General features: G+C 43.9%; 42 protein-coding genes and 1 pseudogene. 32 read left to right on the forward strand and 11 right to left on the reverse strand.

The features are described 5' to 3' along the window. Positions 1-101, forward strand: a pseudogene (locus tag JMW90_RS14100) (IS30 family transposase); the annotation flags it as partial. A gap of 358 nt (positions 102-459) precedes the next feature. Then, positions 460-2,670, forward strand: coding sequence for a carboxy terminal-processing peptidase (locus JMW90_RS10765; protein WP_201564061.1), 2,211 nt, complete (start codon positions 460-462; stop codon positions 2,668-2,670). A 684-nt stretch (positions 2,671-3,354) separates the two neighbouring features. Here JMW90_RS10765 and JMW90_RS10770 read toward each other — a convergent pair. Beyond that, complete coding sequence (locus JMW90_RS10770; protein ID WP_201564063.1) at positions 3,355-3,840, reverse strand: FKBP-type peptidyl-prolyl cis-trans isomerase; 486 nt, start codon at positions 3,838-3,840, stop codon at positions 3,355-3,357. Positions 3,841-4,163: 323 nt separating this feature from the next. Between JMW90_RS10770 and JMW90_RS10775 the strand changes: the two genes are divergently transcribed. Next, the gene (locus JMW90_RS10775) at positions 4,164-6,107 is read left to right on the forward strand and encodes a M61 family metallopeptidase (protein WP_201564065.1); all 1,944 of its coding nucleotides are present in this window, start codon (positions 4,164-4,166) and stop codon (positions 6,105-6,107) included. Between the two features lie 111 nt (positions 6,108-6,218). Here JMW90_RS10775 and copM read toward each other — a convergent pair whose 3' ends face one another. Both copM and JMW90_RS10785 read right to left on the reverse strand, forming a co-directional pair. Further along, a complete protein-coding gene (gene copM / locus JMW90_RS10780) occupies positions 6,219-7,067 on the reverse strand; it encodes a CopM family metallochaperone (protein ID WP_201564067.1) in 849 nt (282 codons plus the stop codon). 351 nt (positions 7,068-7,418) lie between these two features. Next, the gene (locus JMW90_RS10785; protein WP_201564069.1) at positions 7,419-8,051 is read right to left on the reverse strand and encodes an rRNA large subunit pseudouridine synthase E; all 633 of its coding nucleotides are present in this window, start codon (positions 8,049-8,051) and stop codon (positions 7,419-7,421) included. A gap of 215 nt (positions 8,052-8,266) precedes the next feature. On the opposite strand from JMW90_RS10785, the gene icd reads away from it, so the two are divergent. Then, positions 8,267-9,526, forward strand: a complete 1,260-nt coding sequence (icd, locus tag JMW90_RS10790) for an NADP-dependent isocitrate dehydrogenase (protein ID WP_201564071.1) — start codon at positions 8,267-8,269, stop codon at positions 9,524-9,526. 158 nt (positions 9,527-9,684) lie between these two features. On the opposite strand, the gene JMW90_RS10795 is transcribed toward icd, so the two are convergent. Next, positions 9,685-11,904 carry an NADP-dependent isocitrate dehydrogenase gene (locus JMW90_RS10795; RefSeq protein WP_201564073.1) on the reverse strand — a complete coding sequence of 740 codons (2,220 nt, stop codon included), beginning with the start codon at positions 11,902-11,904 and terminating at the stop codon, positions 9,685-9,687. Positions 11,905-12,550: 646 nt separating this feature from the next. Here JMW90_RS10795 and JMW90_RS10800 point away from each other — a divergent pair. The 3 genes from JMW90_RS10800 (at position 12,551) to glyA (ending at position 16,113) form a co-directional block, all read left to right on the forward strand. Beyond that, positions 12,551-13,900, forward strand: coding sequence for a GNAT family N-acetyltransferase (locus JMW90_RS10800; RefSeq protein WP_201564075.1), 1,350 nt, complete (start codon positions 12,551-12,553; stop codon positions 13,898-13,900). 52 nt (positions 13,901-13,952) lie between these two features. After that, positions 13,953-14,489: a chorismate--pyruvate lyase family protein gene (locus JMW90_RS10805; RefSeq protein ID WP_201564078.1), complete on the forward strand. Its 537-nt coding sequence runs from the start codon at positions 13,953-13,955 to the stop codon at positions 14,487-14,489. A gap of 367 nt (positions 14,490-14,856) precedes the next feature. After that, positions 14,857-16,113, forward strand: a complete 1,257-nt coding sequence (gene glyA, locus JMW90_RS10810; RefSeq protein ID WP_201564080.1) for a serine hydroxymethyltransferase — start codon at positions 14,857-14,859, stop codon at positions 16,111-16,113. 91 nt (positions 16,114-16,204) lie between these two features. On the opposite strand, the gene gltS is transcribed toward glyA, so the two are convergent. From gltS to JMW90_RS10830, 4 genes are all read right to left on the reverse strand, one after another. Beyond that, positions 16,205-17,476 carry a sodium/glutamate symporter gene (gene gltS / locus JMW90_RS10815; RefSeq protein WP_201564082.1) on the reverse strand — a complete coding sequence of 424 codons (1,272 nt, stop codon included), beginning with the start codon at positions 17,474-17,476 and terminating at the stop codon, positions 16,205-16,207. 88 nt (positions 17,477-17,564) lie between these two features. Further along, complete coding sequence (locus tag JMW90_RS10820) at positions 17,565-17,939, reverse strand: barstar family protein (protein ID WP_201564085.1); 375 nt, start codon at positions 17,937-17,939, stop codon at positions 17,565-17,567. 1 nt (position 17,940) lies between these two features. After that, positions 17,941-18,717: a ribonuclease domain-containing protein gene (locus JMW90_RS13935; protein ID WP_265089241.1), complete on the reverse strand. Its 777-nt coding sequence runs from the start codon at positions 18,715-18,717 to the stop codon at positions 17,941-17,943. Between the two features lie 298 nt (positions 18,718-19,015). Then, entirely contained in the window at positions 19,016-20,317 is a 1,302-nt protein-coding gene (locus JMW90_RS10830) for a glutamate-5-semialdehyde dehydrogenase (RefSeq protein ID WP_201564089.1), read from the reverse strand. Between the two features lie 345 nt (positions 20,318-20,662). On the opposite strand from JMW90_RS10830, the gene JMW90_RS10835 reads away from it, so the two are divergent. The 10 genes from JMW90_RS10835 to JMW90_RS10880 all read left to right on the forward strand — a co-directional run bounded on the left by JMW90_RS10835 (position 20,663) and on the right by JMW90_RS10880 (position 32,402). Then, the gene (locus tag JMW90_RS10835) at positions 20,663-20,989 is read left to right on the forward strand and encodes a hypothetical protein (RefSeq protein ID WP_201564091.1); all 327 of its coding nucleotides are present in this window, start codon (positions 20,663-20,665) and stop codon (positions 20,987-20,989) included. Between the two features lie 171 nt (positions 20,990-21,160). Beyond that, entirely contained in the window at positions 21,161-21,952 is a 792-nt protein-coding gene (locus JMW90_RS10840; RefSeq protein ID WP_201564093.1) for an ABC transporter ATP-binding protein, read from the forward strand. 492 nt (positions 21,953-22,444) lie between these two features. Further along, on the forward strand, positions 22,445-23,245 hold the full coding sequence (locus tag JMW90_RS10845) for a transporter substrate-binding domain-containing protein (protein WP_201564095.1): 801 nt from the start codon (positions 22,445-22,447) through the stop codon (positions 23,243-23,245). A 117-nt stretch (positions 23,246-23,362) separates the two neighbouring features. Beyond that, the gene (locus JMW90_RS10850; RefSeq protein WP_201564097.1) at positions 23,363-24,295 is read left to right on the forward strand and encodes a transporter substrate-binding domain-containing protein; all 933 of its coding nucleotides are present in this window, start codon (positions 23,363-23,365) and stop codon (positions 24,293-24,295) included. Between the two features lie 99 nt (positions 24,296-24,394). Then, positions 24,395-25,300 carry an ABC transporter substrate-binding protein gene (locus tag JMW90_RS10855; RefSeq protein WP_201564099.1) on the forward strand — a complete coding sequence of 302 codons (906 nt, stop codon included), beginning with the start codon at positions 24,395-24,397 and terminating at the stop codon, positions 25,298-25,300. 572 nt (positions 25,301-25,872) lie between these two features. Continuing rightward, on the forward strand, positions 25,873-26,607 hold the full coding sequence (locus tag JMW90_RS10860) for an ABC transporter permease (RefSeq protein WP_201564101.1): 735 nt from the start codon (positions 25,873-25,875) through the stop codon (positions 26,605-26,607). A 12-nt stretch (positions 26,608-26,619) separates the two neighbouring features. After that, complete coding sequence (locus JMW90_RS10865; RefSeq protein ID WP_201564103.1) at positions 26,620-27,345, forward strand: ABC transporter permease; 726 nt, start codon at positions 26,620-26,622, stop codon at positions 27,343-27,345. Positions 27,346-27,427: 82 nt separating this feature from the next. After that, positions 27,428-28,144, forward strand: coding sequence for a fumarylacetoacetate hydrolase family protein (locus tag JMW90_RS10870; protein ID WP_201564105.1), 717 nt, complete (start codon positions 27,428-27,430; stop codon positions 28,142-28,144). A 215-nt stretch (positions 28,145-28,359) separates the two neighbouring features. Then, complete coding sequence (locus JMW90_RS10875) at positions 28,360-30,570, forward strand: PhoX family protein (protein ID WP_201564147.1); 2,211 nt, start codon at positions 28,360-28,362, stop codon at positions 30,568-30,570. Positions 30,571-30,935: 365 nt separating this feature from the next. Further along, positions 30,936-32,402, forward strand: coding sequence for a PGAP1-like alpha/beta domain-containing protein (locus JMW90_RS10880; protein WP_201564108.1), 1,467 nt, complete (start codon positions 30,936-30,938; stop codon positions 32,400-32,402). 81 nt (positions 32,403-32,483) lie between these two features. Here the strand turns inward: JMW90_RS10880 and hslO are convergent, their stop codons facing one another. Then, positions 32,484-33,464 carry an Hsp33 family molecular chaperone HslO gene (hslO, locus tag JMW90_RS10885; protein WP_201564110.1) on the reverse strand — a complete coding sequence of 327 codons (981 nt, stop codon included), beginning with the start codon at positions 33,462-33,464 and terminating at the stop codon, positions 32,484-32,486. 472 nt (positions 33,465-33,936) lie between these two features. Here hslO and JMW90_RS10890 point away from each other — a divergent pair, with 472 nt between their 5' ends. The 11 genes from JMW90_RS10890 to JMW90_RS10940 all read left to right on the forward strand — a co-directional run bounded on the left by JMW90_RS10890 (position 33,937) and on the right by JMW90_RS10940 (position 48,287). Next, positions 33,937-34,875 carry a glutamate/aspartate ABC transporter substrate-binding protein gene (locus tag JMW90_RS10890; RefSeq protein WP_379607676.1) on the forward strand — a complete coding sequence of 313 codons (939 nt, stop codon included), beginning with the start codon at positions 33,937-33,939 and terminating at the stop codon, positions 34,873-34,875. Positions 34,876-34,984: 109 nt separating this feature from the next. After that, positions 34,985-35,731: an amino acid ABC transporter permease gene (locus tag JMW90_RS10895; RefSeq protein WP_201564114.1), complete on the forward strand. Its 747-nt coding sequence runs from the start codon at positions 34,985-34,987 to the stop codon at positions 35,729-35,731. Then, positions 35,728-36,399: an ABC transporter permease subunit gene (locus JMW90_RS10900; RefSeq protein WP_201564116.1), complete on the forward strand. Its 672-nt coding sequence runs from the start codon at positions 35,728-35,730 to the stop codon at positions 36,397-36,399. Before JMW90_RS10895 ends, JMW90_RS10900 begins: the two co-directional genes overlap by 4 nt. An 84-nt stretch (positions 36,400-36,483) precedes the next feature. Continuing rightward, positions 36,484-37,302 carry an amino acid ABC transporter ATP-binding protein gene (locus tag JMW90_RS10905; RefSeq protein ID WP_227691943.1) on the forward strand — a complete coding sequence of 273 codons (819 nt, stop codon included), beginning with the start codon at positions 36,484-36,486 and terminating at the stop codon, positions 37,300-37,302. A 357-nt stretch (positions 37,303-37,659) separates the two neighbouring features. Next, entirely contained in the window at positions 37,660-38,904 is a 1,245-nt protein-coding gene (locus JMW90_RS10910) for an FAD-dependent oxidoreductase (protein WP_201564118.1), read from the forward strand. 361 nt (positions 38,905-39,265) lie between these two features. Continuing rightward, entirely contained in the window at positions 39,266-41,020 is a 1,755-nt protein-coding gene (locus JMW90_RS10915; RefSeq protein ID WP_201564120.1) for an AMP-binding protein, read from the forward strand. 125 nt (positions 41,021-41,145) lie between these two features. Continuing rightward, a complete protein-coding gene (locus JMW90_RS10920; protein ID WP_201564122.1) occupies positions 41,146-42,756 on the forward strand; it encodes a carboxyl transferase domain-containing protein in 1,611 nt (536 codons plus the stop codon). Between the two features lie 167 nt (positions 42,757-42,923). Beyond that, positions 42,924-43,742 carry an enoyl-CoA hydratase/isomerase family protein gene (locus JMW90_RS10925; protein ID WP_227691944.1) on the forward strand — a complete coding sequence of 273 codons (819 nt, stop codon included), beginning with the start codon at positions 42,924-42,926 and terminating at the stop codon, positions 43,740-43,742. A gap of 30 nt (positions 43,743-43,772) precedes the next feature. Next, entirely contained in the window at positions 43,773-45,899 is a 2,127-nt protein-coding gene (locus JMW90_RS10930) for an acetyl/propionyl/methylcrotonyl-CoA carboxylase subunit alpha (protein ID WP_201564125.1), read from the forward strand. 48 nt (positions 45,900-45,947) lie between these two features. Beyond that, the gene (locus JMW90_RS10935) at positions 45,948-46,868 is read left to right on the forward strand and encodes a hydroxymethylglutaryl-CoA lyase (protein WP_276529658.1); all 921 of its coding nucleotides are present in this window, start codon (positions 45,948-45,950) and stop codon (positions 46,866-46,868) included. Between the two features lie 231 nt (positions 46,869-47,099). Continuing rightward, on the forward strand, positions 47,100-48,287 hold the full coding sequence (locus tag JMW90_RS10940; protein ID WP_201564127.1) for an isovaleryl-CoA dehydrogenase: 1,188 nt from the start codon (positions 47,100-47,102) through the stop codon (positions 48,285-48,287). Between the two features lie 233 nt (positions 48,288-48,520). Here JMW90_RS10940 and JMW90_RS10945 read toward each other — a convergent pair whose 3' ends face one another. Both JMW90_RS10945 and JMW90_RS10950 read right to left on the reverse strand, forming a co-directional pair. Beyond that, complete coding sequence (locus JMW90_RS10945; RefSeq protein ID WP_201564129.1) at positions 48,521-49,249, reverse strand: pantothenate kinase; 729 nt, start codon at positions 49,247-49,249, stop codon at positions 48,521-48,523. Between the two features lie 37 nt (positions 49,250-49,286). Further along, complete coding sequence (locus JMW90_RS10950; protein WP_201564131.1) at positions 49,287-50,255, reverse strand: biotin--[acetyl-CoA-carboxylase] ligase; 969 nt, start codon at positions 50,253-50,255, stop codon at positions 49,287-49,289. 204 nt (positions 50,256-50,459) lie between these two features. Here JMW90_RS10950 and JMW90_RS10955 point away from each other — a divergent pair, with 204 nt between their 5' ends. The 4 genes from JMW90_RS10955 to JMW90_RS10970 all read left to right on the forward strand — a co-directional run bounded on the left by JMW90_RS10955 (position 50,460) and on the right by JMW90_RS10970 (position 57,530). Further along, positions 50,460-51,263, forward strand: coding sequence for a sulfite exporter TauE/SafE family protein (locus JMW90_RS10955; protein WP_201564155.1), 804 nt, complete (start codon positions 50,460-50,462; stop codon positions 51,261-51,263). A 51-nt stretch (positions 51,264-51,314) separates the two neighbouring features. After that, a complete protein-coding gene (locus JMW90_RS10960) occupies positions 51,315-52,250 on the forward strand; it encodes a hypothetical protein (protein WP_201564133.1) in 936 nt (311 codons plus the stop codon). 72 nt (positions 52,251-52,322) lie between these two features. Beyond that, positions 52,323-56,300, forward strand: a complete 3,978-nt coding sequence (locus tag JMW90_RS10965) for an AAA family ATPase (protein WP_201564135.1) — start codon at positions 52,323-52,325, stop codon at positions 56,298-56,300. A 204-nt stretch (positions 56,301-56,504) separates the two neighbouring features. Then, positions 56,505-57,530, forward strand: a complete 1,026-nt coding sequence (locus JMW90_RS10970) for a cell division protein ZipA (RefSeq protein WP_201564137.1) — start codon at positions 56,505-56,507, stop codon at positions 57,528-57,530. Positions 57,531-57,671 lie beyond the last annotated feature (141 nt).

Here is a 57,671-nt window from a genome sequence, read left to right on the forward strand (position 1 = left end):
CTGATAATGAGATACAGGACATTGAGAATAAACTAAACAACAGACCAAGAAAACGCTTAGGGTTTAAAACGCCCAATCAGGTGTTCTATAATATAATTTAGCGTTGCACTTGGTATGTTAATCTAAGCATTTTAAAACATTGACCGATATTCGTTAAATAGAGTCGTCTGGTTTATGTAGTAGGAAACTTGGTATGAACGCGCGCAACGTGTAAGATTGTTTATACAGTTTGAGACAGAGCTATATTTATGCCCATGCTAGTATTGATTGGTTTTTTAACAATAAAATCAACATAATCCTTACGTAGAGATAAGCTTTTAGTGCTAGCGTAACGCATGGTTTAGTGTTAAATATAAGAGAGTAAAAATAGCTAGATTTTCTGGACAGCCATTTATAGATATTTTTTGATTTTACTAAAAACAGAGCATACTTTTCACTTAAAATAATTAGGTAGATATGATGAAAAAACAACCAGCACAGTGGTTACTCAGTGCAGCGTCAGTGGGCATCGCAGGTCTAATTCTTACACAGAGCTATGGCACCGCAGTGGCTGACACCAATACCGAAGGTTTCAAACAAACGCCTGAGCAACAGGTCACCACGCGCCAAGTAGCGGCATTGCTGGATCGAAGTCATTATCTTAATCAGCCACTTGATACCGCGACTGGTCGCGAGATTTTGTCTATGTATATCGATAGCCTTGACCCAAACCATACGCTGTTTTTACAGTCCGATGTCGATGAGTTTAAGAAAAAGTATGCGGATGAGTTTGGCGCGCGCCTAAAGCGTGGCGATTTATCTGCTGGGGTAGAGGTGTTTGAGCGCTATCGTAAACGCTCAAATGAGTATTTTGCCATGGCGAAAAAGATGCTGAAAACGGATATTGATTTGACCAGCAAGGATAACATTGTCCTTGATCGTGAAAAACTCAACCACTTTAAAACCAAAAAAGAACAGCGTAATTATTGGACAAGTCAGTTGAAGTTTCAGTTGATGAGTATTACTTTAGGCAAAGAAGACGAAAAAGCAAAAGAAAAAGTATTTTTAGATAACCCAGATATCACCCGTGGTCAAGATTTGGTCCGTAATGATGAGCGTACGCCAAGTGAGATTTTACTCAACCGCTTGTCCCGTCAGCAAGAACAATTTACCCGTCTCAAAGATGATGAGATTATGGAAACCATCTTAAACACGGCAATGCTGACTTATGATCCGCACAGCAATTATTACGCGCCCATTCAAGCCAACGAGCTACAAATTCAATCTAGTCTACAGTTAGAAGGGATTGGCGTATCTATCCGCCCTGATCGCAAAAATCCGGATTATACCCGCATTGTGACTTTGGTCGATGGTGGTCCTGCCGCAAAATCAGGTCAAATTAAGCCCAACGACTTAATTATTGGTATTGCCAAAGATGGTGAGACCATGACTGACGTGGTCGGCTGGTCAACGCGTGAAATCGTCAGTTTGATTCGTGGTAAGCGCGGGACATCGGTGACGATTAAAGTGCGTCAGCCTAACACCCCTGACGCTAGCGCCCGTAATGTTACTGTGGTTCGTGACATTATTCAGCAAGAAGAATCAGGCGTTACTCAGCGTGTGGTGGAAGTTCAGCGTCCAAACATTGATAAAACTCCGAAACGTATCGGTGTTCTTGAAATACCAAGCTTTTATTTGAACTACCGAGCCCGCCGTAATGGTGAGGACTACCGTAGTGTTAGTATCGATACCGAAAAGGCACTAAAAGAGCTAAATAAAGAGAATATCGATGGCTTGGTGGTTGATTTACGCAATAACCCCGGTGGCTCGCTAGATGAAGTTGCCAAGATGCTTGGTTTCTTTATTAAGAGCGGTCCGCTGGTGCAAATTCGTGACAATCGTGGCAATATCCAAGTTTACCGTGATGATGATGGTGGTAAGCAGCTATATGATGGCAAGGTAGTCGTTTTGACCAATCTTGCATCTGCATCCGCAAGTGAGATTTTTGCTGCTGCTATTCAAGACTATGGACGTGGATTGGTGGTTGGGAGTACAACCACAGGCAAAGGCTCTGCGCAAATTCAACTAGACAGTTTGGCGCTAGGTTCTGCGACGCTAACACAGCGTAAATTCTATCGTATCACCGGTGGCAGTACGCAAAATAAAGGCGTGGTACCTGATGTTGAATTGGTCAATATCTATGACGATGCAACCTTTGGCGAGCGCGCGCAGAAAAAAGCCTTGCCTTGGGATACGATAAAAACTGCACCATACAAGCCTGAGGGTAAATTTACCTCGAATACCTTAGCGACGCTAAACCAACAATCAAAAATCCGCCAACAAAAAAATCCGCAGTTTGTTTATTTATCGACACTGAATGATATCCGTAATATGGAAGATGAGAAAAAACCGGTTGCGCTAGATATCAACAAACGCCGCGCCAAAATGCAGCTGATAGAAAAACGCTCGTTAGAAGCTGAAAATAAACGTCAGATTGCATCAGGTGAGCGCCCTTATGCGAACTGGAATATTTATCAAGCAGCAATGGATGCGAAGTTTGAAGAGCGTAGTCAGATGAAGGCTTTGGAGCGCCCAGAGCTACCTGAAGACGAAGCCTATATTAATGAAGCGGCTTATATTATGCTGAGTGCTAAGCCAGAAGTATCAAGCAGTCCTGAAGAAAAGCTATAAGAAGGTAACATTAACCACCATCAATTCAGCTGTCCAAACCATCTTAAAAAATGCATGTAAGCATATGCTTACATGCATTGACGTTGAGACCTCTTACTTACTGTGGGTCAATCTGCGATTATACCTATACGGCACGATTGAACGAAAAGGTTCATAGGTACTAGGGATTGGTATCTTAAAAGTCGCATAATGGATAGGTAGTTTGATGATTAGGGATGATAGGGCTGGATGCCTGACCGTTATAAAATACTTCGGGATTAAGTATTGAATGACAGTAACATGGATGGTTGGTGATAAAAGCCGCATAATGCTAGTCGTTATGCGGCTTTGTTACGGTTGGGCTTTGTTATGTTTGGTCTTTGTTATGTTTGGTCTTTGCTATATCGGTGATATTAATTTTGAATAAACGTGAATACAGTTAAAATATCTCAAAAACGCTACAGTGCTGCTGATATAAATTTTTTGCAGCCTCTGTCTGCGTAGGCACAGCAAGCAAGAAAAATGAATATCAGCAGTACTTGAAGTATCGATATTCCTTTTCCCTCACTATAGAAACTTTCGGTGTAATGGACAAAATTGACCCATAAAAAAGGTCAATAGAAAAATCTACTGACCTTTTGCAATAAGTTATAATATCATTATTCACTCACAGCTTATGTATCTAGCACAATAATCTATAAAAGATTAGTGTTCAACGCCACCTGCGCCATGTACATGACCATGGTTCAATTCATCTTCGGTCGCCGCGCGTACTTCTTGGATTTCAACATCAAAAGTCAAACGCTTGCCAGCTAATGGATGGTTTGCATCAACAGTTACTTCTGTGTCACTGACAGCAGTGACGGTAACTAGCATGACTTGACCACCAGCTTCTGACTGAAACTGCATACCAGGCTGGATATCTTCAACGCCTTGGAAGTTGTCACGTGGTACATGTTGTACCGCTTGCTCTTGGTATTCGCCGTAACCATCAGCAGGCTCAACAACAGCATTGACTCTTTCGCCAGCAGATTTGCCTTCTAATTGTTGCTCTAGACCTGGGATGATATTGCTGTGACCATGCAAATAAGTAAGTGGTTGACCTTCTGGAGACTGGTCAAGGATATTACCTTCGTCGTCTTTTAGGGTGTAGTTAAACTTGACGGCAGTGTCTTTTGCGATAGTAGTCATAAATTATCCTAAATATAGTGATATTAAAAATTAAATACGGTTGAAATAAACCTAAAAAAGCCAATCAGCCAGCCAAATAGCCACGTCATCAGTTAATTATCATCAGTTTATTAGGGTAACTTTAGCAGTTAGCTTCTTTAATTGCGATAACTCCCCTCACTTTCAAGGTTAAAACAACAAAAAATGCCAATTAATCGTGTAATTGTGCAGAATAATCTGTGTTTTTAGCATATTAACAAAATACTGCCTTGTTAGTGTTAGGTACGCCAGTTGCGTTTTTGAACAAGGACTTCTACCATAGCGATAACTATAAGGATAAAAATATGACTTTCATTTCTCATACTGCAAATGGGCTGACCTCTGATATTCATTATCAATTCGACTTTGAGCGTTTTTTAGAGCATCTGGTTGATGTTACGCTTAGGTTTACGGCAGATACAGACGCGCCAAGCTTATGGTTGCCGGCATGGATACCAGGCAGTTATTTGATACGTGAATTTGCCCGAAATATTACCGCTGTCCATTACGAAATCTTGGATAAAGAGTTATCGGATAACCAGATTGTGAATAATAAAAATCCTAAGTGTTATCGCGCGCAAAAAACCGACAAGCATACATGGCAATTACCACAAGCTAAATCAGGGCAGACTCTAAAAGTCTATTACGAAGTATATTGTTACGATTTATCGGTCCGCACCGCTTATGTCGATCAGCAGCGCTTGTATGGCAATTTTACCTCACTGGCATTGGCTATTGATGGGCAAGAGCAATCATCAGTCAAAGTTAGTTTGATGATACCCGAAGCATTTTTTATGAATAAAAATAAAGAGCACGTATTATTGGCATGTGGCCTTAAAGCCACGCAGTTACAAAGCGATGAGCGAGACTTATATAGTGTGCAAGCGGACAGCTATCACGAACTGATTGATTACCCATTTGAGATTGCTATACAGGAGAAGTTTGATTTTATCATTCAAGACAGTCAGCACCAGACGCTGAGTCATCGCTTTTTTCTCACCGGTAAGCATAACGCTGATATGGGACGCCTGCAGCAAGATATTACTCAGATTTGTCAGACCTATCTCAACTGGTTGGGTGACGCGCCGTTTGATGATTATACTTTTATGACCTATGCCAGCGGGCAGGATTATGGTGGTTTGGAGCACATCAATTCGACCAGTCTGATTACGCCGCGTCGTGATTTGCCTGCTACCAATGAGACCGCAGTGCCAAGCGGCGATTATCAGCGATTTTTAGGTTTATGCAGCCATGAGTATTTTCATGCATGGTGGGTCAAAACGGTGCGTCCTGATGTCATGTTAGAGGTGGATTTGCGCCGCGAAGCCTTTACGCCTCTGCTTTGGATATTTGAAGGTTTTACCTCGTATATTGATGATTTTATGCTGCAAGCCTCAGGGGTGATTGACAAAGCAAGCTATCTGAAATTATTGGCAGAGCAAATCAATCGCTATTACCAAACGCCGGGTCGCGCGCAGCAAAGTGTGGCAGAATCGAGCTTTGATGCTTGGATCAAGCTGTATCGCAACGATGAAAACACTGGCAATGCGGGTATTAGCTATTACAATAAAGGCGCTTTGGTGGCATTATGTCTAGACCTAACGCTACTAGAAAAAAGCGCGGGACGCTATCGCTTATTTGATGTGGTAAAAACTTTTTATCACCAAGCTAAGCAAAATGACAACGAACGCATCGGTATCAGCAGTGCCGATATGGGGACTGTCATTGGGCAGTTTATGCTATTGGCAGATTGGGAAGAATTTGAGCGCTGCTATGTTAATGGCGTTAAAGAGTTGCCTCTAGAAGCGCTGCTTGAGGCTAACGGCATTCAGCTTTATAGCAATAGCAAAGAGACCGCTGATAAACACGTACCGTGGGGTATGAGGTGTACTGAAACGCCAACTGGACTTAAGGTCAATCGGGTGACACGTGGAAGTGCAGCGGCAAAAGCTGGACTTTCAGCGCATGATGTCATCATCGCAATTGATGGTATCAAGGCGGATAACAAACAATTGGCATTATTCAATGAGGCATCGCACGATATTGAATGCCATCTGTTTCGCCGTGATGAGCTGATGACGGTCAACGTTGTACCGAAAGTGAATACAGACGACAATCACGGTTCCGATAAAGTGTTGCCACATAGCATTAGCTTGCGTCTGGCGAGGACCAATACAGAGGATAAAGATAAGATAAATGGATTAAAAGTAGAAAGTACTTGGCTGGATGTGATGAAGGATGCTCAGTAATAGCGATTTGGCTCTCACACATAGATGAGAGCTTGGCAAGACTAGTGACTACTAAAAAGCCCATACTAAACAAGGATGCTTAGTATGGGCTTTGCGTTATACGCTTAAAATTTAAGCGTTAGGTTTTGTGGTTTTAACAACACCTATGGCTTCTTTCGTGTTTGCAGCAGTGTCCTTATCAGTATCATTGCTTGCAGCTTCTCCTGTATTAGCCAGCGTTTTTACAATCCATTCTTGTATCAATACAATTTCAGGCTGCTGGGCATCGATGATGTCTTGTGCCAATTTACGCATCTCTTTATCAGTACCATATTGGAGCTGTAGCATTGCCATATCTACCGCGCCGCGATGATGCGGCAGCATACTACGCGCAAACGCCATATCTGGTACAGGGTTTGCAATTGCAGTCATCATAGCATCATGCATGTCTTGCATACCTGCAGCATAAGCTTGTTGCATTGCTTGAGTGTTGGGCTTTGGCTCTGGCGCATCAGGGTGGCTGGCAAGCCATTTATTCATAATATCAATCTCAAGCTGCTGTGAGTCAATAATATCCTGTGCAAGTGTGTGCATCGTCTCATCAGTACCGTATTTAAGCTCAATCTTTGCCATATCTACCGCGCCGCGATGATGCCCAAGCATGCTTTTTGCAAAGGCAGTATCAGGATCATTATAAGCCATACCTACCATGATTTCATTATGCATATCGGTCATGGACTTCGTATAATCTTTGAGCATGTCTGTCATTGATGTCTCATCTGGCGCAGTGTCAGAAGTCGTCATATCATGACCTTCATTAGCAGCCATGTCGTCATGGCTTTCCACTTGTTCTATTGCGACCTGTACATCGTCTTGCGCTGTATTCCCCTCAACATCATCTGATACTGGCTGGCAAGCACTTATCAATAGCGCCGCAGAAACGCCAGTAGCAAACAAGGCAAAACGATGAAAAGCAGTCATGACATATCCTTACTATAAATTAAACCAGAAACTTAGCAAAAAGGCGTGCGATTCAGCTATAGCACAGTGTTAAATGTTAACAGAGAAACCTTACTCTCTCGATACGCTATGTTTAAGATGTCGTAATATCAGTGTCATATTATTAGCCACACCATTAGCCACATTTAAAAATCACGTGCTTTGTCGTTAGATTTCTCTTTAGTGTAGCAAAATATAGCCAGTCCTAAATAAAAGAAATACAAATGTTATAAATCACTACTGGGGTTCATTTTTCTTATTTGCTGTAGCTAGCCGACAGAGGCTACGAATCATTAACCCCAGTAACGCCGTGCTCTTTTAAAAATGGCTCAATTATAGCCAATCTAGCACACCCAGTTTGCGGCATTGCTCGCTATTTAGGTGGATTCGTACAAACTCACCAACGTCCAATTCTCCAAGCTCAAATCCTGCCACTGACCAGCGAATCAAGCGCAAACAAGGCAGTCCTACATGCGCCGTCATACGCCTCACTTGGCGATTTTTGCCCTCATAAATAGTCAGCATCAACCATGACGTTGGGATATTTTTACGCTCACGGATAGGCGGATTACGCTGCCATAGTTTGATAGGCAAGTCGGCTTCATCGACAAGTACAGCAGAGGCTGGTAACGTCCTACCATCTTTCAGTATAACCCCATCTGCCAGTTGTTTTAATTGTGCCGTAGTGACCACACCTTCCACTTGCACCAAATAAGTCTTGCCTTGTTTTTGTTTGTTTTGCGCAAAACCCTTTGCAGATGGTGGCTGAGTAATGGCTTTATTAATCCGTCCGTCACTGGTCAAAATCAGCAGCCCCTCTGAGGTAGCATCGAGCCGACCAGCGATACGAATTGACTTGTCCGTAAAATATTCTGATAAAGTAGTATGGTCGTTATTGCTGTCATCACGGAATTGACTTTGTACTCCGTAAGGCTTATTGAACAGAATCAGGCTGGCGCTGGACATAAAATAACATTTCCCAAAAATAAATGGCGGATAGCAGTTCACACATTATAAAAATTAATATATGAGTCAATCATAAAGATAGAGGTGCGTCTTACCTTAAGTTTATCGTATTGTACAAACATTTATAATGCTGTCATCACCACGATAAAACAGCTAGCATAACAGAATGCTAAGTAAGCTTAAAACACATAATATATATCAAGGAGCATCATCTCATGTCATATAACAAAGTTATCGTACCAAGAGACGGCGAAAAAATAACCGTAAATAGTGATTTGTCTTTCAATGTCCCAAACCATCCGATTATTCCCTTTATTGAAGGCGATGGTATAGGCGTTGATATCACGCCTGTCATGATTAAAGTGGTCGATGCGGCAGTTGAAAAAGCTTATAAAGGCAAAAAATCCATTGTTTGGATGGAGACCTATTGCGGTGAAAAAGCCTCTAAAATCTATGACGGTGAATTTATGCCAGAAGAAACGCTTGAGGTGTTGCGTGACTATGTCATCAGTATAAAAGGTCCACTGACTACGCCAGTTGGCGGTGGTATGCGCTCACTAAACGTAGCGCTGCGACAAGAACTTGATTTATACGTTTGTCAGCGTCCTGTACGTTGGTTTGAGGGCGTTCCAAGTCCTGTCCAGCATCCTGAATTGACCGATATGATCATTTTCCGTGAAAACTCAGAAGATATCTATGCCGGTATCGAGTGGAAAGCAGGCAGTGATGATGCCAAAAAAGTCATTAAGTTTTTAAAAGAAGAGATGGGCGTGACGCAAATTCGTTTTTCAGAGGATTGCGGTATTGGTATCAAGCCTGTATCAAAAGAGGGCTCACAGCGTTTGGTTCGTAAAGCCATTCAACATGCCATCGACAATGACTTGCCCAGTGTGACGCTTGTGCATAAAGGCAATATCATGAAATTCACCGAAGGCGCTTTTAAAGAGTGGGGATATGAGCTTGCCGCTGAGCGCTTTGATGCTCAATTGTTAGATGGTGGTCCTTGGATGACCATGACAAACCCTAAGACTGGCAATAAGATTGTGATTAAAGATGTGATTGCTGATGCATTTCTGCAGCAAATCCTGATGCGTTCTGCTGACTACTCAGTGATCGCGACATTGAACCTAAATGGTGACTACATCTCTGATGCGCTAGCCGCGCAAGTCGGTGGTATCGGTATCGCTCCCGGTGCCAATAAAGGCGGCGCTATTGCTGTATATGAGGCGACGCATGGTACAGCGCCAAAGTACGCCGGACAAAACAAAGTCAATCCAGGTTCGCTTATTTTATCAGCTGAGATGATGCTACGTGATATGGGCTGGATAGAAGCCGCTGACTTGGTCATAGACGGTATCCAAGGTGCTATCAAAAACAAAACCGTGACTTACGATTTTGAACGCTTGATGCCGGATGCCACCTTATTAAGTACCTCTGAGTTTGGCAAAGCGATTATTAAACATATGCATGCGTAAGAAAATGATGTCCTTTACATAATGTCTTATAAATAGTTTCTGACATGAAAAGCACTCATTAATGACAGACAAAAAAACACCCCAAAATCTAAGATATTTGGGATGTTTTTTTTATGCCAATGTCACTTCTATAAATCAACTTTTATAAGATGAGTTCATTATAATGATGCAATGGCGTTATTGAACAAAGTGCTTGGACGCATTGCTTGCTCAGCCAATGCCTCATCTGCTAAGTAATAACCTTTGAGATCCATAGGCTTACCTTGAGCATCATTCAGCTCTTTAATAATAGCCGCTTCATTACTCTCAAGATTTTGCGCAAGTGGCGCAAACTGTGCTGCAAGCTCGCCATCTTGCTCTTGAGCGGCAAGCTCTTGTGCCCAATACATCGCAAGATAGAAGTGACTGCCACGGTTGTCAAGCTCACCAGTTTTGCGTGATGGAGACTTGTCATTTAATAACAGCTTTTCAGTCGCTGTATCTAAGGTGTCAGCCAGTATTTGGGCTTTAGCATTGCCATCATTCTGTGCCAAATGCTCTAGCGATACAGCCAATGCCAAGAACTCGCCCAGTGAATCCCAGCGTAAATGGTTTTCTTCAACCAATTGTTGTACATGCTTTGGTGCTGAACCACCAGCGCCAGTTTCAAACAAACCGCCGCCCTTCATAAGAGGTACGACTGATAACATCTTAGCACTGGTGCCCAATTCTAAAATTGGGAATAAGTCAGTGAGGTAGTCACGTAAGATATTACCAGTAGCAGAAATCGTATCAAGACCACGAGCAACGCGCTCTAAGGTATAACGCATGGCACGAACTTGTGACATGGTTTCGATATGTAGACCGCTCGTATCATGGTCTTTTAGATACACATTGACCTTTTTGATCAGCTCGTTTTCGTGTGGACGATATGGGTCTAACCAAAAGATAACCGGCGTATTAGATTCGCGTGCGCGGCGTACTGCAAGCTTGACCCAATCTTGGATAGGCTCATCTTTGACCTGACACATGCGCCAGATATCGCCCTTCTCAACACGCTGCTCAAGCAAAATCTCGTTTGTTTCTTCATCAACAATACGAGCGATACCATTATCACTGGCTTCAAAAGTCTTGTCATGCGAGCCGTATTCTTCTGCTTTTTGTGCCATTAAACCAACGTTAGGTACCGTGCCCATAGTCGTTGGGTCAAAGTTACCATGCCATTTACAGAAATTGATCATTTCTTGATAAATACGAGCAAAGGTAGACTCAGGCATGACAGCTTTACAATCATATGACTTGCCATCAGCACCCCACATTTTACCGCCGTTACGAATCATAGCAGGCATAGAGGCATCGACAATCACGTCACTTGGTGAATGGAAGTTGGTAATACCTTTTGAGGAATCAACCATCGCCAAACGTGGGCGATGTACTTGGCAAGCATGTAAATCGCGCTCAATCTCTTCACGCGTTGATGCGGGTAGTGTTGAGATTTTGTCGTATAGGTCTGCCATACCGTTATTAACATTGATGCCTAACTCATCAAAGAAAGCGCCGTGCTTTTGGAAAGCATCTTTATAATAGGTTTTAACCGCGTGTCCAAATACGATCGGATGCGATACTTTCATCATGGTGGCTTTTACGTGCAATGAGAATAAAATACCGGCTTCACGGCAGTCTTCCATTTCACGCTCATAAAATTCAAGCAGTGCTTTTTTGCTCATGAACATAAGGTCAATAACTTCTTTATCAAGCAAAGCGATGCCTGTTTTGAAGACATTCACAGTACCATCGTCAGCTAAGCGTTCCATGCGCACGGTACGGGCTTTATCTAAAGTGATAGATTGCTCGCCTGCATAAAAGTCGCCGCTGTGCATGTGCGATACATGGGTCTGTGACCATTGCTTCCATTCACCCATCGAATGCGGATGCTTACGCGCATAGTTTTTGACCGCTTTCGGTGCACGGCGATCCGAGTTACCTTCACGCAGTACAGGATTCACCGAGCTGCCTAGGCTTTTGCCATAACGCTGACGAATCGCTATCTCTTCATCGGTTTGTGGATCTTCTGGAAAATCAGGAATACCGTAGCCTTTGCCTTGTAGCTCTTTAATCGCCGCTTTTAGCTGCTGAACAGAGGCACTGATATTTGGCAGTTTGATGATGTTGGTATTGGGATCTTGTGTCAGACGACCCAGCTCAGCTAAGTTGTCAGGAACGCGTTGCTCTTCACTTAAAAATTCAGGGAATTCAGCCAGTACACGGGCAGCAACTGAGATATCAGTCGTATCCACTTCAATGCCTGCTGTTTTAGTGAATGCTTTGACAATAGGTAAGAATGATACGGTGGCAAGCGCTGGCGCTTCGTCGGTTTTTGTATAAATAATTTTTGACATTGTAGTAGAGTATTCCTTTATGTTGTCAGTAATGAAGTGAATAAGGCTTGGATATTATTTAATACCCTTATATAGCCTTCATACCGTAATGGGCGATGACGTTGAATTAAGTACATCGCGTGTCACTTTTGCAATCATACAAAAATATATTGAAACGGTTCGACGCATTCAAATAGTTTTGAGAGTACTTGTTGACCTTATTTTGCAAAAATATCTTTTGGAAGCTGCTTTCACCTTTATGAAAAGCTTACCGTCAAAAGAGGGGTTGAACGATTGGGTAACACTGCCTAATGATACATGACAGTCGATATATTATAGTTCATCGACTATAAATCCGATATGATGTCAATCTCGTATGTTGAACTAAGTATACTATTTCGCTCATATCTCATCTATATGAATTATATTAAGCTAATAATACCCTTATTCTATCAGTCATCAAGATGGATATCATCTTTTCCATGTAATTTGCCTGTTTTTAATAGCAATTTTTATCACCTATGGCAGCAAATTTTTGTTTCCATAAAAATAGCACTGCACCGCTTTTAAACGCTAACGACAGTTTTGCAAATCGTGACAGCAAAAAAATGGCAATTTGCTAGGCTATAACATCAAGAAAAGTTATCAAAAAAACAGTGTGCTGATTATGAAACTACAATATGCGTTACTCAACGATACCAGTTGGCAAAGTCTTGGCGATTGGCAAATGCCAGACACGCCTTTTATGTCATTTGCCTTTTGGCAAGCGCTTAGTGATACTGGCGCAATTGGCGAGCAGGCGGGCTGGTTGCCTATTTATATTTTGGTCCACCGCGTAGAGGCGGATGAGGACTCGACAGTACAGCAAAGTCTGTCTTCTGTAGAGGCTTCTATGAAAGTGAAGCAGCCGGTTGCAGTAATGCCCGTCTTTATTAAAGGTCATCATCAAGGCGAGTTTGTATTCGACCATGCATGGGCGCAGGCTTACGCTCAGTATGGTCTCGACTACTATCCGCGTTTGGTGACCAGTGCTCCCTATACTCCTGTTACCGGTCAACGCTTATGGTTGGCAGAGGGCGAGACGCTCGATGCTGAGATTATAAAGACTGCTATCGCAGGTGTTGATGATATTGCGCAGCAAGTAGATGCCTCAGGCTGGCATGGATTGTTTGTCACGCCCGAATTGGCGGCTATCGCAACCACTTTGCTGCCGTTTAATAATAACGCTAATTCTGGAATAACAACGCAAACTTATGCAGAGAATTTATCTGCTTTTGATAGCGTCATCAACACTCCCATGCTTGAGCGTCAAGGCTGTCAATTTTTATGGCAAAATAAAAATCTAAGTCAAAACGAGCAGTTATTTGCGGATTTTGAAGAATTTTTGACCACGCTTAAAGCCAAAAAACGTAAAACCATCCGTGCTGAGCGCCGAAAAGTTGCTGAGCAAGGCATTATTTGTCAACGGAAATGTGGCGATGAGATTACTGAGTCAGACTGGAAGACGTTTTATCACTGTTATGTGATGACTTATGCGATACGGGGGCAGCAGCCTTATTTGACCATGGATTTTTTTGACGCATTGGCAAAAAAGATGCCTGAGCATTTATTTTTAGCACAAGCGTTTGATGCCAGTGGGGAGATTATCGCGAGCAGTTTGTTTTTATATGATACGCCTGACAGTAAAATGGCGACTTTATACGGTCGCTATTGGGGCGCGCTTGGTGAGTATGATAGTCTGCATTTTGAGCTGTGCTATTATCAAGGTATTGAGTTTGCTATTGAGCAGGGCTTGTACTATTTTGACCCAGGGACGCAAGGCGAGCATAAGCTGATTCGTGGCTTTATCCCAACTACCACCCACTCATTACATCGTATTTATGATGCGCGTTTTGTACCAGCGATTCATGATTTTTGCACAAAAGATCGGTCACATATGGCGCAGTATCGAGAGCAGGCATTTGAAGCTTTGCCGTTTAATATCGATAATATGCCAGCGTTTGATAACAATGAGTAACCTTATTCTTTAATCCCCTTCTACTTAATAAAGCACATATTAGCCATAAACCATGACCTCTAATTTCTCTTGTTCTAATGACTTACTGCCACCTGAGCTTCTGGCTTGGCTAAATACCGAAGGCTCGCTAACGGCATCGTTAGAGGTAAAAGCAGGGCAGCCGTTACTTGTGAAGCGTCACTTTGAGGGCTATCGGTTATTGTCTTTGGCACAAAAAAAGCAATTGGGTATACAGGGGGCAGCGCTCAGCCGTACACAGCTGGCGTGGGTGCGCGAGGTGTATTTATACGGTAATGATGAGCTACCATGGGTGCAGGCGCAGAGCCTGTTTCCGCTATCCAGTCTACAGGGCAGTGCCAGACGGTTACAGCAGCTAAAAAGCACCCCAATCGGCTATGTGTTGTTTAAGCGCAGTCGCACCTTGCCCAATCAGCGCTTTATCAAACATACGGCAGATGGCTGGCAACGGCAGACGCTTTATGATTGGTACGGTCGTCCTTTACTCATTAGTGAGACCTTTTTGCCAGAATTCTGTGAAAAACAGTTGGACATTAAAATTAATGATTATCAAATTAAGACAATTGAATAATTAGCCAACTGTTTTTTACTTTCTCATTTGGATGGGTTTCTAGTGAATAAATTTTAATGAATTTACTGCTTCTATTTAGATGATATATTTATAAGTTACTGAAAAAAATAGATTTAAATATAGAGGATTTTACTTTGTTCTCAACTCAATATAAGGTGAGATTTTTTTGCGCTCGTCACATAAAGTTTCATGTTACACTTAAACTTTAGCAAGGATATCGATGCAAAAGCGTGTCGAATTTATTGTTAAATCTGACAAGCTAATAACAAGCCCATAGCTTTTGCTTGCTTATTTCAAACTTCTTTTGCTACTCGCTTCTTTTCAATGACCGTCATGACCAACGACTGTCACCACTTAGGACCTTATTATGTTTAAAGATATCTCTATCGAAAACTTTGATCCAGTACTTGCTGAAGCCATGGCCGCTGAAAGCGTTCGTCAAGAAAACCATATTGAGCTGATTGCTTCAGAAAACTACTGCTCACAAGCCGTTATGGAAGCACAAGGTACTGATTTGACCAACAAATACGCTGAAGGCTATCCTGGTAAGCGTTATTACGGTGGTTGTGAGCACGTTGACGTCGTTGAGCAATTGGCGATTGACCGTGCAAAAGAATTGTTTGGTGCAGAATATGTGAACGTACAGCCACACTCTGGTAGCCAAGCAAACTCTGCTGTCTTTTTAGCATTGCTTGAAGCCAATGATACCGTACTTGGCATGAGCTTAGATGCTGGTGGTCACTTGACTCATGGCGCACATATCAATTTTTCAGGTATGAATTATAATGCTGTACAGTATGGCTTAGTTGAAGGCACTGGTCTTATTGATTATGATCAAGTTGAGCGTTTGGCAAAAGAGCATAAGCCAAAAATGATTATTGCTGGTTTTTCGGCATACTCGCAAGTGGTCGATTGGGCGCGTTTCCGCGAAATCGCTGACGAAGTTGGTGCTTATTTGCTCGTAGATATGGCACACGTTGCCGGTTTGGTCGCTGGTGGTGTTTATCCAAGCCCAGTACCATTTGCTGATGTGGTTACCACGACGACGCACAAAACCTTACGTGGTCCACGCTCAGGTATGATTTTGGCTCGTGATGAGAAGCTTGCCAAAAAATTAAACTCTGCTGTTTTCCCAGGCAGCCAAGGCGGTCCGTTGATGCATGTCATCGCGGCAAAAGCAGTTTGCTTTAAAGAAGCGTTAGAAGATAACTTCAAAACCTATCAGCAGCAAGTGGTTAAAAACGCCCAAGCGATGGCGAAAGTCATCCAAGAGCGCGGCTATGAAGTCATCTCTGGTGGTACTGAAAATCATCTGATGCTGATCAGCCTAGTTAAGCAAGAAATGACTGGTAAAGAAGCCGATAAGTGGTTGGGTGATGCGCATATCACCGTCAATAAAAACGCCGTACCAAACGATCCAAAATCTCCATTTGTAACCTCTGGTATCCGTATCGGTACGCCAGCGATTACCACTCGCGGCTTCAATGAAGCGCAAGCTAGCGATTTGGCAAGTTGGATTTGTGATGTGCTTGACAGCCGTGGTGATGAAGCAGTGACTGCTGAAGTCCGTGGCAAAGTAGAAGCTATCTGCAAAGAGCTTCCTGTCTATGCTAAAAATCAATAATTCTTGATTCGTTAGTTTTATCAGTCAAATAAAAAAACCGCTTAGCATTTGCTAGGCGGTTTTTTTATTCTTAGAACATTAATCTGACTGGTTAAAACGGCAACTTGGTAAATATCTGCAATACGGTCGCGTTAACGATATCGACGAAGAAGGCACCAACCATCGGTACAATCAAAAATGCCTTATGTGAGGGTAAATAGCGATCGGTGACTGCCTGCATATTGGCAATCGCCGTAGGGGTTGCACCCATACCAAAACCACAATGCCCTGCTGACAAGACGGCAGCATCATAGTCTTTGCCCATGAGTTTAAAGGTCACAAAGTAAGCATAGCCAATCATAAGGACTGTCTGTGCCAATAAGATGATCAATACGGGACCTGCCAAATCAGTCAGTTGCCATAGCTTCAATGACAATAATGCCATCGCTAAGAAAAGACTCAAAGAAGCATTGCCGATGACGTCAATCGCACGGTCAAACATATCAAAATTGAATACCATGGTTAAGGTATTGCGCAAAATCACACCCCCTGCCAGCGCCCATACGAAGGTAGGCAACTCAAACCAGGTATCCTGTGCCACCAAGGTCATGAGATCAGCAAACGCGAGTGCTGCGGCAAACAGTGCCAATGATTCAATGGTAGACGATGCAGTAATCAGACGGATATTATCCGGTTTTTCAAACATCTCCTTGTTGCTGTGAACTTCCTCTTCGCTGTGCTTGGTGCTATAGAGCGACTGCTCGCTTGCCAGTTTTTCAACATCACTTGGGTTTGAATTGACTGCCGTAGGCTTGAGACCAAGCTTTTTAATCAAGCGACGGGCAACAGGACCACCGATAACACCACCTGCCACTAAACCATAAGTGGCAACTGCGATACCCAGCGTCGTCGCGCCAACGACACCATATTGCTCCTCTAATGTAATGCCCCAAGCACCCGCAGTACCATGTCCACCGGTCAAAGCGATTGAACCGGTCACCAAGCCAAGCAGAGGATCAAGCCCAAGTGCGCTTGCCATTGCCACACCAAGAATGTCTTGCAAAATGATAAAGACAGACACGATGATGGTAAAAATCAGTAAGGGTGAGCCACCTGCTTTTAACCGACCAAAATCAGCGCTGAGCCCGATAGAGGCAAAAAACATCAGCATGGTCGCGGTTTGCAACCCTTGATGGAAATTAAAGCTATAGCCCCAAACGATATTAAGCATATAGACGGCAATCGCTGCGACCAAACCGCCTGCGACCGGTTCTGGAATATTGAAATCTTCTAAAAACTTAATTCTTTTGACTAAGAAGCGTCCAAGCAACAGTACCAATGTGGCTAATATCAGGGTGTAATAGCCGTTTAGGGTGATTTCCATATGTTAATCCTTTCTATAAATAGTAATTAACCTGAATTCAGGATAAATCTGTTTTTATCTCGAATTGAGATTCTTCTCTGACTGGCAACTAAGACAAATCATCGGACGCCACGACAATCCACAGCTGTGGTTTGCCAAATTCTTTAAAAGCATCTTCTACAAGACTTTTGAAGACATTAAAATCTTCGGTATGGATATTTTTAACGGCTGTTAAATCAAGTGTTAAATACTCAACATCACTGTCTGTTAAGCAATCCCACGCCGCATCCCAGTTATGACCAAACCAACTTGGGAAATCGCACGCTTTTGCTAAGCTGCTTAACAGTGTTTCTTTATCTAACCGCTCTTCGATAGGTATGGCGGTGGCTTGTTCAGGAATAGTGGCAAATGCTTTGCTTTTTTTACCTTTAACAAGGTTTTGCTCAATGCTATGTTGAGTCACATAATAAATGGCTTGAGTCATATCATTTCACCTCCAGTTTTTGAAAGCTGCCGTAATGATCAAGGGTCAAATAATAAATGGTCGGTGGATGACCGCCAGTGACGATACGCCGCGCGCCGCGATGCGAAACGGCAGGTGTGGGTACAGTATATTCGCGATAGTAGCCTTGCGACTGCGCCGGTAGCTTACCTTCGCGATTATAGAAAGTGCTGCCATCTTTGCTGGGATAAGGAAACGGACCACCTTGCTGAATAAGTGCAAGTGTCTGATCTATCTGCGCATCACCAGTGATAGCTGCTGTATTCGAAGTACTGGCAGGTTCAATGGAGTTTTGCGAGAGGGTAGTAGATGTAGATGGCGTGCTATCAGCAAAAAAACTGGATTTCAAATCAGCAAAGAAATAGACCGCAACAGCGATAATGGCAATCAAACTGAATAGGGTAGAAAAGCTGCTTTTCTTATTTTGGCTGCTACGATTATTTTTATGCTGATTGTTTTTCTGGTAAGCGTTTCGATTGTTTTTCTGCTGAGCATTATCTGATTTGCGATGAATTGAATTAGATGCTGAATTGGATGCTGAAGTTTCTAAAATGCTCAATTCATCCGATGTCACTTCGGTGGCGCGCAATTGATTTTTGTCATTGCGTTCACTATTAAAATAAACCCGTTGCCCCTCGCTGATAGGCTGCGACATGCGCACGGATTTTATGTGGAAAAACACATCTTCACTCTGATTGTCGACCTCGATAAAGCCATAGCCTTTATCAGAATTCCAGTGCTTAATTTGACCACTTTGCATGGGCATCCTCGTCCTATCGATAGGTTCTCATCAGGTAAAATAATGGCTATAGTCAGGGAAAAGTAATATCGATACATCAAGTACTGCTGATATTAATTTTTCTTGCTTGCTGTGCCTATGCCGACAGAGGCTGCAAAAAATTTATATCAGCAGCACTGTAGCGTTTTTGAGATATTTTAACTATATATGTCATATATAACATATTTATTAATAATAAAAAAACGCCAGCAATTAAGCTGACGTTCTGTAACAATTATACTGCAGACGACATTATAGATTGTAGTGAAGACGTAATAAATTAGGCACGTGTTTCGCCATGACCATAAACAATCCACTTTTGTGAAGTTAAGCCTTCAAGTCCAACGGGTCCGCGCGCGTGAATCTTGTCCGTTGAGATGCCAATTTCGGCACCAAGACCGTATTCAAAACCATCGGCAAAACGGCTAGAGGCATTGATCATTACGCTTGCTGAGTCCACTTCGCGGATAAAGCGTTGCGACTTGGTATAGTTGTCCGTAATGATGACGTCGGTATGATGACTGCCGTGGGTGTTGATATGCTCAATCGCTTCATCAATGCCGGATAATATCTTAATCGCGAGGATAGGCGCGAGATATTCGGTATCCCAGTCTTCAGCGGTGGCGGCTGATAGATGACCCTTAAGGGTGGCATTATCGTTCAAAATAGCTTGCGCTTTATCATCAAGGCGCAGTTGCATCGCATTATCAGCTTCAACGATGGCTTCGGCAATTTTTGGCAACAGCTCATCAGCGATGGCTTCATCGACCAACAAGGTTTCCATGGTATTACAAGTACCATAGCGATGGGTTTTGGCATTGACGCTGACGTTAACGGCAATCTTGGGATCAGCATCACTGTCGATAAAGGTATGACAATTACCGTCTAGATGCTTAATTACAGGCACGCGAGCATCGCGACTGATACGCTCAATCAAACCTTTGCCGCCGCGTGGTACGATAACATCAACATAATCGGTCATGGTGATAAGCTCGCCGACTGCTGCACGATCTGTGGTCTCTAGCACTTGGACACTATACTCAGACATACCAACGTTTTTTAGTCCCTCTAAAATACACTTGGCAATCGCTTGATTGGATTCGAATGCTTCAGAGCCGCCACGCAAAATGATGGCGTTACCGGATTTTAGTGCGAGCGAGGCAGCTTCTAAGGTGACATTGGGACGTGACTCATAAATCATACCGACCACACCAAGTGGTACGCGCATTTTTCCCAGATGAATACCCGATGGACGATAGGTCATGTCTGTGACCTCACCAATAGGGTCAGGCAATGCAGCAACGTCTGTTAAGCCTTGTAGCATGCCATCAAAACGGGCGTCATTTAACTCCAAGCGATCAAGCAGTGCGGCATCTAGGTCGTTTTTTTGACCATTATCCATATCGATTTTATTGGCAGCTAAGATATCTTGCTTGGCGTTCTTTAATACGTCATGAATCGCCATCAGGGCAGCGTTTTTATCGCCCGTATTGGCAGCAGCCAGCGCTCTTGATGCGGCGCGCGCTTCTTTACCGACGTTTTGCATATAAGCGGTTACGTCTGTGGTATTGGTTTGACTCATAAATATTCTTCCTTATAGTTATAAATAGAGAACAAGTAGCGCTCTAATGGCACTCTGCTATTTAACATAGAGGAGATTAGGTCGATAGTAAAGCCGATTTTGTGAATAGAGCTCGCTTGTTTTTATATGATAGTCATGATTGAGCATTGGATTGATGGTTACGTATTTTTAACAGAAATAGACTGCAATTACTAAGGTAGTCGCTATGAATCGTCCGTATAGTGAGCGTTAAGAATCGAAAGATTCATTTCAACTGTGCGGTATTATTTCTGGAATGACTCGGTTGTATGATAGCTATTCATAGTAGAAATTAATCATAGTAAATAAAAATATTGGAGAATAAACATGACAATCAACCAACAACACATGCAAAAATCTGGCGCTTATAAAAACTGGATGGGCGTTGGACTGGTCGCCGCGGCATTGACGCTAAGTGCCTGTGGTAAAAAAGACGAGGCACCGATAGAGACAGCGCCAGCAGCCGATGCGCAGACTGCGGTAGAAGAAGAGGCGACGGGTGTGGCTACTGCCGGCAACTCTGACGATGTGGCGGTTGCAACGGCTGGTAATGATATGGCTGTGAGTAGCACGGATGATGTCGCTGTGGCAACTGCTGATGATGCAGAGATGATGGACGGTACTGGAAGCGAAGAGCACGTCTCAAGCTACTAATGTGGCAGATAAAACAGCGCCAATGCTATTAAAATGATAAAATGAGGCCCATAACATACAATCAGTTATGGGCCTCATTTCATAAAGGCTATTTATCGTCAAACGCCTTTTTATCGCTACGCTTTTTTCACTTTATGTTTTCACTCATATTTATTGGAAGTCTGCTAAACCATGCTTGATACTGCAAAGAACCCGACTCGACCTATCGCTTTAGACTTACAAGATATTCATAAAAGCTTCGGCTCATTGGCCGTACTGAAAGGCGTGTCTTTGACTGCCTATGACGGCGATGTTATCTCTATTTTAGGCTCGTCCGGCTCAGGTAAGTCGACTCTGCTTCGCTGTATCAATCTGCTCGAAAAGCCCAATCAAGGTCGTATCATCATCGGCAATGATGAGCTGATGCTAAAGCCAGCTAAGTCAGGCGAGTTGCAAGCGGCTGATATCAAACAGCTAGAACACTTACGCGCGCGTGTGGGTTTTGTCTTTCAGAATTTCAATCTATGGCCACATAAAACGATTATTGACAATATTATCGAAGGGCCAATACAAGTCTTAAAAATAAAAAAAGACCAAGCGATTAGCGATGCTGAAAAGCTGCTCGATAAAGTCGGTTTGCTGGATAAAAAAGACGCTTATCCGGCGAATCTATCTGGTGGTCAGCGTCAGCGTGTTGCTATCGCGCGCGCCCTTGCGATGCAGCCACAAGTGTTATTGTTCGATGAGCCAACTTCTGCCTTGGACCCTGAGCTGGTCAATGAAGTGCTTGCCGTGATGCGAGAGCTGGCAGCAGAGGGACGCACGATGCTGATTGTGACGCATGAGATGCGTTTTGCTCGTGACGTTTCTAGTAAAGTGGTGTTCTTGCACCAAGGCGTTATTGAAGAGATTGGTACGCCCGAGCAAGTCTTTGATAATCCTAAGTCTGAGCGTGTCAAAGACTTTATGGCCTCACATCGTTAAAATTAATCCATTGCTTAAATCTAGTAAAATTGCAATCTTAGCAATAAGTATTTAAAACGCCAAGATTACACATCAGTAAGTCCACCAATAGTAAGTTCACCAATGTTTTTATTACCGGATGATGACAGTCGGTATGCAAAACGTTTGTTTTTGATATTCTACTCAGGTATTATCAAAAGACCTATGGGCGGGTATTCATATCGCTTGCCCCTATATCTAAATATCTCACAGTCTGGATATCCAGTTACCTGAATCTGAGTGTCTTATCTGGCAGGGACGTCAGGGAAAGATAGATTAGAACGCTATAATCAGTCCTAAATAAAAGAAATACAAAGGTTATCAATCACTACTGAGGTTGATTTGCTTGCTGTGCCTACGCAAACAGAGGCTGCGAATAATTAGCCTGAGTGGTAGGGGTATTGTGCTCTTTTAAAAGTGGATCAACTGTATATTATAAATCATATTAAGAACCCATCAGAATTTAAGGAACGTATGATGTCGAATTCTCGCCTATTATGGTCATCAATGACCGTTACTGCCGCGCTTATGCTAGGTGCTTGTAGTGAGCCTAGCAATAAAGCTGCCAATACCAATGCAGATGCACCGGCAGCAGGAACCGCTGGCAAGACCATTCGTATCGCGACTGAGGGCGCATACCCTCCTTTTAACTATACCAATGCAGATGGCAGTTTGGCGGGTTTTGATATCGACGTTGCCAATGCTTTATGTGAGCAGATGCAAGCCAAATGTGAGATTGTCGCTCAAGATTGGGATGGTATTATTCCAGGTTTATTGGCGCAAAAGTACGATGCCGTTATCGCTGGTATGTCTATCACAGCTGAACGCCAAGAAAAGGTTGATTTCAGTGAGCCTTACTTTGCTAATACGATGGTTTGGCTGACCGACACCAAAGGCAGCTTTGATCCTAAATCAATCAAAAATCTGACGCTTGGTGGTCAACGCTCAACAACGCCGGGTGCTTATTTACAAGACAATTATGAAGGCAAAGATGGCAATACCGTTCAGCTTTATGATAATTATGACAATGCTTATTTGGATCTAAAATCTGGTCGCAGCGATGCTGTACTGGCTGAAAAAGTATCTGCCAAATCATGGTTAGCAGACAACTCTGAAGGCTTCGGTATTGTGGGTGATGAGATTGACAATGATGACAATATTGCCATTGCTGTCCGTAAAGGCGATGCACTCAAAGAAGATTTTAATAAAGCGTTGAGTGAAATTCGCAGTAACGGTGAGCTTGCCCGTCTTGAGCAGCAAAACTTTGGTCAATAAGCTTTCGTTAATGAGCTTTTGTTAATGAGCTTTCATTAATAAGCATTGATCGATAATGGCTATTGCGTAAACGGCACAGGTATATACGGCTATTAAATATATTAAGGACTAACAACTATGATAACTTCAATGACCTCGTCACTCACTAAAAAAGCCTTATGGTTAGCGCCACTTAGCGTTGCCATGCTGATGCTGGCAGGTTGTAATAATAGCGCTACACCAGTAGAAACTACTGAGGCAGACGCTGCAACTGATGCGCCTTTAAATATCAAAATCGCGACAGAATCAAGCTATAAACCTTTTAGCTATACCGATGCAGATGGTAAGTTAATCGGCTATGAGATTGAATTGGTTGATGCGCTTTGTGCGCAAATGAAAGCCAAATGCGAAGTTATCTCGCAAGATTGGGATGGACTCATTCCAGGACTGAATGCGCAGAAGTTTGATGCTGCCATCGCTGGTATGTCAATCACCCCTGAGCGTAAAGAAGTGGTCGAATTTAGCGACCCTTATTTTCATACTGGCATCATTTTAATCGGTAAAAAAGGTGATGATGTCAGTGTTGACGCTTTAAAAGGTAAGCCTATTGCCTCACAGCGCTCAACCGTTGCCTCGCAATATCTACAAGATAAACATGCTGATGCGGATATCAAACTTTATGATACCCAAGATAATGCGTATCTAGATCTAACGTCAGGTCGCGTGCGGGCGATGATGTCCGATAAAGTGACCGGTATTGATTGGCTAAAAACCGAAGCCGGCAAGGATTATGAAGTCAAAGGTCAAGAAATCAGCACCAGCGATGATGCCATGGGTATTGCTTTCCGTAAAGGCGATCCATTGGTTGCCAAATTCAATAAAGCCTTGGCTGAGCTAAAAGACAATGGCACTTATGATCAAATCACAGGTAGCTATTTTGGTACCAGCTCAACCGCTGCTGCTCAAAAAGCAGTCGCTGCTAATGATGTCAAAGAGGTCGTAGTTGTAGATAAAGGTAATATCGATGCTGATGCAGTAATTGCTAAAGAAGAGCAAACAGCAGCAAACTAGTATCTGTGTTGGCAAATATGTAGTGATCATAAATTTTGAGCAATACATATTTGCTAACGCGTATCAAAATTTTACGACGTAATAACCTCAAGGATGATTATGAGCAACCCTTTTGTCATAGGATCAGATTCAATGACCAATCAGCGGTTTTCAAAACCTATGCTCGCAGTAGCAGCACTTTTAGCCTTGGCAGGCTGTAGTAACGGTCAAAATCAGTCTAACGACAGTGCTAGCTCAGATGCCACTGAAACCGCTAAAACAGACTCGGCTTCGACAGATGATAATGTGCTGCGTATCGCTACAGAAGGTGCTTATGCGCCCTTTAACTATACCAATGCCGATGGGACATTGGGCGGCTTTGATATTGAGATTGCCAATGCTATCTGTGCAGATATGCAAGTAACTTGTGAGATTATGGCGCAAGATTGGGACGGTATTATCCCCGGTCTAAAAGCCGGCAAGTATGATGCTATCGTTGCGGCGATGTCGGTGACCCCTGAGCGCGCGCAACAAGTGGCTTTTACGGATCCATATTTTAGCAATACTCTGGTATTTTTGGCCAAAAAAGACAGCAGTTTTGATCCAAGCAATAGCAGCGATATCGACTCCCACTCTATTGCCGCGCAGCGTTCAACCATCTCTTCGCAGTGGTTAGAAAAAGCTTATCCAAAAGCGGATATAAAGCTCTATGATACGTTGAGCAATGCTTTTTTAGACTTGGGTTCAGGTCGCGTCGATGCCATGATATCTGACAAACTGCCAGCGATAGAATGGCTCAGCTCACCATCAGGTAGCAACTATGTGCTAAAAGGTGACGAGATTGATATCAATGATAATTTTGCGATTGCCGTACGACCAGGTGATGTACTGCAAGCCAAAATTAATACCTCATTGAGCAATATTAAAGCCAATGGTACTTACGATAAGATCAATCAAAAATACTTTGCTGTGCCAGCAAGTGCGACGCTAACAGAAGCGCCAGCTGTAGATAGTGCTACAAAATAAAGTCTCAGTAATATTCGTATTCATGAGCGCATTAATATTGTGCTAATAAGCATGAGGACATCGCCATTATGGTGATGTCCTTTTTTTTGTGCTACATATAGTTAAAATATCTCAAAAACGCTACAGTACTGCTGGTATAAATTTTTTGCAGCCTTTGTCTGCGTAGGCACAGCAAGCAAGAAAAATTAATATCAGCAGTACTTGATGTATCGATATTACTTTTCTCTGACTATATTTATGGACATGCTAGGTTTTTAGGTGTTATCAACCAACAGCTTTGCTCTCATTTGACTGAGTTATCGGTTTTTTAAGGATATAGATATCTATTTAGCCAACGCTTTTACACGTCAGTATTAACATAGCGGCGAATGAATATGATAAAATCAGCGCACTTTTCTACTGTGTCAATTATCACGGTAATAATCGTATCAATCTAGCGTTCATCTACGACGCAAATGACTTATATTTATTGGGTCTAAAGTACGTTTATTAACTGTATTCAGCTATTGATGCTGATTTTTTTAACTCATATTTTGCAATATTGCTAATATAAAGAGACTGAGTGGATAATTGTGTTTGATTTACAAGGATTTGGCGCGCTTTTATTAAGCGGCGCTACCGTCACCATACAGCTTGCCGTGACCAGTTTGATCATCGGCATGTTCTTAGGCTTGCTCGGTGCTACAGCAAAGCTGTCTAATGTCTGGCTGCTGCGCAAAATTGCGACTGTCTATACGGCGACGATGCGCGGTATTCCTGAGCTGCTATTGGTGCTTTTTATCTATTATGGCGGCTCTATATTGCTCATGAGCATCCTCAAAAAGTTCGGCTATAACGACTATGTCGAGATTAGTGCTTTTTGGGGCGGTGTGATGGCGTTATCTATCGCTTTTGGTGCTTATGCGACTGAAATCTTTCGCATGTCGATTCAAGAGATTCCGATAGGGCAACGAGAAGCAGCGCAAGCGATTGGTATGCGTCCGTTTCAGACTTTTCATCGCATTACCTTGCCGCAAGTATGGCAGATTGCACTGCCAGGTTTGGGGAACTTATTTTTGGTTCTGCTAAAAGATACCGCATTGGTGTCGGTCGTCGGTCTCAAAGATATCATGTATCAGTCCTCGCGCGCGGCGCAGTCAACACAGCAGCCATTTACCTTTTATATGGCGGCGGCGATTATTTATTTGGGTCTCACCATGCTGATTACGGGCTTTATGATGTGGCTTGAATGGCGTGCCAATCCAGCGGCGCGTTATGCTAAAAAGCTCAGCCGTCAAACCGCTCAACGTCAATCGACCATAGGATAAGGGGAAGACACTATGGATTGGAATTGGCAGGTTATTTTTGATCATATCCCAGACTTACTCGGTGGCGCGGTATTGACCGCTCAGCTGGTGGTGGTGTCAGGTATTATCGGGCTATTTTTTGGTTTGGTTTTGGCGCTGTTACGATTGTCCAAAAATTGGATGGTACAGATACTCCCTTTTCTGTACATTTTCTTTTTCCGTGGCACGCCGTTACTGGTACAGATATTTCTGATTTATTACGGTCTTGGGCAGTTTGAGGCGGTACGTAATTCGTTCCTATGGGAGCCAGTATTGAGCCAAGCTTACTGGTGTGCCATTATTGCCTTTACCCTAAATACCAGTGCGTACTTGGCCGAGATTATCCGCGGGGCTATCCAAAATATTCCGCTAGGCGAGCTTGAAGCTGCCGATGCAATCGGGATGTCAAAGTGGCAGAAACTCACACGTATTACGTTACCGCGTGCTTTTGGTATTGTCGTTCCGGCGTACAGTAATGAAGTTATTTTTATGCTAAAGGGCAGTGCGCTGGCGTCAACGATTGCTTTAATGGATATTACTGGTGTCGCTCGTACGATTAGTGCGCGCACTTATACCTTGATGGAGCTATTCTTCGCTGCCGGTATTGTTTATCTGTTATTGTCGTGGGTGATTCTATTTAGCTTTAGACTGTTTGAAAAGCGTATGAATCGTCATGCAAGCTATGTACCACCAGATGTGATAACGCATACGATTCCTTAATTGTTTGGCATTGATATGGCTGTAGAAAATGCTGCATTTATTGCTAATAAAAATATCCATAATTTTGCTGTGAGAGTCTAGTATGAGTCAATCACCACATATGTCGTTAGCGAATGCTATTGTTGCTGGTGTCAATAACGATAACAACGTTAAAAACGTTGATGAGCGCTTACGTGCGCCTATTGGCAAGGTCGTTTGTGTTGGCCGTAATTATGCAGAACACGCACGTGAGCTTGGCAATGAAATACCAAAATCGCCCATCTTATTTATGAAGCCAGCATCGTCCGTGGTCAGCGTGCATAATGATATTATCCGTCCAAATCCAGCGCTATATGGCGACACTCATTACGAAGCAGAGCTATGCATTCAACTGGCAGCCGACTTATCCGCAGCAACGATTGAACAAGCAAAGCAAGCGATAGGTGGCGTGACATTAGGGCTTGATTTGACCCTACGTGACTTGCAAAGTAAGCTCAAAGAAAAAGGTCATCCTTGGGAGCGGGCTAAATGCTTCGATGGTGCTTGCGTACTTGCTGATTGGCTTGATCCGCAAGTATTTGGTGATTTCAGTCATACCGACTATCAGCTCTATATCAATGATGAGTTGAAGCAAGATGGCGATAGCGCCCTAATGCTGTTTTCAGTGTATGAGCTACTGGCAGAGATTAGCCATGCTTTTAGCTTGCAAGCAGGTGATGTCATAATGACTGGTACACCAAGTGGCGTTGGTATATTGCAGGCAGGTGATGCGCTAACATTCAAGCTCAGTGACCATGAATGGCAGGTGCAAGTTCGATAATTTTTTATAGAAGCAGTATCGTATAAGTTTCCAAATACATTGACTATATCAAAAAATCCCAAGTTCACACTTGGGATTTTTTATTTATCTGGTTTTCAACGTACTGTCATAAACACTCAGTAGACTTGGGCATAATTCGTATTTTGATGATTGCAGACACAAGACCGCAATCAAATTTTTCATGCCAATCAAGCCTAACAGCAAGGTGACTGATGATGACATTACTGAATAATAAACAACCACTTGCCCATGAAGTCGTTGAAGATTCCAATCCAACCAACAATATCGATTTTCAAACGATTATTAGTCGTCGTTTAAACCGACGGAGTATCCTAAAAGGTGGCACAGGATTGACGGCGGCGGCGTTTTTTGGCGCGCTACCTTTGGTCGGCTGTAGTGACGACGATGACAATAACACTGTAAATCCTGTCAACAATAATGGCAATGATGCTGCTATCCCTGCACAAGGTGATCTCAAACGTCCCGAAACTTTGAAGTTTACCGCAGTGGCGCATTCCACTGCCGACACGATGAGCGTGGCAGCAGGCTATAAAGCCGAGATGATATTACCACTTGGCACGCCGCTGATATCTGGTATTGATGATTGGAAAGACAATCGTGAGCAGTCAGCAGAGTCATTCGAATGGCGTATGGGTGATAACCATGATGGCATGTGGTTCTTTGGCAAAAAGGGCGGTGCCTATGACGTAAAAGCGTCGGAAAATGGGCTGCTGGTGATGAATCATGAATATGTCAATAGCAGCGAGCTGAGCCCGTTTGGTTATCATGTAATCCAAGATAATAACGCCGCACCAATCTTTCAAAATCGTCGCCTCGCAAGCGACGTGCGCCGAGAGGTCAATTGTCATGGGGTGGCTGTGGTCGAGATGAGCCGCCGCGCCGATGGAATGGGCTATGAGATGGTGCGCGATTCAAAATACAATCGCCGTATCACCAGCAGTACGACTGCGCAATTGACCGGGCCAGTTGCTGGTTCTGATTTGGTTAAGACCAAGTTTGATCCAACGGGCTTTCAGACTCGCGGCATCAATAATAACTGCGGTGCAGGATTGTCACCTTGGGGCACTTATCTAACGACAGAAGAAAACTTCGTAGGGGTCTTTGCCCGTGGGCAAGATGCCACCCAACTCAGCGCTGCGCAAAACTATGGTCGCGAACGCTACGGAGCGACTGAGAACTTCCCCGGTTGGGAATATCTATGGCATACCCCTGAAGCCAAAGATGCCAAGATAGTAGACGAGTTTTCACGTTGGGATATGACAGCCGTCGGTGCGAGCGCTGCTGATGATTATCGAAATGGTTTTAATACCTTTGGTTATATCACCGAGATTGACCCTTTTGATCAAAACTCTATGCCCCAAAAACGCACGGCACTGGGACGTTTTGCTCATGAAAATTGCGCTTATGCGCCCGTTGAGCAAGGCAAACCCGTGGTCTTTTATATGGGCGATGACGCTCGGGGCGAATATATCTATAAGTTTGTTTCTAAAGCCACATGGTCAACTGCTGACATTGGCGGCGGCCTAAAAGCCGGTGACAAGTATTTGAATGATGGCACGCTCTATGTTGCTATCTTTAATGAAGATGGCAGCGGTAAGTGGCAACCTCTGATTCATGGTCAAAACGGGCTAGACGCTTCTAATAGCGAGTTGCCATTTAATGGACAAGATGAGGTCTTAGTATTTGCCCGTGCTGCGGCAGATGCAGTCGGTGCGACCAAGATGGATCGTCCTGAATGGGTGTCTGTTAGCCCTATCACTGGTGAGGTTTATGTCACCTTGACCAATAATAAACTTCGCGGCGTACGTGATGACCAACCAGTTTCAGCGTCCAATCCACGCAGTTATGATGCGGGTGGTAAAGCACGCGGCAATGACAATGGTCATATTATTCGCTGGGCAGAAGCAGGCGGTGACCATGCGGCAATAAGTTTTGAGTGGGATATCTATTTATTTGCTGCGCCGAGTGATTTGTCAGCAGAGAACTTATCGCAATTAAACGACAGCAATGATTTGTCCTCGCCAGACGGTTTGTATTTTGACCCACGCGGCGTGTTATGGATTCAAACCGATGATGGCGCTTATACTGATACCACGAACTGTATGTTACTAGCCGCGCTACCGGGTAAAGTCAGCGATGGCATGCTTACCACCACTTCGGCGGGGCAACAAACTCGAGTCGGTATGCCTGCCAGTAATGATAATATCAAACGTTTCTTCGTCGGTCCTGAAGGCTGCGAAGTGACCGGTATTACCATGACTCCAGACTTTAAAACATTATTTATTAATATTCAGCACCCGGGTAATAATTGGGGCGCTGTTGCTGGAGGCAGTATTCCGCGCTCAGCGACCGTGATGATTACACGCGAGGATGGTGATGTCATATTGGCAGAGTCTTTTGTCTAGGTAGACATCCGCATTAGCAATGATGGCTCTTAATAAACATAAAAACCTCAAGTCATGACTTGGGGTTTTTATGTTTTGGGCGATAGCCGGTAGTGTGCAAGCTTGGACGTTAAAAGATTCAGTACTTCTTTGACAATAAACGTCCTTGATATAGTCAGTTAAAAACAATATCGACACATGATGTACTGCTGGTATCAATTTTTCTTGCTTGCTGTACCCATGCAGATAGAGGCTGCAAAAAATTTGCACCAGCAGTACCATAGCGTTTTTAGAGTATTTTGACGATAGTTAAATCCTTTTCTTCTGTTTAGCTCATTTACAGGCTAGTATGTAAAGCTACTTTAATCGCTTGATGTGTCATAATTATGCTCAGTCCAAAACCGCTAAACTCTATTCATGATTTATTTGCGACGGCTCGGCGTCCTTCTGATGAGGAGGAATCTGCTATCGACGCAGGATTCCAAGGCGACGTCTATGAAGAGCTTGATAAACTTGACTATATCTATGTGGATGAGACGACCGCAGAAAACGTTGATAACAGTGACACTCAGCCATATAAGCCAATCTCTTTGGTTGATTTCTTTGAAGGATTGGCACAGCTTGCGACCATGGGTGTGGTTGAGGTCACGGATATTGTAGAGGCTGTCCACCGCGAGATTCTATTGCGTCCCTTAGGACGTTTTAATGATGGTAATATTGACCAGTGGCAGCGCGGTATCACGGGGCGTATTTATGGTGTGGTACGCACTACGATGCAGTTGGTTGGTAATAATTTAGCGTCAGGGCTGCGTCTATATAACAGTGTTGTAAAGCCAAAAACAGTACAACCATTACCAAAGAACTTGCGACGCATGGTTAATATACTAAACGGAGTCATGGGCGATCATCTTGTCAATCATCATAATCCATTGGCAGTTTCGATGACTCTGTATGATACGTATAATCGTGTGCAAAGCGCTGCGTTGTCAGGGCGTGTTATTATTTTATGTCATGGGCTTTGTTTAAGCCACTTAAGCTGGAAGGTATCTGGCGAGAATAATTTGGCAAAAGCGCTCATGTATAGCTTGCCATCATCGACCGTTTTGTATTTAAATTACAATACCGGTCGACGCATCTCCAGTAATGGACGCAGCTTTGCTAAAGTTCTGCAAAACTTGGTTGAAGATAACCCAGACATCACTCAGATTGATCTAATTGGTCATAGTATGGGCGGTCTTGTGAGCCGTAGTGCGCTGTTTTATGGCAAAGAACAGGGTTTTAGCTGGGTCAAACGGGTGAGCAATCTTATTACCTTAGGCTCGCCGCATCATGGCGCAAGCTTAGAGCGCATCGGCAATTTTGTTCAAGATAAAATAGCCAATTTGCCCTTTGCAGGATCACTCGCCACGTTGGGTGATTTGCGTAGTGCTGGTATTATTGATTTGCGCTATGGCAGTATTCGCGATGCTGACTGGAAGTTTTTAGAAGGGCGCAGCGTCCTCCCAGCAGAGTTCCGCCATCCTACTCGCTTGCCTTTGCATGTGAATACTTATTTAATTGCGGCCGCCTTGATCGAGACTCATTTTGAATCTAAAACCACAAGCTTACTGGGCGATGGACTGGTTTCGGTAGAGTCGGCACTCGGTGAGTATACCGAAGAGCATACTTTGTCGGTACCAGAAGGTCATAAAGCGATTTTTTATGGGGTCAATCATATGAACCTAATCTACAGCGGTAGAGTGCATCAGCAAATCATTGCTTGGCTCTTAGATAGTAGTTTAGGTGATGCGCATGAAGCAAAGTATGCGCTGAACCCGCGTATTTATTCTTATCCAGAAACCTATGAGATTTAAAATAAGAAGACTAAAAAACCCTCAAGCATGACACTTGAGGGTTTTTTTATGACTGTATACTTAAATCAATGAAACCAAAGACTACTCAGCAAAGATCGCCGCAATATCGTCATGATTAAATTTATAGATCTCACCACAAAATCCACAATCCATCTCAAAGGTGCCGTTTTGTTCTGCAACGATATCTAAGGCTTCTGTTTCGCCGATTTGCTCAATGGCCATCTCACACTTCTCGCGTGAACAGGTGCAGCCAAACGATAGCGGGATAGGCTCAGGGGCAACGACTTTTTCTTCGTTGTATAAGCGATACAAAATCTCATTGCTATCAAGCGTGGTCAATTCTTCTGCTTTTAGCGTGCGTGTCAGTACAGACAAGCGTGTCCACAAGTCATCATCGATACCAGCATCTTCATTTTGCTCAACTTCGTAGGTTTCTTGAGCGGTACGCGGCAGCATTTGCACCAATATACCTCCCGCTTGTAGGCCGTCAGATGCCAAGTTAATCAGCGTTGGAATCTGCGCCGATTGCTTTTGATAATGTGCCAAGCAATCTGCCAAATTGTCATGGCTACGCTCAACAATACCTTGATACGGCTCGCCGCCATCCGGTTGGATATTGATAAATAACACGCCTTGACCGGTAGCACCCAGCTCAGCGAACGCTTCTTTGGCATGAAGCATATTGTCCCACGCTTGCATGTGCTCGTCAGTATCACCTTTCCAGCTGGCAAGGGCGCGGATAATACCGTTTTGATCGCATTCAGCCATCGCCCAATTGAGCAAGCTATCACTATCTGATGATTGCAATTGAATCGACAAGCGACCATTGATTTTAACGGTACCAATCAGCAAGCTTGCTGCTGTCAACATCTCGCCTAGTAAGCGTTTGAGTGCTTCAGGATAAGGCTTTTGCGCAATGGTCGTCGCATAGCTACGCGATAGGCGCACCACATCACCGCGCACAGGAGAATCTTCAATAAAAAAGCGTTGGCGAATGTCATTATCATGTATAGAGTCAGCGTTTTGCTCATGAGCAGTCGGGGTTTGGGTATCTTGTGTCATAGGTCGTTTATAAGATTAAGAAGTTGCTAGCTTTATGGGGATAGATACAGATTTATCAATTATATTGGCGAGATTGCTGACGTAATGAGCGATGTTTGGAAAGCCTGAGTTTTGCTATCAATCTTAGTAAATACCTACTATATGAATGACGTTAAAGCTTGTTTTATCTAAGGATTCTCATCCTCAAGAAATTGAAAACATAAGAGAGTCGGCTGAGTAAAAAAGTTTACCCTCATCAGTCAATTTGTTGTACAGTAACATTAAGTTGCATAGTAATAAACAACAGCAACAGCACGGATGCATAGCAATAGAGCTCATAAGCGCACATTGATAGCGTTTTTTACGGTCTCTATCGCACTTAAATGTTATTCCAATCTTGTGGCAATGTGATAAAAGGACATAAATCATGACTTACTCTCTTTCTACCTCTCTTTCTACCTCTATATCCAAACCGTTAACGTTGGTTGCCTTCATGGCACTAGGCCTAGTAGGCTGTAATAATAATAGCCAAACCAGCATCGAGGCGACGCCAGCAGATGGGGCAACCACCGAGGCGACATCAAATACCAATGGCACCTTAGATAAAATCAAAGAATCAGGCACCATCGTCGTCGGTCACCGTGACTCTTCTATTCCGTTTTCATACATCGCTGATAATCCTAACCAGCCAATCGGCTATGCGCATGATTTAGAGATGAAAGTGGTAGAAGCGGTCAAACAAAAGCTGAATATGCCAGATCTAAAAATTCGTTATAACCTTATCACCTCACAAACGCGCATCCCATTGGTACAAAACGGCACGGTAGATTTTGAGTGTGGTTCAACGACCAACAATGCAGAACGCCAGAAACAAGTCGCCTTCTCAAACGGTTTCTTTGAAATCGGTACGCGTTTATTGACCAAAAAAGACTCAGGTATCACAGGTTTTGATGATTTAAAAGGTAAAACCTTGGTCACGACTGCGGGTACAACCTCAGAGCGTTATATTCGTGAATACAACGCTGATAAAAAGATGGATATCAATGTCATCTCAGCAAAAGACCATGGCGAAGCCTTCTTGATGCTAGAGAACGGCCGCGCTGATGCCTTTATGATGGATGATGTGTTGCTTGCGGGCGAAAAAGCCAAAGCAAAAAATCCAGATGAATGGGTTATTGTCGGTGAGCCACAATCGTTTGAGATCTATGGTTGTATGATGCGTAAAGACGATCCAGAATTTAAAGCCGTGGTCGATGAAGCATTAGCCAATGTCTTTAAGTCAGGTGAGATCAATAGCATCTATGACAAATGGTTCTTAAATCCAATTCCACCAAAAAATGTCAATCTAAAGTTTGAGATGTCAGATAACTTAAAAGCCTTGATTGCCAATCCACATGATAGCGATCAGCCAAAAGTAGCGACTGCGCAATAACGCTCCTTGTCCCTCAACATAGCATGCTTACGCGTTCAGATTGTTTGTCAAATTTCTTGATAGCAGTCTGAAAGCGTGGGCTTTTTAACCGTTGCTCGGAGAGACAATTATGAATTATAGCTGGAACTGGGGTGTGCTCTTTGAGCAGACCGGTATCGGTAGCGAGCTGTATATCCATTGGATGATTACGGGTCTCGGCTGGTTGTTATTGATTGGCAGTATTGCATGGGCAATCGCCATGGTGGTTGGTACCATCTTTGGTATTATGCGCACCTTACCCAATAAAGGCGCGCGTGCTATTGGCACCGCTTATGTGACGTTTTTCCGTAATATCCCTTTATTGGTACAATTATTTTTTTGGTTTTATATCGCCCCAGGTTGGCTCACGCCATCCATACAAGAGTGGTGGTACAAAGACTTGTCTCCCAATACCTCAGCCATGCTGTCAGCCAGTATTGGTCTTGGGTTATTTACCGCAGCCCGTATTGTTGAACAAGTGCGTACCGGTATCGAGTCGCTACCTCAAGGACAAATCAATGCCGCCTACGCACTTGGCTTTAGCATTCCGCAAGCTTATAAAGAGGTGCTGCTGCCACAAGCGTTTCGGGTTATCTTACCGCCGCTGAGCTCAGAGCTGACCAACTGCTTTAAAAACGCTTCGGTTGCATCGTTAGTAGGGGTAATGGAGCTGATCAGTCAGACCAAAACCATCAGTGAATATACCCAAAATAGTCTTGAGATTTATACCTATGCGACCATTATTTATCTGGTGTTCAATCTGTCTTTAATTGCCATTATGGGCTTTATTGAACGTAAATTGCGTGTGCCAGGGCTAATTGCAGGGAGTCAAAAATGAATATGATGACCGAACTTGCAACTGCCTATCCCGGTTTGATGGGTGGCATGCTGACGACTTTAAAAGTATTGTTTTTAGCCATCTTAGGCGGTATCAGCTTAGGGACGGTATTGGCATTGATGCGCTTGTCTGGTATCAAAGCACTTGAAATACCTGCTAAGCTATACGTGAATTATTTCCGCTCAGTCCCGCTACTGCTGGTGCTGCTGTGGTTTTATTTTGCCGTGCCGATGATTTATTTTTGGGTCGCTGGTAAATACCTGCAACTCGATACAGCCTTTACCTCGTGTGTAGTCGCCTTTATGATGTTTGAAGCGGCATACTTTTCAGAGGTGGTGCGCGCGGGTATTCAATCTATCGGCAGTGGGCAGGTCAATGCCGCCAAAGCACTTGGCATGACCTATGGGCAAACGATGCGCTTGATTATTTTGCCGCAAGCATTTCGTAAGATGCTGCCACTGATTTTACAGCAATGTATTATTTTATTCCAAGACACGACATTGGTTTTTGCGATTGGTTTGACAGATTTCTTCCGCGCCGCCTATGTCCGCGGTGAGTTGATGGGTTTATTAACGCCCTATATATTAGGGGCAGGCGCTGTTTATTTTGTTATCAGTTTGAGTGCCTCTATTGGCGTACAACAAGTACAAAAGCGTTTAAGGTTTTAATAATTTTTAATAAATCCGTATCGAAACCTGTGCATTAAGAGCTTTATTCAATAATGATGAAAATAATGTGGTTAGGAGCCAGTAATGAATGAGCCAGTGATGAATAATGCTGACACGTATACAAATAAATTTGGCGGACTGGTCACCAACACTGGTCATGCAAGCGATGAAATCGTTATCCAAATAAGTGATGTGAGTAAATGGTACGGTGATTTTCAAGTATTGACTGGCTGTAGCGCCCATGTACATAAAGGCGATGTCGTCGTCGTTTGTGGTCCATCAGGCAGTGGCAAATCGACTTTGATAAAAACGGTCAACGGACTAGAGCCTTTTCAAAAAGGCGAGATTATGGTCAGCGGAATCTCCGTTGGCGCGCCAAAGACCAATTTACCCAAACTTCGTAGTAGTGTTGGCATGGTATTTCAGCACTTTGAGCTGTTCCCGCATCTGACGATTATTGACAATTTAACGGTTGCGCAAATTAAGGTGTTAGGTCGTAAAGAAGCGGAAGCCAAACAAAAAGCCATGGCATATCTAGACCGCGTCGGGCTAACAGCGCAAGCGGCAAAGTACCCCGCTGAGCTGTCCGGTGGGCAACAGCAGCGTGTCGCGATTGCTCGTGCGTTGGCAATGGATCCAGTGGCAATGCTCTTTGATGAGCCAACTTCAGCACTTGACCCTGAGATGATTCAAGAAGTGCTTGATGTCATGGTTGAGCTAACCCGTGAGGGCATGACCATGATGTGTGTTACCCATGAGATGGGTTTTGCCAGTCAGGTGGCTAACCGTATCATCTTTATGGATGAAGGTCATATCGTCGAGAACTGTAGTAAGGATGAGTTTTTTGAAGGGGCAAAAAGTGAGCGCGCTCAGATGTTCTTATCGAAGATTCTTAATCATTAAGTTTATCAATCACTGACTATATTTTTTTCGTAAAAAATGCGCCTATTATGGGTGCTTTTTTTGTGCTAATAGAATAGGGACTGTTTAGAATTCGCCCCTGTTATCGGTATGAGTGACTACGTATAGTCAGAGAAAAGTAATATCGATACATCCAGTACTGCTGATATTAATTTTTCTTGCTTGCTGTGCCTATGCAGACAGAGGCTGCAAAAAATTTATATCAGCAGCACTGTAGCGTTTTTGAGATATTTTAACTATAGGTGAATAGGTGAGTGAATGTCTGTTTACTGATACAATAAGCGTAATGATATTTGGCAAAATCGAATAAACACAATCGTTAACTTCATTGGAGCTTATATGAGTGCAGAACTTCCATCTACATCAAAAGGTATTGTTATCATTGGCGCAGGTTTGGCAGGCTGGCATGTTATTGATGCGATTCGTGCAAAAGACAAAGACATCCCGATTACCTTGATAACTGCCGATAGTGGCGATCGTTATCACAAGCCTATGCTGACCATGGCCATTAGCCAAAAGAAAAGCGCGGCAGACTTGGTGCGGGCGACGGGAGTTGATGCAGCAAAAGCGGCACAAGTGACCCTCCTTGCCAATACGCAAGTAACAGATATTGACGCTGCCGCTCAAACGGTACAGCTTATCTCAGCGCTGCGCTCAGATCCCGTTTATACCAATTATGCAACGATCAGCTATGACAAGCTGGTCTTAGCAATGGGTGCGCATCCTATTTTTCCAAAAAGCCTACCAGAGGAGTTGGTCTGGCACGTCAATCATATTGAGCGCTTTGGGCAGTTACAAGAAAAGCTGGCAGCTGGTAGTCAGCATGTCGCTATTATTGGTGCTGGTATGGTCGGTACTGAGATTGCCGAAGACTTATTAAAAGCAGGTCATCAAGTGACATTGATTGATCTAAATGATGCGCCACTATCACAAATGCTGCCAACAAAAGCCACTGCGCGTATCGCGGCAGCGGTCCAATCGCAAGGAATTAACTTTTTGGGCGGCTATCAGGTATCTGGTGTTATTCGTAACAGTGAAGGCAGTAATGATGGAAAGTTGCAAGTCAGCTATGAGCCAATTGTACCGACCACAGATAGTGAAGACTCTAAACAAGCAGGTGCTACGCAGTCTGAGACATTAGTCGTTGACCATGTGATTGCCAGTACAGGTTTGACCGTCGATGGTAAATTGCCAACCGCCGCTGGGGTTGATTTTAATCGCCGCACCGGTATCGAGGTTGACGCACCGACGCTGCGTACTACTACTGATAATATTTATGCGATTGGTGATTGTATGTCGATTAATGGCGTTGCCTGCCGCTATGTCGCACCACTGCGTGCGCAAGCCGCAACCATTGCTGATGATATCTTAGGGTTAGAGCATAGCGGCTATGACCATAAACCACCGATGATTCGCCTAAAAAATAAAGCAATTTCGGTGATGGTAACGGGTGTACCGCAAGCGAATGGCAATTGGCAAGTCACCAGCGAAAGTGACGATGAGCTAATCATGGATTTGCTTGATGATAATAATGAAGTCAGTGCGACAGTAACGATTAAAACGCCGCCAACGGTAACAGCGTAATAATTGTAAAAGTTCCTTTAACTCAAACTCACTGTTTTAACTTTTTAGTCTACCTTAGATTTTTAAGTTGAAAATGTTCTAACAGTTAGTGCTAATTGAAAAGCCAGTCACGTATCAGTAGCATGACTGGCTTTTTTGTGTCAAATATTTGCCATATTTTTATGCTATCTTTAATAAAGATGTTTTTAGTAGATGCTAATTAAATGATACGAATTGTATTGCTATGATTGACAGGCTTTCATTGATAGCGTTATAGTAGTTCACACGATGTAAGACCTATGCAAGGAAGAAAGACTTGTCTATAGGCGATTAATAAGCACGATTGATAAGTGCCGTAAAAAGTAAAACGAAAGGACTCGTTATGACTCAAACTATTGACTTCGATAGCATTCTAAATAATATTCCCAGTATCAACATGGGTGCGCGCTCAGCAAATGCGCCCCTCACCCAAAGCTATGACAAAGGTCCTGATGTGCCACTGATTGAAGCAACCATCGGTGATTTCTTTGATGCTATCGTCTCCAAATATCCTGAACGTGAAGCGTTGGTCGTTCGTCATCAAAACATCCGTTGGACGTATCATGAGCTGCAACAGCAGGTCAATCAGCTGGCGAGCAGTATGATTGAGATGGGGCTTGAGATTGGCGACCGCATCGGTATTTGGTCGCATAACAATGCCGAATGGCTGCTCATGCAATTAGCAACCGCAAAGATTGGCATCATTCTGGTCAATATCAATCCTGCCTACCGTACTTTTGAACTGCAATATGCGTTAAATAAACTCGGCTGCTCAGCATTGGTGCTGATGCGTCATTTCAAAAGCAGCGACTATGCGCAATTAATCCGCGAGCTCTGTCCTGAGATTTATCATAAAAACTACACTCAACTGGATTTGGTCGAAATACCTACGATTGAGCGTATCATTTGGATTGATGAGCCAGATAGTGAAGAAGAGTTTCACTTTATGCAGAAGTTCTCTGCATGGATGGCGGAAGGCGATGCTAACGATCCACGAGTGGCGGAGCGTCAAGCGCAACTTAAAAATACCGATGCTATTAATGTGCAATTTACCAGTGGCACGACAGGTACACCAAAAGGCGCCACGTTAAGTCATCGTAATATCTTAAATAACGGCTATTTTATCGGTGAGGCGATGAATCTCACTGAAGAGGACAGGCTGTGCATTCCAGTACCTTTATATCATTGCTTTGGTATGGTACTTGGTAACTTGGCGATTCTCACGCACGGCGGTTGTATCGTTTATCCGAACGATGGTTTTGAGCCATTGTCAGTATTAAAAGCAGTCGAAGAAGAGAAATGTACGGGTCTCCATGGCGTGCCAACGATGTTTATCGCTGAGCTTGACCATCCTGAATTTCAGAACTTTGATTTATCGACCTTGCGTACCGGTATTATGGCAGGCTCTAGCTGCCCGATTGAGGTCATGCGCCGTGTCATTGATGAGATGCATATGAAAGAGGTCACCATTGCTTATGGTATGACCGAAACCAGTCCCGTATCTTGTCAGACCAATGAACATACGCCACTTGATAAACAAGTCTCGACCGTTGGACTCGTGCAGCCAGCGCTTGAAGTCAAAGTGATTGATACCGAAACAGGTGAAATTGTGTCCTTAGGCGAAACTGGTGAGCTGCTTACCCGTGGTTATTCGGTGATGAAAGGCTATTGGGGCAGTCGCTTTAAAACGCGCGAAGCTATTCAAGATGGTTGGATGCATACGGGTGATTTGGCAACCATGGACGAAGACGGCTATGTCAAAGTCGTCGGTCGTAGCAAAGATATGGTCATCCGTGGCGGTGAAAATATCTATCCAGTAGAAGTCGAGAACTATCTATACCGCCATCCTAAAATCCGTGATGTACAAATCGTTGGCATACCAGATAAGCGTTATGGCGAAGTATTGGCCGCTTGGATTATTCCTAAAGAAGAGGGCTGCTTGACCGAAGAAGAAGTACGCCAATTCTGTAGCGAGCATATTGCCCACTATAAAGTGCCGACCTATTATCGCTTCGTTACCGAGTATCCAATGACCATTACCGGTAAAATTCAGAAATATAAAATCATTGAGCAGATGAAAGAAGAATTGGGTTTGTAGTCCATTCGATTATTATTTTTACCTTATTAAAAGTTAGTGATACGAGTACAGACCAAAATAACGGGCAGTTAAAAAAATCGCATAAAAAAGCTACTCGCATTTACGCATCAAAGAAAAGGGATATCATGAGCGCCATCATAACCAGTAAATTGAGTCCAAACGCTGCTGAATTTCAGCAAAACGCTACTGCCATGCAAGAGGTCGTAGATGACCTGTATATACACCTGCGTAAAGTCGCCCAAGGTGGCTCAGAGCGTGCGCGAGCTAAACATTTGGCGCGTGGCAAGCTGTTACCTCGCGAGCGTGTTGAGCGTTTACTTGATGTCGGAACGCCATTTCTAGAAGTGGCGCCGATGGCAGCGCACGATATGTACGGCGAAGAGATTCCTGCGGCTGGCGTGATTGCCGGTATCGGGCGCATTAACGGTATCGAGTGTATGATTGTCTGTAATGATGCCACGGTAAAAGGCGGCACTTATTATCCGATGACTGTCAAAAAACATCTGCGTGCACAAGAAATTGCGCAAGAAAATCATCTACCGTGTGTTTATTTGGTTGATTCGGGCGGTGCAAACTTACCCAATCAAGATGAAGTATTCCCTGATAAAGAGCATTTCGGGCGTATATTTTTTAATCAGGCGAATATGAGTGCCGCTGGTATTCCACAGATTGCCGTGGTAATGGGCAGCTGTACCGCAGGCGGCGCTTATGTACCAGCAATGAGCGATGAATCTATTATTGTCAAAGACCAAGGGACTATCTTTTTGGGTGGTCCGCCACTGGTAAAAGCAGCAACCGGTGAAGAGGTCACGGCAGAAGATTTGGGCGGTGGTGATGTACATACGCGTCTATCAGGTGTGGTCGATCATTTGGCGCAAAACGATACGCATGCGTTATCGATAGCGCGTAATATCGTCAGCCATTTAAATCGTCCTGCTAAGCAAATCCCAAATCAAATCAAACCGCTTCCACCGCGCTATGATGCCAAAGAGCTATACGGCGTTATTCCAACCGATAAGCGCAAGCCATTTGATATCAAAGAAATCATCGCCCGTATCGTTGATGACAGTGCTTTTGATGAATTTAAAGCGCGCTTTGGCACGACGCTGGTTTGCGGTTTCGCTCATATCGAAGGTATGCCAGTTGGTATTATCGCCAATAACGGCATCTTATTTAGTGAGTCAGCACAAAAAGGTACGCATTTCATTGAGCTGTGCTGTAAGCGCAAAATTCCACTCATATTCCTACAAAATATCACCGGCTTTATGGTCGGTCGTAAATATGAAAACGAAGGTATTGCTCGTCATGGTGCTAAGATGGTGATGGCAGTGGCGAATGCAAAAGTACCTAAGTTTACTGTTATCGTTGGTGGCTCATTCGGTGCTGGTAACTACGGTATGTGTGGACGTGCTTATAGTCCGCGCTTCTTATGGATGTGGCCAAATGCGCGTATCTCTGTCATGGGCGGCGAGCAAGCAGCATCGGTATTGGCAACGGTTAAGCGTGATAACTTTGACCGTAAAGGCGAGGCGTGGAGTGATGAAGATGAAGCAGCGTTTAAAGCGCCAATACGTGACATGTATGAAGAGCAAGGTCATCCTTATTATGCCACCGCTCGTCTATGGGATGACGGCGTGATTGATCCTGCTGATACGCGTAACGTATTGGCATTAGCGCTTAGTGCAGCTCACAATGCTCCTATCGAAGAGACGACTTTTGGTGTCTTTAGAATGTAAGAGTTTTAATGTCTGCCCATAATAAGTTTTTTTCATTATAAGAGGCTGCTGCGACAACTTTTTAAGAAGTACGATTTGTACATCTGCATTCGGTTTCCTTGTATTAGCATTATTATGGATTGACCCAGAGTTTTTTAAGTATTTACATAAAAAATATAGAGAAAGCTATGACAAAAGATATTAACGAAAAATCTGACAATTATAAAAGTTTATTGGTTAACGTTGAGCAGTATGTGGCGACGGTAACTTTGAATCGTCCTGAAATACGTAATGCCTTTAACGATGAGATGATTGCCGAGTTGACTGAGGTATTTAATAATCTTGGCGCTAACGATGAGGTACGTGTCATCGTTTTAGCCGCTGCTGGAAAAGCCTTTTGCGCAGGTGCGGATTTGAACTGGATGCGCGCGATGGCAGATTATAGTTATGAGGAAAATCTAGCGGACGCCGATAAATTGGCGCAAATGCTCAAGACTATTTATGAATGTCCAAAACCAACGATAGCTGCTATTCAAGGGGATGTGTATGCAGGCGGTATGGGGTTGGTTGCGGTTTGTGATGTGGCAATCGCTGTAAGAATTGCCAATTTCTGTCTTAGCGAAGTACGTTTGGGATTAGCACCTGCAACCATTAGCCCTTATGTGATACGCGCATTGGGTGCCAGAGCATCGCAGCGTTACTTCTTAAGCGCTGAAGTGTTTGATAGTAAAAAAGCCCGTCAGCTTGGCTTTATCCATGAGCGCGTCAGCGAAGAGTCACTGGACGATGCGGTTGAAGCATTCTGCGCCAAAGTAGTCAAAAACAGCCCTGAAGCAGTTAAAACCTGCAAGCGTTTATTACATGACGTCGCAGGTGCACCGATTACCGATGAACTGATTGCTGATACGGTTAAAGGTATTGCCGATATCCGCTCATCAGAGCAGGGTAAGGAAGGCGTGCAAGCATTTTTGCAAAAACGTCAACCTAATTGGCTGATAGCTGATTAATGATAAAAATCATAAGACACAGGGACTGTTATGTTTTCTAAAATTCTAATCGCCAACCGTGGTGAAATTGCCTGCCGAGTTGCTGCGACTGCCAAGCGTTTGGGTGTGAGTACCGTCGCTGTTTATTCTGATGCTGACCGTGAAGCTAAGCATGTGGCTGTCTGTGATGAAGCGATTTATTTGGGTGGTTCTGCCCCAAAAGACAGCTATCTAAAAGGCGATGCTATCATTGCGATTGCCCTTGATACTGGCGCACAAGCGATTCATCCGGGTTATGGATTTTTAAGTGAAAACGCGGATTTTGCGCAGGCTTGCCAAGATGCAGGATTGGTTTTTATTGGTCCATCGGCTGATGCTATCCGCGCTATGGGCGGTAAGTCGGAGTCCAAGCGTTTGATGGAAGCGGCGGGCGTGCGACTAATACCCGGTTATCATGGTGACAATCAAGACGCAGCATTTTTGCAACAGCAAGCAGATAATATTGGCTATCCGGTACTGATTAAAGCCAGTGCAGGTGGTGGCGGTAAAGGCATGCGTATCGTCGAACAAAGCAGTGACTTTATCGATTTGTTAGAATCATGCCGCCGTGAAGCGATTACCAGCTTTGGTAATGATCAGGTATTGGTCGAAAAATATGCCCTAAAACCACGCCATATCGAAATCCAAGTATTCGGCGATACGCATGGCAATTATGTGCATCTGTTTGAGCGTGATTGCTCGGTGCAGCGTCGCCATCAAAAGGTACTAGAAGAAGCGCCGGCACCGGGTGTCGATGCTGCGATGCGTGAAGCGATGGGAACTGCGGCGATTGAAGCGGCACGTGCAGTCAGTTATTTTGGCGCAGGTACGGTTGAATTTATCGTTGAGCAACGCGCGGGCGCTATGCATTTCTATTTTATGGAGATGAATACCCGCCTGCAAGTTGAGCATCCCGTTAGTGAGGCTATCTCTGGCGTAGACTTGGTTGAATGGCAACTGTTGGTCGCGGCAGGCTTACCCCTCCCTAAAAAACAAGAAGAGCTAGCAATCAACGGTCATGCGATTGAAGCACGTATTTGTGCTGAAAATCCTGATAATGGGTTTCTGCCAGCGACGGGCATTTTATTTACTTATCAAAAGCCTAAACATAGTACTTTCGTTATTAATAAAAATAGCGCTGATGTACGTATCGATGACGGCGTACGTGAAGGTGATGTCATCAGTCCGTTCTACGACTCTATGATTGCCAAATTGATCGTGCATGCACCAACGCGCGAGCAAGCATTGGCTAAGCTCGACCGTGCGTTAGCGCAAACGCGTATCGTCGGTCTGCCAAATAATGTGGCATTTTTACGTTATATCATTAATACAGAATCTTTTAGCCAAGCCAATCTTGATACGGCGCTGATTGAACGTGAGCGTGATGAGTTGTTTGATCAGCATCCGCTTGCGCTATCGACGCTTGCAGTGACGGCTATTACCCAGCAGCTTGCCAGTGAAGCGGCAGCGCAAACAGCGAAAAGTACAGGTGCAGACCCATTTAGTAAACCGATAGGCTTTCGTGCCTTTAGCGATTATACGCGCTCGTTTAGCTTGGTTTATGATGAGCAATCTTATAACGCTCGTATTAGTAATTGGCACAACGCCACTTGTTCAGACAGCAAAAAAGGCAGCGATAACCTCAGTAGCTTTACGCTTATTATTGAAAAAGAAATCAGCAATACTGAAGATAATAGCAATGCTAATGTAGCCGCGCAGACAGAAATGGTTTATGAATGTCAAGGTAGCTACGTCAGTAGCGATGCGCATAATCATACGTTATGGTTAGATGGTGCTCGTATCAACGCCCAAAGCTGGACAAGCCATGAGACCGTCTATGTCTTTACCGATAGTGGGCGTGATGAGATTACGCTGATTGATATCATGGCGCACGTTGGTGAAGAGTCGGCGGCGGTTGGTAGTTTAAAATCACCGATGCCGGGTCAGGTAGTGGCCTTTAAAGTCGCGGTTGGCGATAGCGTTAAAAAAGGCGAGCCGCTCGCGGTCATTGAAGCGATGAAAATCGAACATACCATTACGGCACCAACTGATGGTGTAGTTGCAGAATTGTTATTTGCGGCAGGCGACTCGGTTGCTGATGGTGATGAGCTGTTGCGTATCGATACTGAAAGCCGATAGCGGACAGACGAGTAATAACAAGGTGAATAAGTAAAAAGGATAATTAGCATGAGTATATCGTATCCAAAGCACGTCACCATCGTTGACGTCAGCCCCCGTGATGGCTTGCAAAATGAGTCCAAAACCGTGCCGACAGCAGTAAAGCAAGCACTTATCGATGACTTAATTGCAGCAGGTATAAAGAAACTTGAAGCTACTAGCTTCGTCTCGCCCAAATGGGTGCCGCAAATGGGTGATAATAGCGCGCTGTTAGAGGCACTTGCGCCGACACGTCACGCCGACGTTTGCTACTCGGTACTCGTACCGAATATGCGCGGTTTTGAGAATGCGATCAATCATCGCCCTGATGAAATCGTTATTTTTGGCTCAGCCAGTGAGACCTTTAGCCAAAAGAACATCAATTGCAGTATTGATGAAAGCATTGAGCGTTTCGCGCCCGTTGCTGCAGCAGCAAAAGCGCAAGGCATCAAGGTGCGCGGCGTTATCTCTTGCACGGTTGGTTGCCCTTATGAAGGTGAGATTGATCCAAGTAAAGTGGCATATGTGACCAAGCGTTTAATTGAGATTGGCGCTGAACAAATTGGTATTGCGGATACCATTGGTGTAGGTACGCCGCTTAAGGTACAGCGTGCGCTACGAGCCGCACTGGAATATGCTGATATTGCCATGCTATCTGGGCATTTTCATGATACTTATGGTCAAGCACTAAGCAATACCTTAGCGGCACTACAGATGGGCATCAGTGAATTTGATACCTCAGTCGCTGGGCTTGGCGGATGTCCGTATGCCAAAGGCGCGACGGGTAATGTTGCAACTGAAGATGTGGTTTATATGCTGCATGGCATGGGTATCAGCACTGGTATTGATTTGGATAAATTGGTCATTGCTGGTGAGCGTATTAGCAAATTCTTAGGTCGTCCTAACGGTTCAAATGTGGCACGTGCCTTGATTAATAAACGTCAGTCTTAACCAACATATAATTTATTTACTTTAAAACTGATATAAGTGCTACTGGAGTAAATTTTTCGCAGCCTCTGTCACGCCTGCGAACAGCAAGCAAGAAAAATTAGCACCAGTAGCACGGAATTATTAACGTATCGATTTTATGTAGAACTGGCTATGACATCAAAAATGGTCTCAAAAAGATGGTGCTTTAAAAAATGGATTAAAATCTAAAACACCAAAATACAAGGAATGGTTATGAGTTTACCTGGATTGAATTTTCAGCTTGGCGAAGATATTGATGCCTTACGTGATATGGTACAACAGTTTGCTGCCAAAGAAATCGCCCCGCGTGCAAGCGAAATCGACAGTAGTGATGAGTTCCCAATGGATTTGTGGCAAAAGATGGGCGACATTGGTCTACATGGCATTACCGTTCCTGAAGAGTACGGCGGTTCTGATATGGGCTATGTCGCGCACATGGTCGCGATGGAAGAGATTAGCCGTGCCTCTGCTTCTGTAGCGCTAAGCTATGGTGCGCACTCAAACCTATGTATCAACCAAATCAAACGTAATGGCTCAGAGGAACAAAAGCAAAAGTATCTGCCTAAGCTCATCAGTGGCGAGTTCATTGGTGCATTGGCAATGAGTGAAACTGGTGCGGGATCAGATGTCGTTAGTATGAAGCTAAAAGCCGAAGAAAAAGATGGCAGTTACGTGTTGAATGGTAGCAAAATGTGGATTACCAATGGTCCTGACGCCGACGTGATGGTGGTTTATGCAAAAACTAATCCAGAGTTAGGCGCTAAAGGTATGACCGCTTTTATCGTTGAAAAAGGCATGGAAGGCTTTGGCACCGCGCAAAAGCTCGATAAGCTCGGTATGCGTGGTAGTCATACTGGCGAGATGACCTTTAATAATGTTGCAGTACCTAAGGAAAACATCTTGGGCGGCTTAAACGAAGGCGTCAAAGTTTTGATGAGCGGTCTTGACTATGAGCGTGCGGTATTGGCTGCAGGTCCTATCGGCATCATGCAAGCCGTGATGGACAACGTCGTCCCTTATATCCATGATCGTAAGCAGTTTGGACAAGCGATTGGCGAATTCCAGCTCATTCAAGGTAAAGTCGCTGATATGTATACTATCTTGCAAGCAGGTCGCAGCTTCTTATATACCGTTGGCAAAAACCTCGATATGCTAGACAAACGTGGTGCCGGTCATAGCCGAGAAGTGCGCAAAGATTGTGCCAGTGTCATTTTATGGTGTGCCGAAAAAGCCACTTGGATGGCAGGCGAAGGCATTCAAATCTTTGGCGGTAATGGCTATACCAACGAGTATCCGCTTGGTCGTTATTGGCGTGATGCCAAGCTATATGAGATTGGCGCAGGTACCAGTGAGATTCGCCGTATGTTGGTTGGTCGTGAGTTGTTTAACGAGACTAAGTAAAAATTATTGAATGTTTGTTAGATATTAATTTCAGAATAAAATCGATACAGTAATATCCTCGTGCTAATGGGCTAATTTTTTCTTGCTTGCTGTTCGCAGGCATGACAGATGCTACGAAAAACTCATCCCATGAGCACTCTGTATGGGTTTGAAATCGAACAGGATATAACAAAAAAGCAGGACGCTTAAAACGTCCTGCTTTTTTATTCTTATTTCATAAATATTCTAAACTATTATGCCTGTTTATTATGATCAAAATAGCGTGCGAGACCATTTAATAATAAGTCATCACGCAGCCTGACTGGACGATTGATGTGTTGGGCGATAATGGCTGCATCGCCGCCAGTCATGATGATCTCAAAGTTAGGATGGCGCGTGCTAATCTCGTTAATGGCGCCGACGATTGATAATAGTATTCCGCGATGTACCGCATCTTGCGTGGTGATACCTTGACCAACACTATCAAAGGTGCCATTAGAGATGGTAATTTGCTTCGTACCAGAAAATAATGATTCGCGTTGTAGGTAAATACTTGGGAAAATATAACCGCCTAAATGCTCAGCATGGTCAATTAAGTCAATCGTTACGGCGGTACCGCAGCCAATCACGCATTGACGTTTTGTTCTATCAACTGCGCCGAGCATTTGTAGCCAGCGATCACAGCCAAGCTGTTCGTCATTATACGCACTCTTCATGAGCGGATAATCAGCATCGACATGAACAAATTTAAATGGGATATTAAGCCGACTTAATGTCTCTGAAACCTTCATGTTAAGGTCGTCACCTAGCACCGATGAGATACCAATAAAGTCAGGTGCATAACGCTCAAAGCGATCAGTCAGACCCATGAGTAATTCGGCAGGGGCTTGTAAATGTTGCTTGGCATCATGTGCGACTATCTGCCCGATATCATCGGTTAGCCAGTATTTTAGGCGGGTGTTTCCAAGATCAAGCCAGAGCATAACAATCCCTTTATATAGTGCCCGTTGGGTAGCTGATTTACACCTTATCAATAACGTCGATGCGTCCAGTAAAAAGCGCAGAAATATTACCGTTATCTTGGCGTAATTGCAAACATCCCTGTGTATCAATACCGCAAGCATGACCTGTTAGCATGTCTGACTGACCGTTATGTTCTTGAGTAACTCGCAAGCGTAACCCTGCCAATGCATCCATCGAGTCAAACTGTTCTAAAAAGCTGTCCAAATTATAGCTTTGACCAGTTGGCTTTTCCAACCCTAAATGCTCAAAGCACGTCATCGCTGCCATGAACGCTTTGCTCATTTGCTGATAAAGCTCGCGTAAGCTTGGTAGACTGCTGGCTGGTGCTTTTGGCTGCAGTATCTGCTCGATATCCTGTAAGCTAATCGCTTGATAGCTCATGCCTTCACAGGTTTGTGCGGTTAGCTGCGGTGTGGCTTGTACATTGAGACCAACACCCATCACTACGCCAACCAGCTTGCCAGCTTGGGTGAGGGGTTCTATCAAAATCCCTGCAAGCTTGTGAAAGGGCAGGGTTTGTGCTGCTGATTCAGATTCATCTTGCGATGTGTTAGACGATGGTTGGTAAAAGCCTAAATCATTGGCCCATTTTACCCCAATCGGCGTCAATCCCTGCGCGCGTAATTGCTCGTTTAGCATTTGAATAACGGGCATCTTAGCCAGCTCAACGCCAATAATTAACGACAATAAACCGCTAATTGGCATATGCACTGGATAATATAACGACAGATAAACATTGCCGCGCGGCGATTGCCATGAGCGCCCGTGTTGCCCACGCCCTGCGCTTTGGGTTGCGGCAGTCAATAGGTGCATTTCAGCAGCATTAAGCGTGCCATTTTGCACGTCTGTTATCAGCTCGCTATTGGTAGAGGGGCTTGTTGTTAGATGGCGGTGGTTGAGTTCAGGTAAATGATCGAGCACTAATGAATCAGGTAGACAGTCAGATAAATGGGCAAGTGGCGGCATAATTTTCGTCGATGTGGTTAAGGTGGCAGATGTGGCATGAATAATCTTTGATATACTGAGCGACTGTTGTTAATAAACAGTATCAAATAGACAGCATAAAGCTCAGCTTATGATTTGGCAAATGCAATTAAAAATGTGTTATATAAGTGATGATAAAATAAATAATTTAATAAAAAAGACGCATTATAAAAGGCTGATTCGATGATGTTATATGTGTGGTTTGTGATTGCAGGAGCATTCGCGGGTGTCTGCGCGGGCTTGTTCGGTGTCGGCGGTGGCATGATTATCGTGCCAGCATTGGTCTGGATTTTTACTGCTTATCATTTCCCGCCAGAAGTGGTCACCCATTTGGCCATTGGCACCTCACTTGCAACCATCGTTGTGACCTCGATTAGCTCACTAACTGCTCATAATAAGCGCGGCGGCGTACGCTGGGAAGTTTGGCGCAAAATGGCATTGGGTTTGGTCATCGGTAGTCTGGTTGGCGCGGGCGTCGCGGATATGATTGATGGCAAAGTATTGCAATCACTTATCGGTGTTGGCGCCTTATTAGTCGCCTTAAAAATGCTATTTTTATCCAACAAAGAGCAGCTCGGTAAACCTTTACCATCTACTGGCGTACAGTTTGGCGCCGGTGCCGGCATTGGCATGGCATCGTCTATTTTCGGTATTGGTGGCGGCAGCTTGACCGTGCCGTTTTTAAACTGGGCGGGACTTCCAATGAAGCAGTCGGTCGGTACGTCAGCCGCTTGTGGTTTACCGATTGCATTGGCAGGCGCAGGAGGTTTTGCGTGGTTTGGTCAAGACGTGGTCAATTTGCCGGAAGGTACGATAGGCTTTGTCCATATTTCAGGATTTTTATGCATTTCAGTGGTCAGTTTCGCGATGGCAAAAGTCGGTGCAAAGCTTGCCCATGTCTTGCCTGCGCTAACGCTGAAACGTGCATTTGGCGTGCTACTGCTATTTGCTGGTGGACAGCTTTTGTTAAGTGGAATTGGGGTTATATAAAGATTTTAAATTTTAATAGAAATTAAAGCGTTAACTTAAGGGTATTGGTAAATGAAAGCTGCAGAAAAGTATCGTCGTGTGTTTGGCTCAATAAGCCATCTCAAAGACCAGATTCCATGGACAACAGGTTTATCCAACATGGTAGAGTTTCTCGTATGGGAGCCACAGCGTGTACTTGGTATCAGCAAAAAGCAATATGTTAACCAAATTATTGAATGGGCAACAAGTCCAGAATTGAAAGATAAGAGTCTCGAAGAAATCCAGAAAGAAGTTAATAAAAAACTTAATCAAAAAATGAGTGAGTCTGAGCAGTTAGAAACTTACTCAACGCAAACGACAGGTATCTGCAATGCTAGGGAAGCTGTTCGCCGAGTGAAGTTTTTTTCTGAAGATTACCTAAATAAAGAATTCGATATTTTCCTCAGTTTATGTAGTGATAGCTATCTAAATTTATTCTATGCGCAATTTATTAATTTCGACCAAAGCGGTTCATGGTCGACACATGGTAATAGTGGCATCTTTGAATATAGTACCGAACTAAACGCTATGTTTATGGATAATTTATCCTATAACCATGAGGCAAATATATTGATTGCCAATGAGTTAAAGCTTAATGGTAAAAAAAATGCTGACCAAATATTAAAGTATTGTTTAATGTATGAGTATTTATCAGAGATAGGTTTCATTGATAAAGATGCAAAGTTTTTACTACTATTCATTGGTGGCAGTGTTCTAAAAGAAGATAAGCAAAGCCTTGTTGATCAAGAAATAGCCATGTGTCAGAGGAAGCCTGAAAAATATCAGCATCTATTAAGACCTGAATTATTGGAAGTGGTTACGCACTTAGAAGTAGCGAGTATCACTTGGCAATCGCTGATTGAGTTTAATAATCATTATTTGAATGACAATGAGATTTGCCAAGTAGAACAAAAGTTGCTGCAAGGATTCGATCAAAGCCTTCAATCAAAATCGTTTATGCACTTATAATTTTAACCCTAAAAACTTAAGACAATTTCAGGTAGAATAGCCGCCTGTTTTTGCTGATATTACTGACTTTTCATGCGTTTAAAATCTCTAAAGCTGGCAGGCTTTAAATCCTTTGCCAACCCAACGACTTTTACCTTTCGTCATGGTATCACCGCCATTGTCGGGCCGAACGGCTGTGGCAAATCCAACGTTATTGATGCCATTCGCTGGGTGCTGGGCGAAACCTCTGCCAAGCAATTGCGCGGCGGGGCGATGAGCGATGTCATCTTCGCCGGTACGCAAGATAAAGCCGCCAAAAGTGTCGCCAGTGTCGAGCTAACCTTTGAGCATACTCAAGACGAGCAGACGGGCATTCGCCATGAGTTTAATCTCTATCAAGAGTTGTCCGTCCGCCGTCAGATAAATTTGGAGGGTCGCTCGGATTATTTTATCAATGGCACGCGCTGTCGTCGCCGTGATGTCGTCGATGTATTCTTGGGTACTGGTCTTGGCGCGCGCAGTTATGCGGTCATCGAGCAAGGGATGATTGGGCGAATTGTTGACTCTAGCCCGTTGCAATTGCGAGAGTTTATCGAAGAGGCGGCGGGGGTATCACGTTACCAAGCCCGCCGTGAAGAAACCCAAAAGAAGTTAGAGAAAACCCAAGATAATTTAGCACGCTTGTATGATATGCAAAGCGAATTGGTCAGCCAACAAAAGAGACTGTCCAAGCAAGCAGCCAGCGCTGAGCGATATGAAGAATTAGCCCTAACACTTGCTGATATCAAACAGCAACTCGCCATTCAGAAGCTCTATCAAGCCAAGCATAGTCAGCAGCAGCAAAAAATAGCGCATGAGCGTAGTGCTACTGAAGTTGCAGCCTTGAAAGCAAACTATGAAACGCTAAAAGCTAAGCAAGATAAACTTGCCACCAATATCAACCAAGAGCAGTGGCTCAAAGACGATGCCCAAAGTAGCCATTATCAGCAGCAATTAAGCTACCAACAAGCGCAGCATCAACTAAGTGATGCAAAGTCACAGCTGACCACCATTGAGCAGCAGCTTACGAGTTTAGATCAGCAGCGCGAGCAAGTAGCCCATGAAATTGATGAATTAAAAGCCGAGCAGATTGAGCAGCAAGAGTCATTAGCAGCTTTGCGTCCACAGCTTGTTGAATTAAAAAACAAGCGCGAGTCACATAAACGTAACGAGCAACCATTACAGCGCGCATGGCATGAGGCGCAAAACCAGCTATCACATTTGCAAGATAATGCGCGCATGCTTGAGCAGCAGCAAGCTATCAATAACCAAGCACATAAACGTCACCAGCAAAGCCATGATAAATGGCAACGTCGCCAGCAGAACTGGCAGGATTTATGGCTGCAGTTACAACAATCACTATCACCTATTGATACTAATAATGGTACTAATGGGCGCGAAAAAATTGATACGAACAATTTAAAGCAGACCTTAGAGGCGCAGGTTGCTGAGCTAAGTAAGCAGTTGCAACAGATTGAGCGCCAACAAGACAGCGTTAATGAGCGATTAGTAGAGTTACAACCACAAGCGCATGATTTGCAGCAGCGTTTGAATACGCACCAGCGCGAGTTGAGCGAGAATGAAAAACGCCACGCCGTATTGGCAAGTGAGTACGATACTCTACACCAGATATTGCATCCGAAGCCGACGCCAAAATTGCAACAGCCTGTTAATGAGCAAACTGGTTTAGAAAGTAACGCTATCAATTATCAGCACGACTTAGCTGTTGCAACTTTACGTGAGCAGATTGAATTAAGTGAAAAAGGACGTGAGCACGCAGCGCTAATCGATAGTGTATTAGCGTTATGGTTAGATAGTCATGTGCTAGTCTCAAACCAAACCAACCGACTAATCGTTGATAACGCGAGCGCTGACTCTCAAAAAGAAGAGAACTTATGGCAGGTGCTTGAGCCTGACTTACAAGATTTATTGGTTTATCAAAATGTGCAAAAACAGATTGTACAAAAGAAGCACGCTAATACAGAAGGTAAGTCATCAATAGCAAATGGTTATAGCTTATGGTTATCTGCTCAGAAAGGTGATACAGATACAAAGCCATTTATTAATACTTTACCAGACCACTTAATTGACAAAGTTATACCTTTAACAGAGCTGATTAGCGCGCCGAACTTAGCGCTTTGGCAGCAGTGCTATTTATATGTTACTCAAAATGAAACAGATAATAAGCAAACATTAGAAGCGCTTGCTGATATTTTAAAAGCCCTACCGTCATCTGCACTTTTACTCACCACTGACGGTTGGCTTATCAGTCGTCAAGGTACGATGAATCTCAGTAAGTTTATGGGTGCGCAAAATGGAAAAAACGAGAGCAATAATCAATTTTTAACCCAGCGCTTACAGCAGCGTACGCGTCTACAAACGCTAGAAGAGCTGCTTGATGATTTTGAAAGCAAGATACAAGACCAGCAAAAAGCCATTGCTAAAAATCAGCATGACTATGATGCACTGACAGTTAATGTAGAAGAAACCCGCGCCCAAGCGCAACAATTAACCCGCGATAAGCATCAATATCAGCAGCAACTTACCACCCAACAAGCTCATACTGAACGCATACAAGCAGATAACCAACGCTTAAATGCTGATAAAGTCGCCCTTGAGCAAGAGCAGCAAGAATTGGCGCAAGAGCTACAAGCGCTTAATGCTGAGCAGCAGCATATTCAAAGTGAGATAGCAGCGCTGACGCCAAAAATAGCGGATTCTCGTACGACAAGCCAGCAATTGCAAGTTGAGCGTAATGAGCTAAATCGCACGCGTCAGGCAGATGATGACGCTTGGCAAGCATTACAACTGCGTATTCAGCAGAGTGAAATGCGTTTAGAGCATAATGTTAGTAGTCTTGCACGGGCAAGTGCGCAATATGATAAATCGCTACAAAGTAAGCAGGGTTTACAGGCAAAGTATGAGCAGCAGCAAAACAAGTTGCCAGCACTGCAAGCGTCATTACAAAGCGCACAGATAGCACGCACTAAACAGCAAACGTTATTGACGACGCGCGAAACTGCATTGAACGTGCTTAAACAAGATTATAGTCAGCAGCAGACTGAGTTAGATATGTTGCAACAATCATTGCAAAAACAACAAAGCGAGCTTGCCCACAACTCGACTGAACTGGCACTAAGCGCGGTGAGGTTAGAGGATGCTAGCAGCCATACGCAAGAAGCGCTAGATGCGTACTCTAATGCGAGTCATAAATATAAAGCGCAGTCGGATATATCTCAGCAGCCACAGCATCAGCAACAAGTGATGAGTGTCTCAAATCTATTAGCGGACTTTATTGTGCATGATCGCCGTGTGCGTCCAGACAAAATTGCTGAGCTTGAGACTGAGCGTAATAAGCTTGAGCAGCAATTAAGCAAAATTGGCGCAGTTAATCTCGCCGCAGTGGCAGAGTTGGCAGAGGTTAATGAGCGTTTAGAGCCACTGGCGCAGCAGACAGCAGATATTGCTGCCAGTATGCAGACGTTGACCGAAGCGATTGCCTCTATTGATGAAACCACCAAAACGCTATTTATGCAGACGCTTGATGCGGTCAATAATGAGCTGGCGGATTTATTTGCCAAAGTATTTGGTGGCGGGCAAGCAAGCTTAACGCTAAATACTGACGATATGCCAGCCAATATACCTGCTGATAAACATAAGTTAGAACAGTGGCGCGCAGGGCTAACCTTGATGGCACAACCAAAGGGCAAACGTAATAGTCGATTAGCCGTGTTATCAGGCGGTGAAAAAACCCTGACTGCGCTGAGTTTGATTTTTGCGATATTTAAGCAGCATCCAGCCCCATTTTGCGTGCTTGATGAGGTCGATGCACCGCTTGATGATGCCAACGTCGCGCGCTTTACCAGCTTGATTCATGAATTAGCAGACGATTTACAATTCATCTTTATTAGCCATAATAAGCTGACGATGCAAATTGCTGATGAGCTAAAAGGTGTTACCATGCCAAGCGCAGGGATTTCTACCTTGGTCAGCGTATCGCTCGATGAAGCAGCACGTTACCTTTCTGATTAAGAGCATTGCTGAATAGCAAAAATAGTGATAACTGGCAGCGATTGTCAGTGGTATAGTTAGGGGTCAGGGCAGAAGGTCACGCAAGTGTGTCAGCCTCACGGTAAACGATGACTATATGATGACGATATTAATTAGCCATGCTAGACTATTGCCATTTATTCCCTCTTATGTATTCCCTTTTGTCGTAGATTAGGATTATTTCTCATGACCGCTATTCAGTTTATATTGATCGCCATCGCTGCATTGATTGTGCTTGCCGGGCTAATTATGGTCATGCGTAGCTTTAAGCGTCGCAAAAATGCCGAAGCTGCTGCGGTCAATTATGATAAAAACGGTATTCCTATCATACCGCGTCATGAACGCAATATCGTCGACCAGCCAGATTTAGACGACACAATCGCTGGCGAAACCAGTATCACGCCTGACCGCAGTTATTTAAATGCGGTCGTTGAAGATGCACCTTTGAGCCAAGCGCGTCAGCAAGATGATGTACAGTTGATGGCTGGATACGATAATGTCAGCCGCGATGTAAACGATAGCTATAGCCAAGCAAATGATGAAGATTATGCGCGCTGGCAGGCTGAACAGCAGCACGCTGACAATAGCGAGCTTGTAGAAGTCCCTGAACAGAGGTATATCGAACAAGAGCCTGATGCGTTTTCAAGCTTGGTATCGGCAACCGATAGCCTGATGCCATCTATTGATACGGCAGAAGAGCCAAGTTTCAATAACAACAGTCCGATACTCGATCAGCATTTATCAGAGCCTGTCGATGACGTGCAAAACGGTCCATTAATCAATGCCAAAGACAATATCAATATCACTATCTTGCCGCACCAATATCGCGACCGTCCAGCAGCAGTGATTCGCGGTCGTGATTTATTGGCATTGATCGATAAATATGGTCTGCGTTATGGCGCGATGAATATGTTCCATCGCTATGAGCAAAAAGACGGCACTGGCATGCTGTGGTTTAGCATGATGGGCATCACCGATAGTGGTATCGCACCTTTTGATCCGCATAGCGTGGCGACCAATAACTATAACGGCGTGGTGGTATTTTTGTCTTTGCCACATCCGCAAGCGCTGCGCAGCTTCGATAGTATGATGAGTATCGCTTATATGATGGCAAGCGATTTGGATGCTGTGATGCTAGATGAAGAGAATGACCCAATCACGCCTGAATATAAGCAACAGCTACGCAACCAAGTCCGCGATTATGAAGGTTAATCGCTACCAACGTTGATTAAAAATAGGTGAATAATATCAGTACTAAAAAAGGCAAATAGCGACAACGTTATTTGCCTTTTTTATTTTTACTTATAAACCGTTTAAAATAAAAAATTGGCTCATTTGACAGCGCTTTACTGG

This window comes from Psychrobacter glacincola (genome assembly GCF_904846215.1).
Classification (GTDB): domain Bacteria; phylum Pseudomonadota; class Gammaproteobacteria; order Pseudomonadales; family Moraxellaceae; genus Psychrobacter; species Psychrobacter glacincola.

What these genes read in the sequence shown, in the direction of transcription:
- JMW90_RS10765 (WP_201564061.1), top strand. Translation starts at nt 460, where the DNA reads ATGAAAAAACAACCAGCACAGTGGTTACTCAGTGCAGCGTCAGTGGGC.
- JMW90_RS10770 (WP_201564063.1), bottom strand. Translation starts at nt 3,840, where the DNA reads ATGACTACTATCGCAAAAGACACTGCCGTCAAGTTTAACTACACCCTA.
- JMW90_RS10775 (WP_201564065.1), top strand. Translation starts at nt 4,164, where the DNA reads ATGACTTTCATTTCTCATACTGCAAATGGGCTGACCTCTGATATTCAT.
- copM (WP_201564067.1), bottom strand. Translation starts at nt 7,067, where the DNA reads ATGACTGCTTTTCATCGTTTTGCCTTGTTTGCTACTGGCGTTTCTGCG.
- JMW90_RS10785 (WP_201564069.1), bottom strand. Translation starts at nt 8,051, where the DNA reads ATGTCCAGCGCCAGCCTGATTCTGTTCAATAAGCCTTACGGAGTACAA.
- icd (WP_201564071.1), top strand. Translation starts at nt 8,267, where the DNA reads ATGTCATATAACAAAGTTATCGTACCAAGAGACGGCGAAAAAATAACC.
- JMW90_RS10795 (WP_201564073.1), bottom strand. Translation starts at nt 11,904, where the DNA reads ATGTCAAAAATTATTTATACAAAAACCGACGAAGCGCCAGCGCTTGCC.
- JMW90_RS10800 (WP_201564075.1), top strand. Translation starts at nt 12,551, where the DNA reads ATGAAACTACAATATGCGTTACTCAACGATACCAGTTGGCAAAGTCTT.
- JMW90_RS10805 (WP_201564078.1), top strand. Translation starts at nt 13,953, where the DNA reads ATGACCTCTAATTTCTCTTGTTCTAATGACTTACTGCCACCTGAGCTT.
- glyA (WP_201564080.1), top strand. Translation starts at nt 14,857, where the DNA reads ATGTTTAAAGATATCTCTATCGAAAACTTTGATCCAGTACTTGCTGAA.
- gltS (WP_201564082.1), bottom strand. Translation starts at nt 17,476, where the DNA reads ATGGAAATCACCCTAAACGGCTATTACACCCTGATATTAGCCACATTG.
- JMW90_RS10820 (WP_201564085.1), bottom strand. Translation starts at nt 17,939, where the DNA reads ATGACTCAAGCCATTTATTATGTGACTCAACATAGCATTGAGCAAAAC.
- JMW90_RS13935 (WP_265089241.1), bottom strand. Translation starts at nt 18,717, where the DNA reads ATGCAAAGTGGTCAAATTAAGCACTGGAATTCTGATAAAGGCTATGGC.
- JMW90_RS10830 (WP_201564089.1), bottom strand. Translation starts at nt 20,317, where the DNA reads ATGAGTCAAACCAATACCACAGACGTAACCGCTTATATGCAAAACGTC.
- JMW90_RS10835 (WP_201564091.1), top strand. Translation starts at nt 20,663, where the DNA reads ATGACAATCAACCAACAACACATGCAAAAATCTGGCGCTTATAAAAAC.
- JMW90_RS10840 (WP_201564093.1), top strand. Translation starts at nt 21,161, where the DNA reads ATGCTTGATACTGCAAAGAACCCGACTCGACCTATCGCTTTAGACTTA.
- JMW90_RS10845 (WP_201564095.1), top strand. Translation starts at nt 22,445, where the DNA reads ATGATGTCGAATTCTCGCCTATTATGGTCATCAATGACCGTTACTGCC.
- JMW90_RS10850 (WP_201564097.1), top strand. Translation starts at nt 23,363, where the DNA reads ATGATAACTTCAATGACCTCGTCACTCACTAAAAAAGCCTTATGGTTA.
- JMW90_RS10855 (WP_201564099.1), top strand. Translation starts at nt 24,395, where the DNA reads ATGAGCAACCCTTTTGTCATAGGATCAGATTCAATGACCAATCAGCGG.
- JMW90_RS10865 (WP_201564103.1), top strand. Translation starts at nt 26,620, where the DNA reads ATGGATTGGAATTGGCAGGTTATTTTTGATCATATCCCAGACTTACTC.
- JMW90_RS10870 (WP_201564105.1), top strand. Translation starts at nt 27,428, where the DNA reads ATGAGTCAATCACCACATATGTCGTTAGCGAATGCTATTGTTGCTGGT.
- JMW90_RS10875 (WP_201564147.1), top strand. Translation starts at nt 28,360, where the DNA reads ATGACATTACTGAATAATAAACAACCACTTGCCCATGAAGTCGTTGAA.
- JMW90_RS10880 (WP_201564108.1), top strand. Translation starts at nt 30,936, where the DNA reads ATGCTCAGTCCAAAACCGCTAAACTCTATTCATGATTTATTTGCGACG.
- hslO (WP_201564110.1), bottom strand. Translation starts at nt 33,464, where the DNA reads ATGACACAAGATACCCAAACCCCGACTGCTCATGAGCAAAACGCTGAC.
- JMW90_RS10890 (WP_379607676.1), top strand. Translation starts at nt 33,937, where the DNA reads ATGGCACTAGGCCTAGTAGGCTGTAATAATAATAGCCAAACCAGCATC.
- JMW90_RS10895 (WP_201564114.1), top strand. Translation starts at nt 34,985, where the DNA reads ATGAATTATAGCTGGAACTGGGGTGTGCTCTTTGAGCAGACCGGTATC.
- JMW90_RS10900 (WP_201564116.1), top strand. Translation starts at nt 35,728, where the DNA reads ATGAATATGATGACCGAACTTGCAACTGCCTATCCCGGTTTGATGGGT.
- JMW90_RS10905 (WP_227691943.1), top strand. Translation starts at nt 36,484, where the DNA reads ATGAATGAGCCAGTGATGAATAATGCTGACACGTATACAAATAAATTT.
- JMW90_RS10910 (WP_201564118.1), top strand. Translation starts at nt 37,660, where the DNA reads ATGAGTGCAGAACTTCCATCTACATCAAAAGGTATTGTTATCATTGGC.
- JMW90_RS10915 (WP_201564120.1), top strand. Translation starts at nt 39,266, where the DNA reads ATGACTCAAACTATTGACTTCGATAGCATTCTAAATAATATTCCCAGT.
- JMW90_RS10920 (WP_201564122.1), top strand. Translation starts at nt 41,146, where the DNA reads ATGAGCGCCATCATAACCAGTAAATTGAGTCCAAACGCTGCTGAATTT.
- JMW90_RS10925 (WP_227691944.1), top strand. Translation starts at nt 42,924, where the DNA reads ATGACAAAAGATATTAACGAAAAATCTGACAATTATAAAAGTTTATTG.
- JMW90_RS10930 (WP_201564125.1), top strand. Translation starts at nt 43,773, where the DNA reads ATGTTTTCTAAAATTCTAATCGCCAACCGTGGTGAAATTGCCTGCCGA.
- JMW90_RS10935 (WP_276529658.1), top strand. Translation starts at nt 45,948, where the DNA reads ATGAGTATATCGTATCCAAAGCACGTCACCATCGTTGACGTCAGCCCC.
- JMW90_RS10940 (WP_201564127.1), top strand. Translation starts at nt 47,100, where the DNA reads ATGAGTTTACCTGGATTGAATTTTCAGCTTGGCGAAGATATTGATGCC.
- JMW90_RS10945 (WP_201564129.1), bottom strand. Translation starts at nt 49,249, where the DNA reads ATGCTCTGGCTTGATCTTGGAAACACCCGCCTAAAATACTGGCTAACC.
- JMW90_RS10950 (WP_201564131.1), bottom strand. Translation starts at nt 50,255, where the DNA reads ATGCCGCCACTTGCCCATTTATCTGACTGTCTACCTGATTCATTAGTG.
- JMW90_RS10955 (WP_201564155.1), top strand. Translation starts at nt 50,460, where the DNA reads ATGTTATATGTGTGGTTTGTGATTGCAGGAGCATTCGCGGGTGTCTGC.
- JMW90_RS10960 (WP_201564133.1), top strand. Translation starts at nt 51,315, where the DNA reads ATGAAAGCTGCAGAAAAGTATCGTCGTGTGTTTGGCTCAATAAGCCAT.
- JMW90_RS10965 (WP_201564135.1), top strand. Translation starts at nt 52,323, where the DNA reads ATGCGTTTAAAATCTCTAAAGCTGGCAGGCTTTAAATCCTTTGCCAAC.
- JMW90_RS10970 (WP_201564137.1), top strand. Translation starts at nt 56,505, where the DNA reads ATGACCGCTATTCAGTTTATATTGATCGCCATCGCTGCATTGATTGTG.